The sequence below is a fragment of the Gemmiger formicilis genome (genome assembly GCF_016900095.1).
GTDB lineage: Bacteria > Bacillota > Clostridia > Oscillospirales > Ruminococcaceae > Gemmiger > Gemmiger formicilis_A.
Genome location: NZ_JACJJP010000027.1, coordinates 1 through 44,908 on the forward strand (window position 1 = coordinate 1; position 44,908 = coordinate 44,908).

Genomic DNA, 44,908 nt, shown 5'->3' on the forward strand with positions numbered 1-44,908 from the left:
TGGGCATAGCAAAACCTCCTCGTGTAGTTCTATTATCCTACACGGGGAGGTTTTTTGTCTATTGTCTACTTTTTACGGACCTGTTCACCGACAGGAAAGGGTCGCGGGTGTTTTTGTTCATGTTCTGGGTTTGTCGGGCGGGTATTCGCCCTGCAGTTTGGCTTCAATGCGGCTGAGCCGGGCTTCCAGCTGCTGGATGCGCTGCAATTGCATGTCCGGCAGATCCTGCTGGTCCAGGTCATCGGCGGGGCAGCAGCGGATGTTGTTCACCCGCACCACCTCGGCGGGAATGCCCACGGCGGTGGCGTTGGCGGGCAGGTTGTGCAGCACCACACTGCCGGCGCCCACCCGCACATTATCCCCGATGAACACAGGCCCCAGCACCTTGGCACCGGCCCCGATGAGCACATTGTTGCCCACGGTGGGGTGGCGCTTGCCGGTGTCCTTGCCGGTGCCGCCCAGGGTGACCCCGTGGTAGATGGTGCAGTTGTCGCCGATCTCGGTGGTTTCGCCGAAGACGATGCCCATGCCGTGGTCGATGAACAGCCGCTGTCCGATCTTGGCACCGGGATGAATCTCAATGCCGGTCAGATGCCGGGAAAGCTGGCTGACCAGGCGGGCCAGGAACAGCAGCTTGTGACAGTACAGCCAATGGGCGATGCGGTGGGTCACCAGCACATGAAAGCCCGGATACAGCAGGATCACCTCCAGCACGTTGCGTGCCGCGGGGTCCTTGTCCCGAATATTTTTTGCATCTGCCCACAGGCCCATGTTGGCTACCTCTTTTCCCATAAAATCACTAACGGAATAACAATACCATATTTTCGGCAAAAAGGCAACGCAATCCCTTTTCCGCCGTGGGGGAATATGATATAATACTTACATATGCGATGCGGCCGGGACGTCCGGCCCAAACTGGGAAAGAAGAAAGGAAATCAGGGAAAGGACAGGGGGCAAAAGTATGACTCGAGTGGAAGCACTGGAAGAATACGCACATGCGCAAAAACGGGCGCAGCGCGATTACCGTGAAAAGATGGCGGCGGGCCAGTACCCGTATCTGCCGGTGCTGGACGATATCCTGCAGAATGCCAATATTGAAAATCAGCTGCCCATCGGCATTGTGGAAATTCCGCTGGAACTGGTGGTAGGCACCAAGACGGCGGGACGCACGGCGGCCTTTGCCTCCAATTTTCTGCCGCTGCTCAGCCCCAAGACCGAGTTTGCCAACAAGTGGGTATCTTTGTGCCAGGCCCATGTGGAGGAGGGCATCCGTGACCCCATCCGCTGCTTTGAGTATCTGGGGCGTTTTTATGTGCAGGAAGGCAACAAGCGGGTCAGCGTGCTGAAGTATTTCGGGGCGGATTCCATCGCCGCCAACGTGACCCGGATCATGCCGCGGTACAGCGACAACCCCCAGATCCGGCAGTATTATGAGTTTGTGGAGTTTTATCCCATCTGCGGTATTTACACCCTGACCTTCACCCAGGAGGGCAGCTATGCCCGCCTGCAGAAAGCCATGGGCAAAGCCCCCGGCGAAAAATGGACCGCCGAGGAGCGGGCGGACATTCTTTCGTTGTACAACTGGATCAAAAAGGCCTACTATGCCAAGGGCGGCGAGTCCATGCGCCCCACGGTGGGGGATGTGTTGCTGCTGCTCATCCGTCTGTACAAGGTGGATGACCTGAAGCAGCGCACGCCGTCGGAACTGGCCAAGGCCATTGAGGCGGTCTGGCCGGACGTGCTGGCCATCCAGAACCCCCAGCCAGTCAAGCTGAGCACCCAGCCTGCCGAGCCGTCCCCGGCCCAGCCCAATCTGCTCAACCGGATTCTGCCCGGTATCCGCACCAACAGTGCGCCCACCCACCTGAAGGTGGCCTTTGTGAACGAGCGCACCCCCGAAACCAGTACCTGGACCAGCCAGCACGAGTTTGGCCGCTGCCAGCTGGACCAGGTGTTCCCGGGCCAGGTGGAGACGGTGGCCTACCACGGTGCCGTGGCGGGGCAGAATGCCGACGAACTGGTGGAACAGGCCATCGCCGAGGGGGCGGACATCGTCTTCACCACCAGCCCCAAGCTGGTGGGCGCCTCCCTGCGCGCCGCCCTCAAGCATCCGGAGGTGCGTATCCTGAACTGCTCGGTGGATATGCCCTATACCAGCATCCGCACCTACTACACCCGCGTGTATGAGGCCAAGTTCATCAGCGGCGCCATTGCCGGCGCCATGAGCCGCGGCGAGCGTATCGGGTATGTGGCCGATTATCCCAGCTTTGGCACCCCCGCCAACATCAACGCCTTTGCTTTGGGCGCGCGCATGGTCAACCCCAACGTGCGCATCGATCTGCAGTGGACCTGCCTGCCCGGCGAGCCCATGCAGGAATTCAACGCCAAGGGCATCACCATCATTTCCGGCCGGGACACCCCGGCCCCCGGCCGCCCGCCTCAGGAGTTCGGCATCTTCATGATCCGGCCCGGCGGACGTCTGGAAGACCTGGCCTCTCCCTTCTGGCACTGGGGCCAGTTCTATGAAAACGTTATCCGCAGCGTGCTCAACGGTGCCTGGGCCAAGGATGCCGCCGACGGCGACACCCCCCGGGCGGTGAACTACTGGTGGGGAATGAACAGCGGCGTCATGGACGTGCTGTTCAGCCGGGAACTGCCCCACGATGTGCGCCATCTGGCCGGTATTCTGCGCCAGGGCATCATTGCGGGGGGCATCGATCCCTTCGCCTGCCACATTGTGGCCCAGGACGGAACCCTGATGAACGAAGGACATTCCGGGTTTGCACCCGAGCAGATTCTGCATATGGACTGGCTGTGCGATGCCGTGGACGGGCGCATTCCGGAATTTGACGAGCTGACCGAAGCATCCAAGCCGATGTACCGCATGCAAGGAATCCACCGCGACAGTCTGCCGGTGGACAAGGAGGCTGTGCTATGAGGCTTCTGGCCGTTGCGGATGAGGAATCCAAGTATCTCTGGGACTATTACGAACCGGAAAAACTGCGCGGCTACGATATGATTGTCGGCTGCGGCGACCTGAGCATCCAGTATATGACCTTTCTGGCAACCGTAGCGCCGGTGCCGGTGGTGTATGTGCATGGCAATCACGACGAAAGCTATGACAACCGCCCGCCCACAGGGGCGCTGTGCATCGACGACGATGTGTTTTGCTATAAAGGATATCGTTTTTTGGGCCTGGGGGGCAGCTGCCGGTATCGCAGTGGGGCCTGGCAGTTTACCGAAGCGGAAATGCGTCGCCGCATCCGCCGTGTCCGGGGCAAGATCGCCCGGGCAGGTGGGGTGGATGTGCTGGTGACCCATGCACCGCTGCACGAATACGGTGACATGAACGACCTGGCGCACCGCGGATTCACGGTCTTTCGGGAAATTTTGGATACCTATAAACCCGCCGTTATGCTTCACGGGCATATTCATCTGACCTACGGAGCCAATATGGAGCGGGAGCATCAGTACGGCCAGACGCGCATCATCAATGCGTTTGAGCGTTTTACCATCGAACTGCCGGACAGGCCGGAGCGTCCGGCGCACCAGGGGCTGCTGGCCCGCTGGCGCGGCATGAACCGATAATGACAAACAGGCGGGGAGTTCCCGGCCGGAAAGAGGCATGATTATGAAACAGAAGATCGGTGTTTTGGGGGCCGGAACCTGGGGTACGGCACTGGCACGCCTGCTGGCCGTGAACGGCCACGATGTGACCATGTGGAGCGCCCTGCCCGAAGAACTCAAGAACATGGCCACCACCCACCGGCACCCCAACCTGCCCGGCATGGAACTGCCTGCCACCATGCACTATACCGCCGATGTGGCCGAAATCTGCACCGGGCGGGACCTGCTGGTGTTTGCGGTGCCGTCGGTGTTTGTACGATCCACCGCCAAAAAGGCGGCCAAATATATTCCGGACGGCCAGATCATTGTGGATGTGGCCAAGGGCATTGAGGAAAAGACCCTGATGACCATGTCCGAGATCATTGAGGACGAACTGGCCAAGGTACCCGGCCACGAAGCCTGCCGGGTGGTGGCCCTGTCCGGTCCCACCCATGCGGAGGAGGTGGCCCGGGACCTGCCCACCCTGATCGTGGCGGCCAGCGAGGACGAATCCGCCGCCAAACAGGTGCAGAAAACCTTCACCAACGCCAATTTCCGGGTATACACCAACAACGACCGCCGGGGCGTGGAGCTGGGCGGCGCCATCAAGAATGTGATTGCGCTGGCCGTGGGTGTGGCCCTGGGCCTGGGCTACGGCGACAACGCAAAGGCGGCCCTGATCACCCGGGGCAACGCCGAACTGTCCCGCCTGGGGGTGGCCATGGGCTGCCAGGCCAGCACCTTTGCGGGGCTTTCCGGCATGGGCGACCTGATTGTGACCTGCACCAGCATGCACAGCCGCAACCTGCACGCCGGCATGCTCATGGGCCGGGGCATGGACGCCGAGACCGCCAAGAAGGAAGTGGGCCAGGTGGTGGAAGGCATCAACGCTCTGCCCGCCGCCCACAAGCTGGCCAAGAAATACAAGGTGGAAATGCCCATTGTGGAAGTGGTGGCCGATATTCTGTCCGGTCACCTGGAAGCCCGCAACGCCGTGGCATCCCTCATGGGCCGGGACCTGAAAAAGGAGTAACCCCTGCCCCTGCGTTTTGGAATCAGACAAACAAAAACCGCTCTGCCAATCCGGCAGAGCGGTTTTTATCCTTCTTGTGGAAAACTTCAGAACGCCAGACTTCCCTCACTGCGGCGCAGGTCGTCCCGCTCCAGTTCGGCCAGCAAAGCGTCCTGCTTCTGGTTCAGCAGCAGGCTGCGGCTGTACTTGTCAAACCGTTCGCACTCGTTTTCGGACAGGAAAGCGGCGGAATCCGGTCCCAGGGCCAGCTCGTTCACAAACACCACCATTTCCTGGGTGTCGGAAAACGCCCGTTCCATAAAGTTGAAGGCGGCTTCCAGGGCATCCCCGGCCACGGCCACGGCCTCCTCCCGGCGGCGGACCTGGGCATTGAACCCGGCGCGCACCGTGTCGAAGGCTTCCTCGTCGTCCATGCTGGGCTCCAGCTTTTTCCCCCAGCTGTGCAGCAGTGCGGCGGCCCTGCTGTGGGCGGCCGCCTGGGCCGCGGTCAGACGGCCTGCCGCTTTGTTGGCAGCCAGCTGGTCTTCATAGGCGTCGCACTGGGCATTGAAAACAGAGACCGGATCATCGCTCCCGGCATTCAGCGCACGCTTGAAACTGCGCAGCTGCTGGTAGCAGGCATCGGTGGCCTCGTCGGTCTGCCGGGCCTTGGCAAACCGGGCGTTCAGACCGGCCAGCAGCAGACTGACCAGGCTCATCCGCTCATCAAAGGCGGCGTTCAGGGCGCGGTCCAGCACCGCGTCGAAGGGCTTGCCCTGCAGAATGTCCTCCACGCCGTAATCGGCGCGGTATTTCTGGTACAAAGCCCAGTAGGCGGCAAAATCCCGGGCCACATCGGGGTGACGCAGATACTGCCCGATAACTTCCTCGTCGGCGGGCAGGCCCAGGGCACCGGCGGCCTGCAGGTAGGCGGACAGATCTTCCCACCCGCGGGCGGTGACAAACTTCGGCCCGTCCACGTCGTTTTCGATCTTGTAGAAATGCTGGGGCCGCAGCTCCAGATAGGCGGTCACGGCGGGATGCAGCCGGTGGGCCCGGGCATATTCCTGCCAGACCGACAGCTCCGGTTCGATGTCGATGCGGCGCACCCGGTCCAGGGTGACCAGGTCGAAGTCCCGCACGCTCTTGTTGTATTCCGGCGGGTTGCCGGCGGCCACAATGACCCATCCGGCGGGCACCGGCTGGTTGCCGAAGGTCTTGCCCTGCAAGAACTGCAGCATGGTGGGGGCCAGGGTCTCGGACACGCAGTTGATCTCGTCGATGAAAAGAATGCCGTTTTTCAGGCCGGTCTGCTCCATCTTGTCGTAGCAGCTGGCAATGATCTCGCTCATGGTGTACTCGGTGACGCTGCGGTCCACACCGTCGTAATGGCGGTGCCGGATGAAGGGCAGACCCACGGCGCTCTGGCGGGTGTGGTGGGTGATGGTGTAGGCCACCAGGGCGATGCCGCACTCCCGGGCAATCTGCTCCATGATCTGGGTCTTGCCGATGCCCGGAGGGCCCATGAGGAGGATGGGCCGCTGACGTACCGGCGGAATCAGGGGAGTGCCGGTGTCGTCGGTGGCAAGATAAGCCTTGACGGTATTTTCAATTTCCTGCTTGGCGCGTTTGATGTCCATGCTTGCGTGCTCCTTCCCGATGGTTTACAGCTGGGGCAGTTCGTCGGGGTCCCATTCCTGCCAGTCCAGGGCGGGCTTTTCCGCCTTTTGTTGGGGCATAAACTCTTCCGGGGCCAGTACCAGCCGGATGGCCCAGGGAGGCACTTCCGGGGGCGGGGCGCCGTCCTCCAGAAAGAGAAAAGCGGTCTGATACGCGGGGGGCCTTGCGGGAAAGGTCCCCTTGCCGTCGGTAAAGTACAGCACCCCCTGCAAGTCCCGCAGCCGTCCTTCCTTCTGTAGCTCGTCGATGCGGGCAAAGGCCGGGCGGAAATCCGTTCCGCCGCCCCCGTTTAGGGTCAGGGCGGCGGCATATTTTTCCAGGGTTTCGGTGTCCTGCAAAAAGGTGATGTCCCGCACGGCATCGTCGCACTGCATGACCACAATGTTGCAGCGGCTGAAAAAGCTGCCGGAGGTTTTCAGCAGGCCGAAGGTCTCCCGCAGAAAGGCCTTGACCAGATCCCCGGCGGTGGATTCGCTGGTGTCGATGACAATGACCAGATCCCGGATTTTTTTGCTCTCCCGGGTTTCCAGCGGTTCGATCAGCGGCATGTTGCCGTAGGTGTTCAGACCGTAGGTGTAGTAGCCCAGGTCAAACTCGTCCAGGTCCAGCTTGGATTCCTCCCGCAGCACCGCAAACCGGCGCAGGAAGTCCTTGTACAGCCGACGGCTGCGCCCGGCTTCCACCTGTGCGGCCAGGGTCTGGGCACCGGCGGCCTCCCCGGCCTGGCGCCCTGCCTGCTGCATGCTCAGCTGGGTTTCCCGACCCAGCTGTTCCCACTGGCGGCCCAGCATCTGGGCGGCGGGGGAGTCCGGGTCATCGGGCCAAAGGCGGTGGCTGTCACAATAAAATTCCTGCTGCAAAGTGTCCAGCTCCCCGGCGCTGCGCCCGGCTAAGGCCCGGTAAATGGGCCCTGCTGCCAGAAACTTGCAGCTTTCCTTCAGTCCGGCGTAGGTCTTCTGCCGCAGCCAGCTCACCGGCCGGGCCAGGGCCTTTACCTCCAGGGTGTCCAGGGTGTGCTCCACCGCAATGTCGCAGGCCAGGCCCCACAGGGCCGGGTCCCGGCGATCCCGCAGCCAGGGATGCCGGAAGATGCAGTGCAGAACGCTGTGCAGATAGGCCCGGGCCAGATATTTCCGGTTTTTGCGGTAGATGCGCAGCACCCACGCGGGACCGTAACACAGCGCCGCCCCGTTGGTGGCGGGGCCTCGCTCCGGTTCCGGATCGGGGGTCAGGGTCAGCGCCCCCAGCGCCGCGTTCAGGTAGCGCAGCTGGATATACAACTCGCTGCGGGTCAGTTCCATGGCGCGTTTTGCCATGGTTTGTTCCCATTCGGCCTGTGTCTGAACATGCTGCGGCATGGTCCTGCCCTCCTTTGTATAGGAAATCCCTGGCCGGTCAAGCCCGGTCACAGGTCGTCAAAATCGTAGCTTTTTTTGGGCTTGTGCCCGCTGCCGGCGGTTCCGGCCAGCAGCAGGGCAGCGCCCTCGCTCCATCCGGCGCCGCCGCAGGAAAGCGCACCTTCCCGGCGGGCCTGGGGGTCCAGCACGGTGCCCAGCACCTGCAGGGCGGCGGCGTCCCGGTCGGCCAGCACCAGGGCCAGGGCGTCGTCGGCATGACTGCCCAGATAAGCCCCATACCGGGCCCGGGCGTCCTCATTCAGCTGGACGGGGGTGCACAGCCGGTCCAGCGCCACCCGGCACAGTCCGGAGGGAGATTCCTCCGCATCGGCCATGGAAAAGGCGGCATCGTACTCGGCAAAAGCCAGGCCGCCCTGGGCAAAGCACTGGCGATACCGGTACCCCACCCCCTGGATACCGCGGTTGAAGATGTGGGCGGGGGTGTTTTCATCCATATATTCGGAATATTCGGGGTAATACAGCCGGGCAGGCTGGGCCCCGCTGCAGAACTCCACTCCGATGCCGCCGGATATGGCGGCCAGCATCTTTTTCAGCCCGGTGGGCTGGTCGGGGGCGGCCCGCAGGGCAAAGGTGCGCAGGGAACGGCAGTTGGTGAACAGGTCGCTGCCCAGGCTTTCCAGCCCGGGTCCCACCGTCAGGCGGCGCAGAGACCGGCAGTTGTAGAAAGCGCCGTTGTGCAGGGCGCACACGCTGTCCGGCAGGGTCACTTCCTCCACAAATTCCCCACAGATGGGGTGATCGGAAGAGGGAGCACCTGCCGGAATTTCCAGTTTTCCGCCCTCGGGGTCCCGGCGGGCGGAAAAACAATAAGGGCCGATCTCGGTGACGGGCAGCCCGCCCACCTTGTCCGGCACTGCGGGACAGGGGGAGTCCCCGAACAGACGCAGCACCCGGGCGCCGCCGGCGCAGGGTTCCCAAAGTACACTGACCGCAGCAGACATGCCTTCCCCTCCTTTGCAAATCTGGTCCGGGTCTTTACAACAGGGCTATTATAGCATAAAATGTTGGGACGGGAAACACAATTCCCCGCCGTGTAAGAAATTCAAAGGAGATCGTAGGGAGGATACAAGGTTTTATGCGCACGTCACATGATCAAAACGCAATCCTGACGGGTTCCATTCCCCGTCAGCTGCTTTTGTTCTTTCTGCCCATCTGGTTCGGAACTCTGTTCCAGCAGCTGTACAACACCGCCGATACCCTGATCGTCGGTAATTTTGTGGGCACCCAGGCCCTGGCGGCGGTGGGGGCCACCGGCGCTTTCGTGCAGCTTCTGGTGGGGGTGTTTGTGGGGCTTTGCAGCGGTGCCGGCGTGGTCATCGCCCAAAGCTACGGTGCCGGCAACGTGGAAGCGGTGGACCGTCAGGTGCACACCGCCCTGTCCATGGCCGTTCTGGGCGGCGCGGTGCTGACGGTGCTGGGCCTGGTGACCAGCCGGGGTGTGCTGCTGCTCATGCAGACCCCGGCCGAGATCATCGACGCCGCCACCCTGTATCTGCAGATCTACTTTCTGGGTATGATCCCCCAGATCATCTACAACATGGGCACCAACATTCTGCGGGCGGTGGGGGACAGCAAACGCCCGCTGTACTTCCTGCTCATTGCGTCCCTGGTCAACATTGTGCTGGACATCGTCTTTGTGGCCGGGTTCAGCTGGGGCGTGGCCGGTGCGGCGCTGGCCACCATCATCAGCCAGCTGGCCAGCGCCGTGCTGACCATCCGCTGCCTGGCCGGTTCCAACGGCATGCCCTGGCACCTGACGGCGTCCCGCATGCGGCCGGACCCGGCGGTGCTGTCGGACATCTGCCGCATCGGCCTGCCCAGCGCGGCTCAGTCGGCGCTGTACAGCATCAGCAACATCGTGATTCAGGCGGCGGTGAACGGTTTCGGTACCACGGCGGTGGCAGCCTGGAGCGTTTACGGCAAGATCGACTTCTTGTTCTGGATGACGGTCAGCTCCTTCGGCATCGCCATCACCACCTTTGCGGGGCAGAACTTCGGCGCGCAGCTGTATGACCGTGTGCATCGGGGCACCCGGGTTTGCCTGGAGATGGCGGCGGGCACCACCGTGGCCATCAGCCTGGCACTTTACCCTCTGGCCGAGCTGGCTTTCCGGCTGTTCAGCCAGGACGACGCGGTGGTGGCCCAGGGCGTGCAGATGATGCATTTCCTGGTCCCCACCTACATCACCTATGTCTGCATCGAAATCTTTTCGGGGGCTCTGCGCGGCTGCGGCGATGTCCGCGTGCCCACCCTCATCACCGTCTTTGGCGTGTGCGGCCTGCGGGTGGCCTGGCTGCTGCTGGTGGTGCCGCGCTTCCACACCATCCTCATGGTGGAAGCCAGCTATCCCATCACCTGGGCCCTGGCCAGCCTGCTCTTTGCCGTCTATTACCTGCGGGGGGGCTGGATGCAGCGCTGCATTGCGGCCCGCACGGCGAAAAACGCCGCGGCCGAAGGCTGAACAGCAGCCGACGAACGCCATACTGTGTTGTAAATGACAAGGCCTCCGCCATATTCCACGGCGGAGGCCTTGTTTGTTGAAAATTCAGACAGACTTGTCCAGTGCCTGCCGGGCGGCGCGTACCGCCGATGCGCTGGTCTGCTGGATGTGCCATTCGTCCAGACCGGGCAGCCCCATGGGCACTCCTTCCCGGCGGAACTGCATTCCGCTTTCCCGTTCCGCCTTGCCGCTCATATGGAAGGCCCGTGCCCGGGGCAGCACATGGCAAAGCTCCCGGATTACCTCGGCGTTGACGCCGGCCCCGATGAGCACTTCGGGACCGTCCAGGCGGTCCCGCTCGGCCAGCAGGGAGGATAGGACAGCCCGCCCCTCCCCGCAGGAAGCGGCGGCCCCGCTGGTGAGCACCGTGTCTATGCCCAGGGCGGCGGCATCCCGGTAGGTCCTGACCGGGTCACGGGATACATCGATAGCCCGGTGCAGGGTCAGTCCGGCACCGGGCCCGGCGGCCTCGACCAGCCGCCGGGTGGCCTCCATGTCCAGATCACCATCGGCGGTGAGCACACCGATCACGAATCCGTCGGCACCGGCCTGGCGCAGCACCGGAATCTGGGCGCAAAGCAGGTCGATCTCTTCCAGGGTGTACAGAAAGTCCCCGGGGCGAGGGCGCATGAGGCAGCGCACCGGGATATCACTTTCCGCCCGGATCTGGGCCAGCAGGGCGGCGTAGGGGGTCAGCCCGCCCACGGCCAGGGCACTGCACAGTTCCAGACGGTCGGCGCCGCCCGCCACGGCCGCCCGGGCCGAAGCCAGACTGTCCACACAGACTTCCAAAAGATGATTCATGATGGGATTCCCTTCTTCCGGCCGGATTCCGGCTCTGTTGATTTTGCCTTAGTATACCACGCAGCCTCCGAAAAGCACAGTGCCCCCACCGAAAAATTCCGGCGGGGGCATGGTGCAGTTATATGATAAGCGGGGAAACTGTTCTCAGGCGGCCCGTCCGCCGCGCACCACCCGCAGGGGCACGTTGCGGCGCAGGGAGGCGTCCCGGCGTACGGGTACGCGGCGGGCCTGGGCGGCGGGTTTGGCCGAAGCCAGGCCACAGACGATGTTCATGCCCACCAGGTCAGCTACCCCCAGCGCCAGGGCCAGGGGCAGGGCCAGGCTGCCCTGCACAACCGCACACACAATGACCAGCAGCAGGAAGCCCATCACCGTGAACAGGAACTGATAGATCTGTTGTTTGATTGTCTGAAAGTTCATGATCCATACCTCCGCAAACTGTATCAATCACAACCATCTGTTGTTTTATGCCTCTATGATAATACAACTTTCGGTTGTTGTCAACACAAAAAAACAACTTTTGTTTGGAATATTTCCAAAATTTTCTCTTTACAGAAACTACCATTGGTTGTATAATAAAACCATCAAAGAACCCCGGCATCCTCCGCCGGAAAAGGAGCTTGCAGATGTTTTCAGAGCGCTTGAAACAGGCCCGCAAGGCCAAAAAGTACAGCCAGGCCGAAGTATCCCGGCTGTTGGGGGTCACCCAGCAGGCGGTGGGCAAATGGGAAACCGGCCGTTCCACCCCGGACCCCCAGACGGTGGCCCGCCTGGCCGAAATTCTGGACACCACCGCCGACGCCCTGCTGGGCCTGCACAATGCGGCTGCCACCATCGCCCAGGACGCCATGGCACGGTATGAGCAGTGTCTGGTGCCGGTGGTGGGCACGGTGCGCGCCGGGTACGGCGCCCTTGCCTTTGAGGAGGACTATGGCAAAGAATATGCCAGCGTGAAGGACCCGCAGAACTATTTTTATCTGGTGGTCAAGGGCGACAGTATGGAACCCCGCATTTCGGATGGGGACCTGGCCCTGGTGCGCCGCCAGTCCACTTTGGACAACGGTGACCTGGGGGTCATCGTGTTCGGTGTGGACGGGGAAGGAACCCTGAAAAAGTACATTCAACGCGGCAACTCGGTGGTGCTGCATCCCTTCAACCCGGCGTACGACGAGGTGGTCATCAAGGGGGAGGACCTGGATCATCTGTACATTGCGGGCAAGGTCGTGGAGACCAAGGCCAAGTGGTAAGAGCTCTTTGCTCCTTACAAAATCAGTATAGCGCCGGGCTGGTCCTTTAATCCGGACTTTTCCCGGTCCATCCCAAAACAACAGTCCCGGTTATGGGATTGAGAAAACTTTTCCGGCAGCCCGCCGGAATGCCGGAACCCGGCAGGAGGACGGGCTTTCTTTTTACTGCCTTTTTTCGGCCGCAGGAGGGCCGCTGCCATGGATCTTGCACAAAAGCTGGAAATTCTGGCCGACAGTGCCAAGTACGATGTGGCCTGTACCTCCAGCGGGGTGGAGCGGGCCGGCAAACACGGATCTTTGGGCAGCTGCCGGGCCGCCGGCATCTGTCATGCCTTCACGCCGGACGGGCGGTGTGTGTCGCTGCTGAAGGTCCTTTACTCCAACGCCTGCTGCTACGATTGCAGCTACTGCGTCAACCGCCGTACCAACGACATCCCCCGGGCCACCTTCACCCCCCGGGAACTGGCGGAACTGACCATCGGCTTTTACCGCCGCAATTACATTGAAGGTCTGTTTCTTTCCAGTGCGGTACTGGGAAGCCCCGACGCCACCATGGAAAAGATGATCGAGGCCCTGCGCATTCTGCGGCAGGAATACCGCTTCAACGGGTACATCCACGCCAAGGCCATTCCCGGCGCCGATCCGCAGCTGGTGGAACGGCTGGGGCTTTTGGCTGACCGGTTGTCGGTGAATATCGAACTGCCCAGCGAAGCCAGCCTGCAGCGGCTGGCCCCGGACAAGCAGCGGGCGGGAATACTGCGCCCCATGGGGCAGATTGCCCAGCGCACTGCCCAAAGCCGGCGGGAACTGGCTGTGTACCGTCATGCCCCGGCGTTTGCTCCGGCCGGGCAGAGCACCCAGATGATCATCGGCGCCACCCCGGAAACCGATCTGCACATCCTGCGCCTGACCGAAGGCCTTTACAAAAAATATGCGCTCAAACGGGTGTTTTTCTCGGCCTATCTGCCGGTGGTGCCCGACCCACGCCTGCCCGCCACCACCACAAAGCCGCCCTTGCTGCGGGAACACCGGCTTTACCAGGCCGACTGGCTGCTGCGGTTTTACCAGTTTTCGGCGGAGGAGATCCTCAACGAGGAGCAGCCGGATTTCGACCCCTACCTGGACCCCAAATGCAACTGGGCCCTGCGGCATCCGGAATACTTCCCCGTGGAGGTAAACACCGCCACCAAGGCCCAGCTGCTACGGGTGCCCGGCATCGGCCCCAAGAGCGTGCAGCGGATTCTGTCTGCCCGACGCCAGCAGCACCTTGGGTTGGAGGAACTCAAACGCATCGGCGTGGTGCTCAAGCGGGCCCGGTATTTCATCACCTGCAACGGCAGGGCCCCGGTGCGGGGCACCCGGGCCGAGGTGGCTGCCGCCCTGCTGGATCCCAACGCCTTCGGGGTGGGAATGCACCAGCTCTCCCTGGATGAGTTTGTCCCCACCGCCCTGCCCGGAGCAGCGCCCGCAGTACATCAGCTGGCCGATGCCGGCATGGATGCCCGGCAGGCGGCGAACCTTGTCAGACAGGAGGCCCTCACATGTCTTACCAAGCGGCTTTGAGTGATGTGTCCTACTGCTACGACGGCAGCTTTCAGGGTTTTTTGTGCTGCATTTTTGAGAGCTTCTCCAAAAAGGAGATTCCCTCCGCGGTGCTGCCGCCCAGCGAAGGCCAGACCTCGCTTTTTTCCCAGCGGGAGATCGAAACCCGCCCCGAATTGGCCCGCCGTGTGGCGGCGGGGCTGAACCGACTGGGCACGGCGGTGCGGGAACGCATCACCACCGGTTTTCTGGCCGACGAACCGGGCAAGGAACTGGTTTTGCTTCGGTTTGCCCGGCTGTGCTTTGAGCGGGGCCCTTCCGCCGCCCGGATGCTGGGGGACGCCGATGTGGCGGCGGCCTTTGCCCTGGAACGGTCTGTCAACAACGAAAGCTGCAAATACATTGAGTTTCTGCGCTTTGAGCAGCGTGGGACCATGTTGGGTACCATCATCCATCCCCGGCACAGCATCCTACCCCTGCTGCGGGGGCACTTCTGCAGCCGCCTGCCGGATGAGGATTTCATGATCTTTGACGCCACCCACGGGGTGGCGCTGCTGCGCCGCAGCGGCCGGGTGTGCTATATGCAGATGAAACAGTATACCCCGGCCCCCGACCCCGCCGAGGAGGACTGGCAGGCACTTTGGAAGCGGTTTTTCCACGCGCTGACCATTGAGGAACGCCGCAATCCGGCCTGTCAGCAGAACCACGCTCCCAAACGGTACTGGCAGGATATGTGCGAGATGCAGCCCGACCCGCTGCCCGACGCTTGAGACGCCCCTGCGCCGAAAAGGACTTCCGCCTTTTGGCAGAATATGCTATAATAATCGGAAAAGGCCGCCGTGCCGGATGACATCCGTGGCGGGGCGGCCGCATAGGATACTTGCAAAAGGGGAGCTGCACTATGGAAGAATTGCTGCATATTCTGGAAAAGAACGCCCGCCTGCCGGTGGAAGACATTGCCGCCATGATGGATAAGACCCCGGTGGAGGTTGCTGCCATGATGGACGAAGCGGTGGAAAAGGGCTATATCCGCGGATACGAAGCCCTGGTGGACTGGGAGCGCGCCGGCGTCAACCTGGTGGAAGCCTCCATCGAACTGCATGTGTCGCCCCGCAAAAGTCGCGGCTTTGACGAAATTGCCTCGGTCATTGCCAGCTTTGACGAGGTGGACAGTGTGCTGCTCATGAGCGGCGGCTACGACCTGCAGGTCACCATCAAGGGCCGCAGCTTCCAGGAAATCGCCCTCTTTGTCGCCAAGCGTCTGTCTCCGCTGGACGATGTGCTGTCCACGGCCACCAGCTTTGTGCTGCGCACCTACAAGCGCGGCGGACGGATGTACCAGAATGAAGAAGCTGACGACAGGGAGTGTACGGTGCTGTGATGAATTACGACCAACTGCTTGCGCCGGCTGCCAAGGAGATGCGGCCGTCCGGCATCCGCAAGTTTTTTGATTTGGCGGCGGATATGCCGCATTGCATCTCTTTGGGGGTGGGTGAGCCCGATTTCAAGACCCCCTGGAGCATCCGGGACGCGGGCATCCGCAGCCTGGAACAGGGCCGGACCAAATACACCGCCAACGCCGGCCTCAAGGAGCTGCGCGCCGAAATCTGCCGGTATCTGAACCGGCGCATGGACCTTTCCTATCAGCCGGAAAATGTGCTGGTCACGGTGGGCGGCAGCGAGGCCATCGACATGACCATCCGCGCCCTGGTGGCTCCCGGGGACGAGGTCATCATCCCGGAACCCTGCTTTGTCTGCTACGAGCCCATCACCCAGCTCACCGGAGGCGTGCCGGTGCACATTGCCACCAAGGCGGAGGACGAATTCCGCCTGACCCCGGAAGCCTTGCGCGCGGCCATCACCCCCCGCACCAAGCTGCTGATCCTGCCGTTCCCCAACAACCCCACCGGTGCCGTCATGGATCGCCAGACCCTGGAAGGCATTGCCGAAGTGCTGCGCGGCACCGACATCATGGTCCTTTCGGATGAGATCTACGCCGAGCTGACCTACGGCCTGGACCGCCATGTGAGCATTGCCAGCCTGCCCGGCATGAAAGAGCGCACCATCGTGGTCAACGGCTTCAGCAAAGCCTATGCCATGACCGGCTGGCGCCTGGGATATGCGGTGGGCCCGCAGCCGGTGATCTCGGTCATGACCAAGATTCACCAGAGCTGCATCATGTCTGCCCCCACCACCAGCCAGTATGCAGCCATTGTGGCCTTGCGCTCCTGCGATGATGAAATCGAGATCATGCGGGATGAGTACAACCGCCGCCGTCGGTATGTGGTCAAGGCTCTGAACGATATGGGCCTGACCTGCTTTGAACCCCGGGGCGCCTTTTACGTATTTCCCTGCATCCGGGTCAGCGGCCTGACCAGTGAGGAATTCTGCGAACGGCTGCTGCGGGAACAGGAAGTGGCCATCGTCCCCGGTGATGCCTTCGGCGCGTCGGGAGAGGGCTTTGCCCGTATCAGTTACGCCTACAGTGTGGACCATCTGGAAACGGCCATGCGCCGCATCCGCCGTTTTCTGGACGAACACGGCTGGCTGAAGGACAAACAATAAACCCGAGGAAAGGGGAGATCCCCTGTGCAAACCAAAAAGATCGTCACCGTGCTGGCCCCGGCCAAGCTGAACCTGTCCCTGGACGTGGTGGGCACCCTGCCCAACGGATACCATGATCTGGACATGGTCATGCAGACCATCGACCTGTACGAACGGCTGGAACTGCGCCGCAGCCCTTACCTGAACCTGCGCATGCCGGGCAGTTTTGTGCCGGTGAATGATAAAAACACCGCGGTCAAGGCAGCCCTGGCCTTCTTTGACTATACCGGCCTGCTGGCCGGGGTGGACATCACCATCCACAAGCAGGTGCCGGTGCGCGCCGGCATGGCCGGCGGCAGTGCCGACGCCGCCGGTGTGTTGGTGGGCCTGAATGAATTGTACGGCGCCCGCCTTTCCATGAGCGAACTCTGCGCCATCGGGGCAGGCATCGGGGCGGACGTGCCCTTTGCTCTCATGGGCGGTACCTGCCGGGTACGGGGTGTGGGCGACCTGCTCAAACCCCTGCCGCCCTGCCCGGACTGTTGGTTTGTGGTGGTCATGCCCAGTGTGGGCATCTCCACGCCGGAAGCCTTCCAGCGGTACGACCAGATGGGCAGTCCGGTCCATCCCGACTGCGAGCGGCAGGAAGCCGCCGTGCGGGCAAATGACCTGCAAGGTGTCTGCGCCGCGGCGGGCAATGCCCTGGAACACTGCTCCGGCGCCACCGAAACCCCGGCCATCTGCGCCCTTCTCAATGAAAACGGCGCTCTCACCAGCCTGATGACCGGTTCCGGGGCGGCGGTTTTCGGGGCGTTTGCCCGGGAAGAACAGGCCCGCACCGCCGCCGATGCCCTGCGCAGCCAATATAAACAGGTGTATGTGGCCAGGCCCACCCGGGGCGGCGCCTTTGTGCGCCCCACACCCCGCCGCCGGCCCGGACCCGCCAACGTGTGAATTATGTGAAACCCCGTACGGGGCTGCATCCAAAACGCCCCTTTCGCCCATACTGACGGCGAAAGGGGTGTTCTGTTCATGAAATACTTATCCAATTTTTCCCGCCGTGTTTCCCCGCGCCGCGTGCTGGAAATCGGCTTTGCCGTCGCCTTCGTACTGACCGTCCTGCTCAGCGCTTCGGCGGCCCGATACCGGGCGGTCTGCCGGGACATCTGCCGGGATACCCTGCGCCTGCATATCCTGGCCAACAGCGACACGCCCCGGGACCAGCGGCTGAAACTGCAGGTCCGGGACGCCGTGCTGGACACGGTGGCCGACCTGACCGCCGACGCCCGGAGCAAGCAGCAGGCGGTGGCGTCGGTGCGGGCGGCCCTGCCACAGCTGAAAGCCATCGCCGAAGAGGTGGTGCAGGGGCGGCAGACGGTGGCGGTGCGGCTGGAAGAAATGCCCTTTGACGCCAAGGACTACGGCACCTTCCGCCTGCCCGCCGGAAACTACACGGCCCTGCGCATTGAGCTGGGGCAGGCAAAAGGCCACAACTGGTTCTGTGTGTTGTACCCGGCCCTGTGCGTGGGCAGCAGCGAGGCCCGCTATGCGAGTGCCGAGGAAAATGCCCTGGTGTTCGGCGGGTACGAGGTGCGTTTTGCCCTGTGGGATGCGGCCCGGGGCCTGACCGACCGGCTGGGCTCCCAACCCTGATTCTTTACTTTTCCCTGTGAAAGGCGGTTTGTATGCTTACCTTACTTCTGGGCCCTTCGGGCAGCGGCAAGTCCACCCGGCTGCGGGCGGAACTGAAAGCCCGCGCCGAAAAGGGTGAGCGCAGCATCCTCATTGTGCCGGAACAGTTCACCTCCTCCACCGAGGGGGCTCTCTACCGCACTCTGGGAGATACCCTGTCCGGGTATGTGGAAAGTTATTCCTTCACTTCCCTGGCTGAGGCGCTGCTGCGTCGGTACGGCGGGGCGGCGGTGCCCACCCTCACCGAAGCCGGTCGGGCGGTGCTGGTGCGCCGGGCCCTGGATTCTCTGCTGGACAAGGTGGTGTACTACAGCCGCCAGCGGCACAGCGCGGCTTTCTGTGAAAAGGTCGCCCAGACCATCGACGAGCTGAAAAGTGCCGGTGTGACCCCCGCCCGGCTGGCCGAGTACGCCCGGGCCCCCGGTGCGGACACGGACAAGCTGGGGGAACTGGCCCTGATCTATGAAACCTACGAAAGCCTTTTGGCCGGCACTGCCATGGACCCCGGTGACCGCCAGGAACAGGCGGCCCGCCGCCTGCAGGAGGCCGACGGCGGCCGGGAGTTTTTTGCCGGCCGTGCCGTGTACATTGATGAGTTCGATACCTTCAACGCCCCCAAGCGGGCGCTGCTGGCTGCCATCCTCTCGGCAGCCGACCTGAGCGTCAGCCTCTGCTGCGATCATCTGCAGGAGACCGACGGCGGGGTGGGGCTGTTCAGCGGGGCCCGCCAGGTGGCGGCCACCCTGCGGCGCATGGCCGGACAGGCGGGGGTGCCGGTGCAGGTGGAAACCCTCACCGAGGACTACCGCCATACCAAGGCCCCGGCCCTGGCGGAACTGTCCCTGCTGCTGGCCGACCCCGGCTATACCCCGGAAGGGACGGTCACGGCGAAGGACGGGGAACGCCCGGCTATCTGCTGCTGCAAGGCGGACAGCCGCCAGGGAGAAGCCAAGGCCGCGGCGGCCGCCGTCAAGGCGTTGGCCCGGCAGGGGGTGCCCTACGGGCGCATGGCGGTGATCTGCCGCAATGCCGAGACCTACCTGCCGGCGGTGCGGTATGAGTTCCGCCTGCAGAACATTCCGCTGTTCTGCGACGAAGCCACCACTCCCGAAAACACCGCCCCCGCCCGGGCGGTGCTGGCGGCGCTGGACCTGCTGCGGGGCGGCATCAACGGCACGGCTTTGCTGCGCCTGCTCAAGACCGGGCTGGTGCATCTGCCCGAAGAGCAGGCCTGTGCCCTGGAAAACTACGCCTACACCTGGCCCCTGCACGCCGAAGACTGGCGGGCCCCCTTTACCCGCAATCCCTCCGGCTATGTGGACAACTGGTCGGAGCAGGACCGCACCGACCTGGCCGACGCCGAAACCGCCCGCAGCTTTCTGGTGGGGCGGGCCCAGACCTTCCTTGACAAGGCCCGGGGGGCAGCGGTGGGGGAGATGACCCGGCGGCTCTACCTGTTCTTGCAGGCCCTGGGCACCGAGGACTCCCTGCAGCAGCTGGCCGAGGAACTGCGCACCAAGGGCATGCTGCCCGCCGCCGACGAGGCCCTGCGGGAATGGAACGTGGTCACCGGTCTGCTCAACGAGCTGGTGCGGCTGCTGGGGGAGGACCAGACCCTGACCCCGGCGGAGTACGCCGACCTGTTCACCCTGCTGCTGCGCACCACCGATATGGGACATATTCCCCAGAGCCTGGACAGCGTGATCTTCACCACCGCCGGACGCATGCGTCTGCCCGAAACCGACGCCTGCTTTGTGCTGGGCCTGGCGGAAGGGGAGTTTCCCCAGACCCCCGGTGAGCAGGGCCTGTTGACCCACGCTGACCGGGATACCATGATGGCCCAGGGGGCCGATCTGCCCGACTGCTTTGAAAACCGGGTCATCCGGGAACAGGTTTGCTTTTACAAGGCTTTGACCGCTCCCGGCCGCTGGCTGTGGCTGTCCTGGCCCGGCGGCGCGGCGGGATTGCCGGTGACGGCAGCCCTGGCCCCGGCCCTGGACCTGCTGGAGGTCCCCAGCATCGAGCCCGACCCTGCCGACCTGGGGGCTACCCCGGCGGCGGCCCTGGACCTGTTGGGCAGTGTTTGGCAGCAGAATACCCCCCGGCGGGCGGCGGTGCTGCAAGCCTTGCAGGATGCGGAAACCACCGAAAACGCCGCCCCCGGCTTTGCGGCCGTGCAGCGGGCGGCCCGCCGGGAACCCGCCACGGTCACCGATACCAAAGCCCTGGAAAAGCTGCTGGGACCCCGGCTGCATATCAGCCCCACCCGGTTCGAGCGGTATGCCATCTGCCCCTTTGGCTATTTCATGCAGTATGTGCTGCGGGCCCGCCCCCGGCAAAAAGCCGAGCTGGCCCCCAACATCAGCGGTACCCTGACCCACTGGGTGCTGGAGCAGGCCTTGCGGCGGCAGGGAGAAACCTTCCGCACCCTGAAACCGGAAGAGATCGAAACCCTGGTCAACGACCTGGTCAAGGAATATGCCGACGCCAACCTGCCCGGGGCGGGGGTGCGCATGCAGTATCTGCTGGAGCGCATCAGCCGTAACCTGGTGGGTTTGCTGGGCTTCATCCAGCGGGATATGAACCAGTCGGGCTTTCAGCCGGTGGCCTTTGAGCTGCGCATCGACGACCGCCCCGACCCGGACAACCCCGATGCCCCCCGGGTAGACCCGGTGGAACTCACCGACGGCGCCGGGCACACGGTGCGGGTGGTGGGCACCATCGACCGGGTGGACGCCATGCCGCTGAACGGCCGCACCTGGCTGCGGGTGGTGGACTATAAGACCGGCAGCAAAAAGTTTGACCTGAAAGAGGTGTACCACGGCCTGGACTGCCAGATGCTGCTCTACCTGTTCACCCTGGAACGCAACGGCGAAAAACTTTTCCCCGGGGCCGCGGCGGCGGGGGTGGAATACCTGCTGGCCGACCCGTCTCCCACCACCGGGGCCCGTCCCCAGAGCGGGGAAGGGGAGAACCCGGAACCGCCCACCTATCCCCTGGACGGTCTACTGGTGGAGGAGGAGAGCATCTACCGCGCCATGGACACCCGGGGCACCGGGGAGTTTGTGCCCCTGAGCTTCAACGCCAAGAGCGGGCAGGTCAGTGCAGCCTCCCGCAAGCATCTGGCCTCGCCGGAAAAGCTGGCCCGCATCCGGGACCACCTGGACGAGCTGCTCACCCGCATGGCCGACGACCTGTACGGCGGCCGCATTGCGGCGGAACCCTTTGTGCCGGGGGGCAGAAGTCCCTGCCAGTACTGTGACTACCGCTCGGTCTGCCGCCATGCGGACGGTGAGAACGAGCGTCTGCCCGATACGGGGGAGGACCCCTTCGAACCGTGATCTTTCTTTCCATCCTTTGATTTGCAGGTGTTTGCCATGTCCAATCCGACCATTCAATTCACCCCGGCCCAGGCCGCGGCCATCCGTGCCCGGGGCGGCAGTCTGCTGGTCAGTGCCGCCGCCGGTTCCGGCAAGACCCGGGTCCTGGTGGAGCGCGCCGTGGGCCTCATCACCGACCCCGTGCACCCGGTGGAGGCCGACAGCCTGCTGATCATGACCTTCACCAACGCCGCGGCCGCCAAGCTGCGGGCAGATATCACCGCCCGCCTGCTGGCCGAAGTCCGCCGCCATCCCGGGGACAGCCGCCTGCGCCGCCAGCAGCTGCGGCTGCAGCGTGCCTCCATCGGCACGGTGGATGCCTTCTGTCTGCATTTTGTGCAGCAGCACTTTGCGGCCCTGGACATTCCCCCGGATTTCGAGACCGCCGACGATGCCACCCTGGGCCGCCTGCGCCAGGACACCCTGGCCGCCGTGCTGGAAACCGCCTACACCGACCCGGATTTCCGCGCTTTCGCCGATCTGTATGACCGGGGCCGCACCGACGACACCGCCGGGGCGGTGGTGCTGGAACTCTACGACTTTACCCGCACCCTGCCCCACCCGGATCGGGCGCTGGACGACTTCGCCGCCATGTGGGCGGGGCAGCGGCCCCCCCAGGACACCCTGTGGGGCAAGGCACTGCTGACGGCCGCCGCCGGGCGCACCGCGGGCGCTTTGCGCCTTATCGACGCGGCCATCGCCTCGGCCACCCGGGACGAAGCCGCCGACCGGGCCTACACCGCCGTGCTTCTGGATGACCAGAGCAAACTGCAGCTGCTGGGCGAGCGGCTGCAGCGGGGGGACTGGGACAGCGCCGTGCAGGCCCTGGACCTGTTCAGCCAGTGGCAACGCCCCGGGCGCATCAAGGGCGGCAAGGACCAGAACCCCGCCGCCCAGGCCGCCAGCGAGCTGCGGGACCGGGCCAAAAAGCAGGTGGAAAAGCTCCGGACCGACTTCCTCCTCTGCACCGCCGCAGAATTTGAGGCCGACCGCCGCCGGGCGGCCCCCTTGGTGGCGGCGCTGGTGCGGGTGGTGCGGCAGTTCTCCCGGGCGTATTTTGCGGCCAAACTGGAAGAAAAGGTGTTGGACTACGCCGACTACGAACATCTGACCCTGGACCTGCTCCAGACCCCGGAAGGAGAGCGCACACCCCTGTGCCGCACGGTCAGTGCCCGGTATTCGGCGGTGCTGGTGGATGAATACCAGGACACCAACGCCCTGCAGGACGCTATCTATTTTTCTCTGGCCTCACCGGAAGGGGACAACCTCTTTTTCGTGGGGGACATCAAGCAGAGCATCTACCGCTTCCGCCAGGCGGACCCCACCGTCTTTACCGAAAAACAGTCCGCCTGGGCTCCTTACCAGGAACTGGAGGGCGGCATCATGACCCGCCCGGCCACCATCGCCCTGGACGCCAACTTCCGCAGCGCCCCGGCGGTGATCGAGGGGGTCAACTTCCTGTTTGAACAGGTCTTTTCCGCCGAGCTGGGCGGTATTGCATACGGTCCCGGCCAGCGGCTGGTGGTGGGCAAGCCCGGGGACTACGCGGGCGCCTGCGAACTGCTGGTGCTGGACGGCTGCACCGACCCGGCCGCCGACGATGCCCGGGCCATTGCCGCCCGCATCGCCGCCATGAAGGCGGAAGGGTTCCTCGTGCGCGGCGGGGAGGGAACCCGGCCTTGCCGGGACGAGGATTTCTGCATCCTGCTGCGCAGCCGGGGGGATTTCCCGGTGTACGAGGCCGCCCTGCGCGCCGCCGGCATCCCGGTCTTTGCGGACGCCGCCGCCGACCTGCTGGACACCCCCCATGTGCGTCCCTTCGCGGCGCTGCTGCGCATCATCGACAACCCCGCCCAGGACGTGGAACTGTCGGCGGTGCTGCTCAGCCCCATGTACGACTGCCGCCCCGACGATCTGGTGCGGCTGCGGGGCAAGGTGCCCGGGGGCAGCCTGTATGCCGCTGTGCGCCAGGGGGACCCGACCCGGTTCGGCCCCTTTCTGGAGGACCTGCATACCTTCCGCCGCCTGGCCCGCACCCTGCCGGTTCCGGCGCTCATCGAAGAACTTTTTGCCCGTACCGGATACCTGGCCGCGGCGGGGGCCATGCCGGACGGCGCCCGCTGCCGGGAGGACCTGCTGGCCTTTGCCGCCTGGGCCTCCGCAGCCGGTGCCCGGGGTCTGCCCGCCCTCATCCGGGCCATGAACGCCGCCCAACAGAACGGGGGCGTCAACCCCGGCGGCGGGGGACAGAGCCGTCCCGGCTGTGTCTCCATCATGACGGTGCACCGTTCCAAGGGACTGGAATTTCCGGTGGTTTTTGTGGCGGGCACCACCCACAAATTCAACCAGAGTGATGTCATCCGGCCGGTGCTCTGCCACCGCAGCCTGGGGGTGGGTCTGACCCTGCGGGACGGCACCAAGGCCAGCCGGTACAAGACCTTGCCCTACGCAGCCCTGGCCCAGAGCATCCGGGCCGAAACCCTCAGCGAGGAAATGCGGATTCTGTATGTGGCCCTCACCCGGGCCCAGGACGCCCTGATCATCACGGTGCCCTGCAAGAACCTGGAACGGGAACTGTCGGTGCCGGCTTTGTGCGCGGCAGCCGGGGCCACCGGCGCCGAGACATTGCAGGGGTTCCAGAACTGGGCGGGCTGGCTGCTCACCGCCGCCCTGTGCCACCCGGCGGGGGAACCGTTGTGGAAGTACACCGGTTTCCTGCCCCATTACGCGGAAACCAAAGCCCCGTTGACCCTGCAGGTGCAGAACCCGCCGCCCCCGGCCGAAGCCGCCGCGCCCCAGCCGGAGGCCGCGCCGGACCAAACTCTGCACCGGGCATTGCTGCAAAACTTTGCCTGGCAGGACCCGGCCGCACCGCTGTACCACATTCCGGCCAAGGTCAGCGTTTCCGCCGTCACTCACGCCGCCCGGGATGTGGCCCTGGAACGCCCGGCCTTTATGCAGAAATCCGGCCTGACCGGCGCCGAGCGGGGAACCGCCATCCATGCCTTTTTGCAGAGTATGCCTTTTGATCAGGCCGAACCCGACCTGGATGCCGAGGTGAAGCGCCAGCTGGACCTGCAGCTGCTGGACCCGGCCCTGGCGGGGGTGCTGGACCTGGAAGCGGTGCAGCCCTTCCTGCAAAGCGGGCTGTGGCGGCGCATCCGCCAGGCAAAGCGGATTTTGCGGGAGGAACCCTTCATCACCTCGCTGCCCGCATCGGAGGTGGTGGACGGCGCTCCGGCGGGGGCCGGGGTGCTGGTGCAGGGCATTGCCGACCTGGTGCTGGTCTTTGAGGACCACGCCGAGATCGTGGACTACAAAACCGACCGTTCCACCGATCCGAACTATTATATAAAGGAGTATGCCGGCCAGCTGCGGCTCTACCGCCGGGCTTTTGCCCTGCGCCTGGGGGTACCGGTCAACCGGCTGACCATCTACGCCTTTGCCCTGCAGCGGGAGATCGACCTGCCGCTGTAAGAAAAAATGCCCGGACTGAACGGCAGAGTGTAATTTTATTTGCCTCGTCCCCTTGACGAACAGGGGGTTATTGTGCTATTATGATAGCACCTCTTTTGCGGGTTTTATTTTTTGTGCCCATTTTCAGGGCCGCCCGCAAGCCGAGGGAGGCTTGGACCGCCGAAATTTGACCGCGCGGTCCGCTACAAACCGTTAAAATGGAGGTGCCGAACAATGACTGTCAAAATCACCCTGGCTTGCACCGAATGCAAGCAGCGCAACTACAACAAGCAGAAGAACAAGAAGAACAATCCCGATCGTCTCGAGATGAAGAAGTACTGCCGCTTCTGCAAAAAGCACACGGTCCACCGCGAAACCAAGTAAGTGAAGGAGCTCTGAACAATGGCTGACAAGAATGCGGTCAACGAAACCGCCGCCAAGGCTTCGGAACAGAAAAAGGACAAGAAAGCCGCTTCCGGCAAGAAAAAGTCCTCTTTCATGGACAAGGTCAAGGGATTCTTCGCAGGCATCGCCAAGTTCTTCAAGGACACCAAGAGTGAACTGAAAAAGGTCGTGTGGCCCAGCCGCAAGGATGTCAAGACCAATACCATCACCGTCATCGTGGTCGTGCTGATCGCGGCCGTGGTGCTGATCCTGTTGGATATGGCATTTGGCGGTCTGATCCACCTGCTCATTGGCGCATAAAAGCGGAGGCGAACCCATGGCTGAACAAGCGTATTGGTATGTGGTGCATACCTATTCCGGCTATGAAAACAAGGTCGCGCAGGACCTGATGACGATGGTGGAAAACCGCCGTCTGCAGGACATGATCTGCGACGTGAAGGTCCCCACCGAGACCGCCGTCGAAGACGTGTTCGACAAGCAGGGCAACAAGATCGGGGAAAAGGAAGTCCAGCATAAGGTCTACCCCGGCTATGTGTTCGTCAAAATGGTCATGACCGACAACACCTGGTACATTGTGCGCAACACCCGCGGCTGCACCGGCTTCGTGGGCCCGGCTTCCAAGCCGGAACCCCTGTCCGAAGAGGAAGTGGCCAAGCTGGGCGTGGATATGGTTGCCGAGCCGTCCATCGATTATGCGGTGGGCGACACGGTGGAGATCACTGCCGGTCCCATGGAAGGCTCCGTGGCCACTGTGGAGGAGATCGACAAGTCCGCGCGCAAGGTCAAGGTCAAGATCACCATGTTCGGCCGCGAAATTCCGGCCGAACTGGAGCTGTATCAGGTCAAGCTGCTGTAAGGCAGAGCGGCAGTTGTGCCGCAACCCGCAATTTTCGGTAAAAACCGCAGGTCGGTTTTTATAGGGCGCATTCCCGCGCCCGTGGGAGGCCCCCCAGGGGCCGCAACTCACCACAAATTTTGGAGGTGCAAATATCATGGCACAGAAAATCACTGGCTATATCAAGCTGCAAATTCCCGCCGGCAAGGCGACTCCGGCACCGCCCGTTGGTCCTGCTCTGGGCCAGAAGGGCGTCAACATTATGTCCTTCACCAAGGAATTCAACGAGCGTACCAAGAACCAGATGGGCATGATCATCCCCGTCGTCATCACTGTGTACGCTGACCGTTCCTTCAGCTTCATCACCAAGACCCCGCCGGCTCCGGTCCTGATCAAGAAGGCCGCCGGCATCGACACCGCCTCCGGCGTGCCCAACAAGAACAAGGTCGGCTCCATCACCCTGGCTCAGGCCGAGGAGATCGCCAAGACCAAGATGCCTGACCTGAACGCTGCTTCTCTGGAAGCCGCCGTCAGCATGATCAAGGGCACCTGCCGCAGCATGGGCGTCACCGTCGAGGGCTGAGGCCGCCGCAAACGTGGGAGGAAGATTCCGATACACCACATTATGGAGGAATGAGTAATGAAACACGGTAAGCATTACGTCGAGAGCGCCAAGCTCATCGACCGTACCAAAGTATATGATCCGCAGGAAGCTCTGGAGCTGTGCTGCAAGACCGCTCGCGCCAAGTTCGACGAGACCGTCGAGCTGCACGTGCGTCTGGGCGTTGACAGCCGTCACGCCGACCAGCAGGTCCGTGGCGCCGTCGTGCTGCCCAACGGCACCGGCAAGAACGTCCGCGTCATCGCCATCTGCAAGGGCGACGCTGCCAAGGCCGCTGAGGCCGCCGGCGCCCAGGAGGTCGGTGATGATGATCTGATCGCCAAGATCCAGGGCGGTTACCTGGACTTCGACGTTCTGGTCACCACCCCTGACATGATGGGCCGCGTTGGCCGTCTGGGTAAGATTCTGGGCCCCCGTGGCCTGATGCCCAACCCCAAGGCCGGCACCGTGACCCCCGACGTGGGCCGCGCTGTCACCGAAGCCAAGGCCGGTAAGATCGAGTACCGCCTGGACAAGCAGAACATCATCCATGTTCCCGTGGGCAAGGCTTCTTTCGGCGCCGAAAAGCTGATGACCAACCTGGACACCGTCCTGGATGCCATCGCCAAGGCCAAGCCGGCCGCTGCCAAGGGCCAGTACTTCAAGAGCGCGACCATCGCCACCACCATGGGCCCCGGCGTTCGCGTTGCTACTACCAAGTACGGCGTCTGATCCAAAAGGTATTGACAAACGCACGCTTCTGTGCTATACTAGCTACGCTGTTTTTAAGACAGCAGGTGCTGACTTTCTGTCAGCCTAACGGGCGCAAGCCCGCCTGCCGAGAAACGTGCGCTTGATTTATGCTTTTCAAGCCCCTTTTCCCGGCAACGGGAAAGGGGCTTTTTTCGTGGGAATTTTCCCTAAAAAGCCGCTTGCCTGTTCAACTGAAATCTGCAAGCGGAACGAGGTGAAAAAGAAATGCCCAGTGCAAAGATTCTGGAAACCAAGAAGGCGTTTGTTGCCGAACTGAACACCAAGATCACCGGTTCTCTGGCCGGCGTTGTGGTGGCTTACAACGGCATCAGCGTTGAGAACGACACCAAGCTGCGTAAGGAACTGCGTGAGGCCGGCGTGGAATACATGGTCGTGAAGAACACCATGCTGCGTCGCGCTGTCGCCGGCACCGCTTACGAGGGCCTGACCGAGTACTTCAAGGGAGACACCGCCATCGCGCTGTCCGCCGAGGACCCGGCTGCCGCTGCTCGTATCCTGTGCAAGTACGCTGACAACGACAAGTCCAAGCGGTTCACCGTCAAGGGTGGCTTCTGCGATGGCCAGCTGCTGGATGCAGCCGGCGTCAAGAGCCTGTCCACCATGCCCAACCGCGAGGGTCTGCTCTCCATGGTTGCCGGCTCCCTCAACTCCATCATCGGTGGTCTGGCTGTTGCCATTCAGGGAATCGTCGACAAGCAGGAAGAAACCCCTGCCGCCTGATAGCTCAGGTTGCCTGAGGGCTGCGGCATAAACGGGCCCCTCGTAAAACAAGCCTGCCGCAAAACCTAATTCAAAATTAAATGGAGGTATCCTACCATGGCTTCTGAAAAGATCACTGCCATTGTCGAGTCTGTCAAGACTATGACTGTTCTGGAGCTCAAAGAGCTCGTTGACACCATCTGCGAAGAGTTCGGCGTTTCCGCCGTTGCCGCTGCCGCCGCTCCTGTTGCCGGCGCTGCTGCTGCTCCCGCTGAGGAAGAAAAGACCGAGTTCGACGTCATCCTGAAGGACGTCGGCGCCAACAAGATGCAGGTCATCAAGGCCGTCAAGGAACTGACCGGCGCTTCTCTGATGGAAGCCAAGAAGCTGGTTGAGACTCCCGACGCCAAGCTGAAGGAGCAGGCTCCGAAGGCTGATGCCGAAGAGATGCAGAAGAAGCTGGAAGAAGTCGGCGCTAAGGTCGAACTGAAGTAAGCTTTTTCCCTCATACAGTTAAAAAGGCCGCTGCCCCGCAAAGGGCAGCGGCCTTTTTGTGTTGTTTTTTTGGGGGGCAGCGGTCAGAAAACAAACGCCGGAATCGGAGTTACGCTTTCTCAAACACCGCCGCTGTCTCAACCAGCAGATCCCGGATGGGCAGATGCTGGGGGCACACATGCTCGCACTGGCCGCACTTGACGCAGTCGGAGGCCTTGCCGTGGCCGTTGGTGTTCACCTCATAGTAAAACTCGCTGTTCCAGTCCTTGTACTGCTTTTTGGCGTTCAGGCAGGCAAACAGGTCGGGAATCAGGATCTGTTTGGGGCAGCCGGCCACACAGTACCGGCAGTTGGTGCAGGCGATGGTATCCTGCCGGTGCAGGATGGTGCATACCTGGGACACAGCGGCCCGCTCGGCACCGGTCAGCGGGGTGAACGCCTGCATGTAGCTCAGGTTGTCCCGCATCTGTTCCAAGCTGCTCATGCCGCTCAGAATCATGCCGGTGCCCTCGTAGGAGGCCGCAAACCGCACCGCATAGCTGGCGGCGCTGCCGCCGTGCAGGTTGGCAAGCACTTCAGCGGCTTCCGGTACCAGGTTGGCCAGACGGCCGCCCTTCACCGGCTCCATGACGATGACCGGCTTGCCGAATTCCTGACATACTTCATAGTTGGCGCGGCTCTGGATACCGGGATCTTCATAGTCGGCGTAGTTGAACTGCAGCTGCACCACTTCGATCTCCGGATGCTCGGTGAGAATGCGGCGCAGCAGTTCCGGCTTGTCATGGAAGGAAAATCCCACATGGTGCACCATGCCTTCGGCTTTCAGCTGCTGGGCCACCGCAAAGGCGTTGCACTCACAATAGTGGTTGTAGTTGTCGGCGGTGAGGGAATGGAGCAGATAGAAGTCGAAATACGCCACCCCGCAGGCTTTCAGCTGGCTTTCAAACAGCGGCCGGATATCCGCCTCGGTCTTGAAGAAGGAGGAGGTCAGCTTGTCCGTCAGAATGTAGCGGTCCCGGGGATACCGGCTGGTCAGGCAGTCCCGCACGGCCAGTTCGCTCTTGCCGTCCAGATAGCCGTGGGCCGTGTCAAAGTAGCAGAATCCCCGGTCCAGAAATTCATCCACCATACGGCACACCTGATCGGTGTCCACCACCTGGGTGCCGTCATCTTTCTTGAGCATTGGCAGGCGCATCATGCCGAAGCCCAGCTTTTTTGCCCCGAAGAGGGAAGCAAATTTGTTTTCCATGTAAATCCTCCATTACGTTTGTTACTCCGCAAAAAAGGCGTGCCGTACAGCACGCCCCGCAGTTTTACAGTGATTTCAGGCGCGCTGTGCTGCGGCACGGCGGGTCTTGGGTGGGGGCACCTTGCCGTTGCTTTCGGCGGCAAGCTCATACTGCTCGGTGAAATGGCGCAGGATGACGGTACGGCGTACCATGCCGATGAATACATTGCGATCGTCCACCACCGGCACAAAGTTCTGGTCAATGGCCGCGTGCAAAAGCGCACGCATGTCGGTGGTGACGGGCACGGCCTTGTAATCCCGCCGGCGGGGAAAGCTGGAAATAGGCACATCCTCGCTGGCATCCAGGTCCAGCCCGTGCAGGTTCTTGATGCCCCACAGAATATCACCTTCGGTGATGGTGCCCACATACTCGCCGTTGCGGCGCAGTACCGGGATGGTGGCGAAACGCTGATTGGTCCACTTTTCAAGGGTCTGGCGCAGGGTAAAATCCTCGTACACGAACAGGACTTCCTGCTTGGGTGTGAGGAAAAACAACAGGTTCATAACGGGGTCTCCTTATGAGGAATGGTAAGGTTCCAAGCGGTAGGGAAGGGAAGCCGCCGCTTCCCTTAAAATCAGTATACGCGGCCGGAATGGAAATTTTGTGAATGGAATGTAAAATCCGGCTGACAAAAATGCCGGGGGTTTTTGGGCATCTTTTCATGGCTTTTCTTTTCGCTTTCTGCAAAATGCCCCTGTTCAAATGGCGCTGAATAGTGTATAATAAACTATAATTATACGGCGCAAATCACCGGCGGCATTCTCCGCAAGGCGCTTTGCCGCTGATCTCGCAAATAAAGGAGGTTCGGCTTGTGATCACAAAAGTCAATCCCTATGGGCATATCTCGCTTACCAATGAATACTTCTCCGGCCTGGTGGCACAGGCGGCCCGGCAGTGCTACGGCATCGCCGCCATGGGACAAAACCCGGCAGCCAACACCGTGCGCCAGACCCTGCGCAACGGCAGTCTGCCGGAAAAGGGCGTCAGTGTGTCCCAGCAGGACGGCAAACTCGTCATTGCGCTGCATATCAAGGTGGGGTATGGGCTGAATATCGCGTCCATCACCCAGAGCATCACCCACCGTGTGCAGGACGAGGTGGAACGCGCCACCGGGCTCAAGGTGGCCCGCATTGATGTGTTTGTGGATGACATCATCTCGGACTGAACCCCGCCAGAAGAACAGAGTGTAAGACAATGAGGTGCAAGAATACATGATCAACGGTAAAACACTGCGTGACGCCATCCTTTCCGGCGCCAACAACATTGCCAACCAGCGCGTCCGTGTGGACGAGCTGAACGTTTTCCCCGTTCCGGACGGTGACACCGGCACCAACATGAGCATGACCATCGGTGCCGCCACCCAGGAACTGCAGGCCATGCCCGATACCTGCACCGTGGCCGAAGCCAGCAAGGCTGCCGCTTCCGCCATGCTGCGCGGCGCCCGGGGCAACTCCGGCGTCATCACCAGCCTGCTGTTCCGCGGCTTCTCCAAGGCGCTGCAGGGCAAGACCAACGCCGAGGCCGCCGACCTGGCCAAGGCGCTGCAGATGGGCGTGGAGGCTGCCTACAAGGCGGTCATGAAGCCCACCGAAGGAACCATCCTCACCGTCACCCGCCTGGCTTCCGAGGCCGCTGCGGCCTCCACCGCCACCGAAGTACCCGCCCTGTGGGCTGAGGTCATGGCTGCCGGCCAGGCCGCCCTGGAAGACACCCCCAACCAGCTGCCCGTGCTGAAGAAGGCCGGCGTGGTGGATGCGGGCGGCCAGGGCATCATGCTGGTGTTTGCCGGCATGCAGCAGGTCTTTGAAGGCCGCGGCATGGTGGCCAGCGAGGAAGTGGCCCCCAAACCCAAACTGAACAGCGAATCCGCCGGCAAGGGCGTCTTCACCGACGACCTGATGAAGGTGGAGGACATCAAGAACGGCTACTGCACCCAGTTCCTGCTGCACAAGAACGAGAACGCCAGCGTGGCCAAGCTCCGGGCTTTCCTGGAATCCAACGGCGATTCTGTGGTGGTCATCGAGGATGACGACGTGGCCAACTGCCATGTGCACACCGCCGACCCCGGCATGATGCTCAGCGAGGCCATCAAGTACGGCTATCTGACCAACTTCAAGATCGAGAACATGCACGAGCAATTCCTGGCCCGCCAGAAGCAGGGCAAGGGCCTGGAGAAGCAGGCGGAGGCCGAAGGCCATGCCGCCGGTGAGGAGTTCGTCTACGCCGCCGTGGACCCCGAGCGCACCTACGGCTTTGTGGCCGTGGCCGCCGGCGAAGGCCTGCGGGCCGTGTTCGGTGACCTGGGTGTGGATGCCGTTGTGTCCGGCGGTCAGACCATGAACCCCGCCACCGAGGACATCCTGGCCGCCATCCAGAGCGTGCCGGCCCAGACCGTTCTGGTTCTGCCCAACAACAAGAACATCATCATGGCTGCGGAGCAGGCCCAGAAGCTGGCCGACCGCAAGGTTCTGGTTCTGCCCACCCGCACCGTGCCCCAGGGCATGACCGCCATGCTGAACTTTGACCCCGACGCCGCCCCCGAGGAGAACGCCGTCAACATGATGGCCGCCGCCGACAAGGTGGCCACCGGCCTGGTAACCTACGCCGCCCGGGACAGCGAGTTCGACGGCAAGCCCATCAAGAAGGGCGAGATCATGGCCCTGGAGAACGGCAAGATCGTGGCCACCGGTTCCGACATCACCAAGATGACCTATCGCCTGGCCCGCTCCATGCGCAAGAAGGATACCCAGTTCATCACGGTGATCTCCGGCTGCGACGTGGACGAAGCCGATGCCGAGCGCACCACCGAACTGGTGCAGTCCAAGTGCGGCGGCAACATCGAGGTCAGCCATATCAATGGCGGCCAGCCGGTGTACTACTACATGATCTCGGTGGAGTAATCCGGTTTACAAACACACAAAAGGACGAATTTGTGCCAAAAGCCAGGTTCGTCCTTTTTTAGCATCGGAAACCCAATCCGAAAAAAATTCCCAGAAAGGAGGTCCCGCCTATGCCGCCCTTGGACGGTTCCATCCAATATCTCAAGGGGGTTGGCCCCAGCTTTGCCAAAAAGTTCGAAAAACTGGGCATCACCACCGTGCGGGACCTGCTGCTGCACTATCCCCGGCGGTACATCGATTATTCCCAGCCCTACACCGTGGCGTCCGCGCCCTACGACGTGGACTGCTGCGTGCGGGCTACCGTGCTGCAGAAGGAGCCGGACCGGCGCATCCGGGGCGGCCGGGTGCTGACCCGGGTGCTGGCCGCCGACGACAGCGGCACCCTGAACCTGTCCTGGTTCAACGCTTCCTACGCGGCCCAGAATCTGGAAATAGGGGAGACCTACTACTTTGAAGGCAGGGTGGGGGGCACCCTGACCCGGCGGGAGATCCTGCACCCCCTGGTGCGGACCCAGGCCCAGGTATCCCTTTCGCCCCTGCTGCCGGTGTACGGCGCCACCGAGGGCCTGCCCTCCGGCCGCATTTCCCGCTGTGTGGAGGCGGCCTTGCCGGCCGCCGCCGACCTGCCCGACCCACTGCCGCCGGAACTGCTCACCCGCTACCGCATGCCCCCAAAATCCGAGGCTGTGCGGGCCATCCACGCCCCCCACAGCACCGAGGAGGCCGCCGCCGCCCGCCGCCGCCTGATCTTTGAGGAGCTGTATATCCTGCAGCTGGGCATCTTTTTGCTGCGCAGCCATGGCCGCCGCGCCGCCGGGGCGCCCATGCGGCCGCTGGACCTGGAACCTTTCTGGCGCAGTCTGCCCTATGAACCCACCGGTGCCCAGCGCCGGGCCACCCAGGAGATCACTGCCGACCTTTGCCGCAACACTCCCATGAACCGCCTGCTGCAGGGGGACGTGGGCAGCGGCAAGACCCTGGTAGCGGCTGCCGCCATCTGGTACGCGGCCCAGAACGGCTGGCAAAGCGCCCTGCTGGCCCCCACCGAAATCCTGGCCCGGCAGCATGCCGCCACCCTGGCAGACCGGCTGGAACCCTTCGGGGTCAACGTGACCCTGCTGGTGGGCGGTATGAAAGCCGCCGAACGCCGGGTGGCCCTGGCGGCCATTGAGGACGGCCGGGCGGGCCTGGTGGTGGGCACCCACGCGGTGCTCACCGATAAGGTAGTGTTCAAGAACCTGGGCCTGGCTATTGTGGACGAACAGCATCGGTTCGGCGTGCGCCAGCGGGGCGTTCTGGTGGGCAAAGCCCGCAGCCCCCATCTGCTGGTCATGAGCGCCACCCCCATTCCCCGCACCCTGGGCCTGCTGCTGTACGGCGACCTGGATATCTCGGTGCTGGACGAGCTGCCCCCCGGCCGCAAACCCATCAAGACCTGGTTCATCACCGGGCGCAAGCGCCGGGACATGTATGGCTATCTGGACCAGCAGATCGAAGCCGGGCACCAGGTGTATATTGTCTGCCCGGCCATCGAGGAGAACGAGCTGGATTCCGGCATGAAAGCGGTGAAACAATACTACGAGGACACCGCCTGCGCCCTGCTGCCCCACCGGCGGATCGGCCTGCTCCACGGCAAGCTGAAACCCAAGGAAAAGGACGAGATCATGCAGCAGTTCAAGGAGGGCAAGCTGGATGTGCTGGTCAGCACCACCGTCATCGAGGTGGGCGTGGACGTGCCCAACGCCACCGTCATGGTCATCGAGAATGCCGAGCGCTTCGGCCTTTCCGCCCTGCACCAGCTTCGAGGCCGGGTGGGGCGGGGTGCAGCGGATTCCTGCTGCATCCTCATTTCGGACAATGAGAACGATTCGGTGAAGGAGCGGCTGCATTTCCTCTGCCACACTTCCGACGGCTTTGCGGTGGCCCGGTATGACCTGGAACACCGGGGACCGGGGGATTTCTTCGGCGAAGCCCAGCACGGCCTGCCCACTTTGCGGGTGGCAGACCTGGTACAGGATACCCGTACCCTGAAGGTGGCCCAGCAGGAAGCCAAGGAGCTGCTGACCAAGGACCCCAACCTGGCTCTGCCCGAACACCGGGAACTTTCCGACGAGGTGGAACGGCTGTTCGCCACCGCCGGCGCCATGAATTGAGGGACAAGGTTTGTGCCGGACCGAACTTTTTGGTATACTATATCTGTATCCGCGGGTGTGCCCGCATGACCTGTGAACCAAGGAACGTCATATGGATTTACATCGCCTGAAAAAATGTCTGGCTGCCTGCCTGACGGTGCTGGTGCTGGCCTGCCTGCTGGCAGCGCCTGCGTCGGCCATGTCGGGGTATGACCCCGACTTCGAGATCAGTGCTCCGGCGGCCTATGTGGTGAATCTGGACACCAATCTGGTTGTCTATGAGAAGAACAGCGACACCTCCATGGAGGCGGCCAGCCTGACCAAACTGATGACCATCATCCTGATGCTCAAGACGTATCAGGATCAGCTGGATACAGTCACGGTGACTGCTCCCAGCTATATCTACGATATTCTGTATGGTAAGGATGCCTCTACCGCCGACATTCGAAGGGGGGAGACCCACACCCTGCGCAGTCTGCTGTACGCCATGCTTCTGCCCAGCGCCAACGAGGCGGCCTATATGGTGGCCGACTACATGAGCGGCGGCAGCATCGACAACTTTGTGGCCATGATGAACGACGAGGCCAAGGCCATCGGCTGCACCGGCACCACCTTCACCGACCCTTGCGGCCTGGATCCCGGCAACGTGACCACCGCCCGGGATGCCTACCTGCTGCTGCGGGCGGCCATGAGCTACGACGCCTTTGTGGAGGTGGCGGGGACCAGCACCTACCAGATGCCTGCTTCCACCGCCCACGATGCGCCCTACAACATCCTGACCACCGATAAGATGCTGGTTTCCGGTACCAACTATTACCGGGAATACACCCAGGGCGGCAAGACCGGCAGCCTGTCCGACTGGCAGAACTTTGCCAGCTGGCACACCAAGGACGGCATCAGCTACATCTGCGTGGTGCTCCACAGTTCGCTGTCTGTGGATAACAGACCGGCTCTGTACGAAACGGCACAGCTCATGGACTGGGCCTTTGCCACCTTCTCGGTATCCGCCGCCCTGGATACCACCCAGCCCATCTCGGAACTGCCGGTGCGTTATTCCACCGAGGCAGACACCGTCATGCTTTACCCGGTGGATGATATGCTCACCCTGCTGCCCAGCGACGGCGGCGCCTCCCTGACCCAGCAGACCTTCCACCTGCCGGACAGCCTGCCTGCCCCCATCACCCAGGGGGATGTGGTGGGCAGCGTGACCGTTTCCATCCAGGGGGAGGAAGTGGGCACGGTGGACCTGATTGCCGGCAGCAATGTATCCCGCAACCAGGTGCTGTACACCATGTCCCGGGTGGGCGAATTTTTCAGCTCCACCTACTTCAAGGTCGTGGTCATCATCACCATGATCACGGTGGCGGTTTACGCCTTTGTCTGGGTGGCCGCCATGCTCATGGCCATCAACGAGGAAGGCAAGAGGATGGGCAAACGCCGCCGCTGACCGGAACAAACCAAAACAAAACCGGACCGGGAATTTCCCGGTCCGGTTTTTGCATGTCAGTTCAGGATCAGCCGCGCTTCACATAGTCACGCACCAGCGCCTGCAGCAGATCGTCGCGGTCAATGCGACGGATCAGGGCACGGGCATTCTTGTAGGTGGTGATGTAGGTGGGGTCCTCCGAAAGGATGTAGCCCACAAGCTGGTTGACGGGGTTATAGCCCTTTTCTTCCAGCGCGCTGTATACCAGCATCATAACCTGCTTGATCTCCTGGTCTTTATCGTCGTGGATGGAAAAGACAGCAGTCGGTTCCGAAATCGCCATGGCAACAACCCCCTTTGTCAATCCTCTTTTAGGAATTTCTGCCTTCCATTATATACGATTTTTTCCGGTTTCGCAAGGGGCTCACACGGCGAAACCCACAAAAAAGCCGTATTTTGGTCGGAAAATTTTGCCAAACTCGGAACTCAGTCCTGCAGGACCTCGCCGTGGCGGATGACAGTGCGGATGTTCAGGTCGGCGTCGGCCAGAATCACGTTGCCGATGCGCCCTTCCGCCAGGCTGCCGTAGTCCTCCTCGATGCCGATGCAGCGGGCCGGGTTCTCGGAAGCGGCGCGCACGGCGCTTTCCAGAGGCACGCCCATCTCCCGCACCGCGTGGCGCATGCAGTCGTACAGGCAGGTGGCGCTGCCCGCAATGGTGTCGGGGTGCTCGGTCAGGGTGGCGCGGGGCCCGCGCACCGTCACGGCCTGGCCGCCCAGGCTGTAGGCGCCGTCCGGCAGACCGCAGGCCATCATGCTGTCGGCAATCAGCACCACGTGATCATCCCCGAAGGTATTGAAGGTAAACCGTACCACCGCGGGGTGAATGTGCACACCGTCGGTGATCAGCTCCACCATGGCGCCGTCTTCCAGGGCAGCGATGATGGGGCCGGGTTCCCGGTGGTTGATGCCGGGCATGGCGTTGTACAGGTGGGTCATGTGGTTGGCGCCGGCGGCAAAGGCAGCCTTGGCGGTGTCATAGTCGGTGCAGGTGTGGGCGATGGAGATGCACACTTCCTTGCTGCACTCCTTGATGAAGTCCAGGTTGCCCGGCTCTTCGGGAGCCACGTCCACCAGCTTGATCAGACCGCCGGAACGCTCGTTCAGGCGGCGGAACATGCCGGCGTCGGCAGCCATGACGTACTTGGGATTCTGGGCACCCACCTTCTTGGGGCTGATGTAGGGGCCTTCCATGTTGATGCCCACCAGGTCGGCACCCCGCTCGTTCTTGTGGGCGGCGGCCACGTCCATGATGCCGTTCAGAATCTCCTCACTGAAGGTCATGGTAGCCGGGCAGATGGCCAGCACACCTTTGCTGGCCTCGAAATCGGCGATGGCCTGCAGACCTTCGGGATCTGCGTCGCAGAAATCATGGCCCACGGCACCGTGGAAGTGGATGTCCACCAGGCCGGGCAGGGCGTACAGCCCGTCGGCGTCAATGACCTGTTCCCCGGGTTCGGCCTTGGCCTGGGGCACGATCCGGCCGTTGCGGATGACCAGATCCTGTACGGCAAAGGTGTGCTGCGGGGTATAAACCTTGGCGTTGCGGATAATCATAGTATGTTCCTCACTTATTTGATAAAACCCCCGCCCCGGCGGGGCAGGGGAGTGGTGGTGGGATAATCAGATCTCGCTCAGTGCTTCCTCATCGCCGACCAGGATGAAGTCGGGATGCATCTGCAGGATGGAGGCGGGCACTTCGGGGGTGACCGGGCCGAAGAAAGCCTTCTTCACAATGGCAGCTTTGTCCTTGCCGCTGGCCACCAGCAGCACCTTGCGGGCCTGCATAATGGTCTTGATGCCCATGGTGTAGGCCTGGCGGGGCACGTCGTCGATGCTGTCGAAGAAGCGCTTGTTGGCCTCGATGGTTTCCTGGGTCAGGTCCACGCAGTGGGTGCCCAGCTCAAAGGCGGCACCGGGCTCGTTGAAGCCAATGTGGCCGTCATGGCCGATGCCCAGCAGCTGCAGGTCGATGCCGCCCACGCTGCGGATCACTTCGTCATAGCGCTTGCACTCGGCCTCGGCGTCCAGGTTGGTGCCGTCGGGCAGGTTGATACGGTCATGGTTGATGTTCACATGGTTGAACAGGTTGTCATGCATGAAGTACCAGTAGCTTTGGGGGTTCTCCCGGGGCAGGCCGCGGTATTCGTCCAGGTTGACGGTGGTCACTTCGGAGAAATCCAGGTCACCCTTGTTGTACCAGTCGATCAGCTGCTTGTAAGTGCCTACGGGGGTACCGCCGGTGGCCAGACCCAGCACACAGTTGGGCTTCATGATGACCTGGGCCGAAATGATGTTGGCGGCCTTGCGGGACATATCCTTGTAGTCTTTTGCACGAATGATTTTCATAGTCAATGAACCTCCGGAAATGTGGGATCGTGGTGAATGTTTCAACTGCCTTTAGTATAGCAATTCCGCCCGGAAAAAGCAATCTGAAAAAACGAGCATTTTGTGCGAAAAAGTGAAAAAATGGGCTAACAGGCGCAATCTTTTCTTCGTAAACCGGGCGGGAAAACACAGCGGCGGGCCACCAAGGAAAACGAAGAAAAAATACCGGGCAAGCAGGCACAAAAAAGGCCACGGGCGGGCAGAACGCCCGCCCGTGGCGGTACATGCAGCGGAGAGAACCAGCGGCTCCGCCCCGGAAACGGCTGCGAAAGAAGTGCCTTACAGCATCTTCTTCAGCTCATCGTACACGAACTGCACCTTCGGACCGATGACGACCTGGCAAGCAGTCTTGCTGGGACGGATGACACCGGCGGCGCCGGCAGCCTTGACGGCCTTCTCATCAACAGCGGTGCTGTCCTTCACTTCGAAGCGCAGGCGGGTGGCGCAATAGTCAACGTTGGCCACGTTGCCCTTGCCGCCGATAGCGGCCAGAACGCCGGAAGCGATGGCGGTGAAGTCATTGTTCGCCAGCTGGATGTTGGATTCGGCAGCTTCGGCATCCTCATCTTCACGGCCCGGGGTAACCAGGTTGAACTTGGTGATGGCGAAGCGGAACACAACGTAGAAGACGATGAAAGCGGCAATGCCCAGAGGAATGATCATCCAAGTGTTGGCATGGGCCGGCAGAGAAGCGGAGAAGACCAGGTCAGTGGCACCGGCAGAGAACATGAAGCCGGCACGGAACCCAACGTAGTAGGTGATGACGGTGAAGATGCCGTACAGCAGGGCGTACACCACGTACAGGGGGAAGCACAGGAACATGAAGCCGAATTCGAAGGGCTCGGTAACGCCGCAGACGAAAGCGCAGATAGCGGCGGAGGTGACCAGGCCGATGGCGGCCTTCTTGTTCTTGGCGGTGTGGACCATGGCCAGAGCAGCACCGGGGATACCGAACATCATGCAGGGGAAGAAGCCGGACATATACATGCCGAGGCTCCAGGTGACATCCTGAGAGGTCTCGCCGGCCCAGTAATGGGTCAGGTCGCCCAGGCCGATGGTGTCAAACCAGAACACGTTGTTCAGAGCGTGATGCAGGCCGGTGGGGATCAGCAGACGGTTGAAGAAGGCGTACAGACCGGCACCGAAGCCGCCCAGACCAACGATGGCGTCGCCAACCCAGACCAGAGCGTTGAAGATCAACGGCCACAGGAACAGCAGGATGACGGAAACCACGATGGAGACCAGGCCGGTGACGATGGCCACGCAGCGCTTGCCGCTGAAGAAGGCCAGCCAGTCAGGCAGCTGGGTGCTCTTGAACTTGTTGTAGCAGGTGGCGCCGATGATCGCGGCCAGGATGCCGATGAAGGCATTGCCGGCGGTTTTCTGGAAGGCAATGTAGGTAGAGGTGCCTTCGGTCAGGTTCATGAAGGGCAGAGCGCTGACGACGGCCACGCTCAGCAGCTGGGTCATCATCAGGTAGCTGACCAGGCCGGCCAGAGCAGCGGTGCCGTCATGGTCGTCGGACAGGCCAACGGCAGCGCCGACGGCGAACAGCCAGGCCATGTTGTCGATCAAAGCGCCGCCGGCTTTGATCAGGATGAAACCGACGGTGTAAGCCAAACCGGTGGTTTCGCCGGCAGCACCCATGGCAGCCGGAGCCAACGCGTAGCCCAGGCCCATCAGGATACCGCAGACGGGCAGCGCGGCAACGGGCAGCATAAGCGCCTTGCCGAGCTTCTGCAAGAATTTCATCATAAAAGCATTCCTCCTAAAATCATGGAAGCATTTCCACGCTGTCCCGTATGCACTGGTTCCTGCACACTGAACAACTTGTTAAATATATATTAACATAATTGTCACAAAAATGAAAGATGTTTGCCGTGAAATTGGCAGAATGACGAAAAAACGATTTTTTGCCGAAATAAAATTTCCCGGCACCCAGGAACAAATTGCACTTAAAGGGAAAGTTTGAAACTTTTTTTCAACCTTTTTCATAAGAAAATCAACTTTTTCATCGGGCAATTTCCAGGGGCGCCGATAAAAAATGAAGCGAAAAAACCACGAATTTGGTTATTTTGCTAGTTGGAGGGTTTTGAATATCAGAAGTTTAACGACGTTTTTCCCTCCCATCCGGCCGCCGCAGCAGGGCTTTGACTCTGGTACGGTAGTCAGGGGTACTGCGCAGGCTTTCGCAGATTTTCCGGATGGCCTTGTTGTGGGTGAAGTCGTCCAGAGAATCCTCTTGCAGGTAGGCAAGCCCCAGTTCCGGTTCTTTTACCGCCGCAATGCTCACCGTCCAGGCCACGGCCAGCCTGGTGTACAGGGCGGGGCAGGAGGCGGCGCTGCAGGCGTCCAGGGTCAGGCGACGGCCTTCCGGTGTGGCGGTAAAGTGGTCCAGCAGGCAGACCAGACCGAACCGGGCAGCAAATTCCTCCGGCCGGCGGGCCAGGGCTTGCAGCCAGGGCAGCCAGAAACCGGGATTTTTGGCCATCCACTTGCAGGAAGCCGCCGCCGAGTCGCAGACGCTCCAGTTGGTCACCCGGGGAAGAAATTCTTCCAGCCGGGTGCGGCGCTCCTCCTCGCTCAGCCGGGCTGCGCCGATGAGCATGCCGTGGAGCATGGCCTGCTCCAGATAGGGGCCCTGCAGGGCGTCCCACAGCTCCGGGGCGGCGGGCAGAACTTTGGCCAGTTCCTTGGCCAGAGCGCGCAGCCGGGGCAGCCGCACCCCCAGAATCGGCGGCGGGTCCGGGATGAGTGTGGCGGAAAACCGGGCATACTCCGGCTCCGCCATGGTTTGTAAACGGGTGAGAATCTCTTGTTGGGTGTACGACATCAGGACGGCTCCTTTCGGTTGGTATTTTTATGGTAACATCCATGGAGTCTGCCCGCAAGATGCGGCCAAACAAAAACGCCGGTGCGCGGCGGGGCGCATCGGCGACAGGAAACCTTCTATTACAGGAAACCTTCTATTATAAATAGGAAACTCAATCCGCAGCAAACAGTTTGGGGGCGGCCTTGTACAGCAAAACCACGGCCACCACGGTCAGGATGGTTTCGGGCAGCATATAGCTGGCGTTGTAGCCCAGGCTGTAGGTCCAGGCTGGCAGACCGTCGGACAGGTTGCCCCAGATCAGCACGCCGGAGAAGAAGCTGCACAGGAAACGGATGATGCAGACGACGGCGGAGCCCACGGCCACACCCACCAGACGGTTGCGGAAGGGCTTGGCAAAGACGCAGGCCAGGCCCAGCAGGGTGAAGGCCAGTACATAGTCCAGCATGATCATGCCGAACAGGGGCAGCAGGCCGGGAGCCGGCGGGGCGTAAAAGCCCAGCAGCATCTGCAGCAGGCTGTTGACAAAGCCGGTGAACAGGCCCCACTTGGCGCCGTGACGGAAGGAAACCAGGATAAACGGCACCATGCTGAACAGGGTGATGGAGCCGCCGTTGGCCAACTCAAAAATCTTGATGTTGGCCAGCACTGTGCCGAGAGCGATCATCAGGGCGCACTCGACCAGGATGCGGGTCTTGGATGCAGTTTTGGACATGGGGAAAACACTCCTCAAAACGATAGTAGTCCATAAAAACAAGAAGCGCGCCCGGCAGGAAAAACCTGCATGCGGGCGCGCGAGCTTCCGTATGATGGGAAATTATCCCGTCCACTCCCTACGCCGGCATTACCCGGATCAGGTTAAAGGGTACTCCTTGCGGATCTCAGCCTTGCGGCGCCCCTGTTTCTATGTCCAAAAACAGTATACACATTTTGGCAAAATTGTCAAGACAAGGCGAATACAGCCCCGCTCATGGGGGGCAGATACAGCGCAAACGCGCCGCCCCGCACCGGCAGGTCACCCTCCGGCACCGGTCCCGCCGCAAACAACAGCGTTCCGCGGCAGGCCCCGCCGCGGTCTACGGCGGCGTCCAGCGGGCAGTCCCCCAGATTGAATACGCACAGCAGGGTTTCTTCGTCGGCTTGCCGACGGTAGCCCAGGGCCAGGCGGTCCCGGTCCTGCAATGCCCAGCCGAACCCGCCCCGGTGCAGGGCCGGGTGGGCGCAGAACAGTTCCCCCAGGGCCGCGGTGTAGCTGTCCATGGCCTGATGCAAGGGATGCCCCAGACAGGCCCAGTCCATCTCCTTGTAAGGATCAAAGGCCAGGGGCTGGCCGAACTCGCCTCCCATAAAGGTCAGGGGGCGGCCCGGCCGGGTGAACTGCAGCAGATACGCCACCTGCATCTGCCGGAACTTTTCTTCCTCGCTGCCGGGCATCTGCCACCACACCGAACCGGTGCCCCAGGTGTTGTCGTCGTGGCTCAGGGCGTTGACGGCGGTGGCGGCCGGGTCCCGCAGCAGGGCGGCAAAATGGCGGATCCGCCCGGCGGGGGCGGCAAAAAAGGTCAGTACATCCCGGGCCCAGGCACTGTCCCACACCGCATCAAATCCCAGCCCGCCGCGGTGGGTGGGCACAGCGGCATTCAGGGCTCCGGCGGTATCCTCGGCGGCCAGAAACACCGGCCCGAACCGGGCGTGCAGCCCGGCGGTCAGGGTCTTGAAAAATTCTGCCGCCGCCAGGGCTTCTCCAGCGTCCTGGGGGCGGTAGAGGGCATGGCCCACCGCGTCCACCCGCAGCCCGTCGCAGTGCAGTTCGTACAGCCAGAAGGCCGCAGCACTCAAAAGAAAGCTGCGTACCGGTCCGCTGCCCAGGTCAAACCGCAGACTGCCCCAGTCACTGGGCCCCGCTTCATACAGGGGGGCACCGTCCCATTGGGCCATCCGGTCGGGATCGGGGGCAAAATGTACCGGCACGAAGTCCATCAGCACCGCAATGTCCGCCTGGTGCAGCCGGTCGATCAGTTCCGCCACCCCCGCAAAACCGCCCAACCGGGCGGTGGGAGCAAAGTAGCCGCAACCCTGGTATCCCCAGCTGCCGTCAAAGGGGTATTCGGCCAGGGGCATCAGTTCCACACAGGTAAAGTGATGGGCCTGCAGATAGGGGATCAGCACATCGGCCAGTTCTCCGCCGGAGTAATACCGCCCGTCCCAGTGGCGGCGCCAGCTGGCGGCATGCAGTTCATAGATGTTCAGGGGCGCCAGGGACAGATACCCCCGCCGTGCCATCCAGTCCCCGTCGGCAAACCCGTACCGTGGACAAAGAAGCCGTCCGGCGGTGCCGGGCAGCTCTTCATAGGCAAAAGCGAAGGGGTCCGGCTTGAGGTGCCATACGCCGTCCGGTCCCAGAATGTTGTACTTGTACAGCTGGCCTTCGGCGGCTGCGGGAACCTGCCCGCGCCAGAGTCCGTCCTCACAGGCGGCCAGCTCGGTGGCATTCCACAGATTCCAGCCGTTCCAGTCGCCCACCACCTGAACCCGGCGGGCGTGGGGCGCCCACACGGTGAACCGCCAGCCCTGACCGGCCGGGTGAGCGCCCAGCAGCCCATAGGCATCAAAGCTGATCCCGCCGTAAAAATCCGCCACATCGGGCCGCATGCCGCTCCCTCCCGCTCTTCACAAAATATCCTGCGATGATTTGTTTTTATTGTAGCACGGGGGCCCGCACAAAGGCAACCGGACCGGATACAACCCATGGCACAAAAAGCCCGCACAAACGCCAAAAATCCCCAAAATGTGGAAAAGAGACGAAAATAGTGACGCCATTACGACAAAATTTTTACATCTTTTTTCGGGAAACACTTGCATTGCGCGCCTGTTTTCGTGTATGATTAAAACTGTATTTTGCTACAATGCAGCCGGTCTGCATGGATATAGAGAAGATGAAGAGGAATCAACATGGCAAAAAAGAACCCTATGAAGTATTTTTCCGGCAGTACGGTGGCGCGCCTGCCCCTGTACAAGCTGATCGCCGGCGGCACGGCGGTGCTGCTGTGCGCCAGTCTGGGCATCGGCGCCATGGCGGCGGGGCTGGGCGGCGTTGATCTGTCGGCCAGCCCGGTGCTGCCCACCGCCACGCCGGCTCCCACCCCTGCGGCCACGCCGGAAAGCACCCCCGAACCCACCCCCACGCCGGAGC

Annotated in this window: 39 protein-coding genes, 1 pseudogene and 1 riboswitch; of the genes and pseudogenes, 25 read left to right on the plus strand and 15 right to left on the minus strand. The window is 62.3% G+C overall.

Translation table 11 applies throughout. The annotated features are described in order from the left end of the window. Window positions 1-117 precede the first annotated feature (117 nt). Window positions 118-771 carry a serine O-acetyltransferase EpsC gene (gene epsC, locus H6B15_RS11780; RefSeq protein WP_204648196.1) on the minus strand — a complete coding sequence of 218 codons (654 nt, stop codon included), beginning with the start codon at window positions 769-771 and terminating at the stop codon, window positions 118-120. Window positions 772-961: 190 nt separating this feature from the next. Between epsC and H6B15_RS11785 the strand changes: the two genes are divergently transcribed. Genes H6B15_RS11785 through H6B15_RS11795 form a run of 3 tightly spaced genes read left to right on the plus strand, consistent with a single transcriptional unit; the run spans window position 962 to window position 4,639 of the window. Beyond that, a complete protein-coding gene (locus H6B15_RS11785) occupies window positions 962-2,938 on the plus strand; it encodes a BMP family ABC transporter substrate-binding protein (protein ID WP_204648197.1) in 1,977 nt (658 codons plus the stop codon). After that, a complete protein-coding gene (locus tag H6B15_RS11790; protein ID WP_204648198.1) occupies window positions 2,935-3,588 on the plus strand; it encodes a metallophosphoesterase family protein in 654 nt (217 codons plus the stop codon). The genes H6B15_RS11785 and H6B15_RS11790 overlap by 4 nt, the downstream gene beginning before the upstream one ends. Before the next feature lie 43 nt (window positions 3,589-3,631). Beyond that, on the plus strand, window positions 3,632-4,639 hold the full coding sequence (locus tag H6B15_RS11795) for an NAD(P)H-dependent glycerol-3-phosphate dehydrogenase (RefSeq protein WP_345941984.1): 1,008 nt from the start codon (window positions 3,632-3,634) through the stop codon (window positions 4,637-4,639). A gap of 86 nt (window positions 4,640-4,725) precedes the next feature. On the opposite strand, the gene H6B15_RS11800 is transcribed toward H6B15_RS11795, so the two are convergent. The 3 genes from H6B15_RS11800 to H6B15_RS11810 are packed head-to-tail and all read right to left on the minus strand — an operon-like array spanning window position 4,726 to window position 8,657. Then, a complete protein-coding gene (locus H6B15_RS11800) occupies window positions 4,726-6,258 on the minus strand; it encodes an ATP-binding protein (RefSeq protein WP_204648200.1) in 1,533 nt (510 codons plus the stop codon). Between the two features lie 24 nt (window positions 6,259-6,282). Then, entirely contained in the window at window positions 6,283-7,656 is a 1,374-nt protein-coding gene (locus tag H6B15_RS11805) for a vWA domain-containing protein (protein WP_204648201.1), read from the minus strand. A gap of 47 nt (window positions 7,657-7,703) precedes the next feature. Further along, a complete protein-coding gene (locus H6B15_RS11810; RefSeq protein ID WP_204648202.1) occupies window positions 7,704-8,657 on the minus strand; it encodes a leucine-rich repeat protein in 954 nt (317 codons plus the stop codon). A gap of 134 nt (window positions 8,658-8,791) precedes the next feature. Between H6B15_RS11810 and H6B15_RS11815 the strand changes: the two genes are divergently transcribed. Then, window positions 8,792-10,177 carry an MATE family efflux transporter gene (locus H6B15_RS11815; RefSeq protein WP_204648203.1) on the plus strand — a complete coding sequence of 462 codons (1,386 nt, stop codon included), beginning with the start codon at window positions 8,792-8,794 and terminating at the stop codon, window positions 10,175-10,177. A gap of 84 nt (window positions 10,178-10,261) precedes the next feature. Here H6B15_RS11815 and H6B15_RS11820 read toward each other — a convergent pair whose 3' ends face one another. Further along, window positions 10,262-11,020, minus strand: a complete 759-nt coding sequence (locus H6B15_RS11820; protein ID WP_204648204.1) for a copper homeostasis protein CutC — start codon at window positions 11,018-11,020, stop codon at window positions 10,262-10,264. A 144-nt stretch (window positions 11,021-11,164) separates the two neighbouring features. After that, window positions 11,165-11,440: a hypothetical protein gene (locus H6B15_RS11825; protein WP_204648205.1), complete on the minus strand. Its 276-nt coding sequence runs from the start codon at window positions 11,438-11,440 to the stop codon at window positions 11,165-11,167. A 206-nt stretch (window positions 11,441-11,646) separates the two neighbouring features. Between H6B15_RS11825 and H6B15_RS11830 the strand changes: the two genes are divergently transcribed. The 16 genes from H6B15_RS11830 to rplL all read left to right on the plus strand — a co-directional run bounded on the left by H6B15_RS11830 (window position 11,647) and on the right by rplL (window position 28,690). Next, complete coding sequence (locus tag H6B15_RS11830) at window positions 11,647-12,267, plus strand: LexA family protein (protein WP_204648206.1); 621 nt, start codon at window positions 11,647-11,649, stop codon at window positions 12,265-12,267. 198 nt (window positions 12,268-12,465) lie between these two features. Then, window positions 12,466-13,830 (plus strand): putative DNA modification/repair radical SAM protein, encoded by a 1,365-nt coding sequence (locus H6B15_RS11835; RefSeq protein WP_204648207.1) that lies wholly within the window; start codon window positions 12,466-12,468, stop codon window positions 13,828-13,830. Further along, a complete protein-coding gene (locus H6B15_RS11840) occupies window positions 13,809-14,579 on the plus strand; it encodes a TIGR03915 family putative DNA repair protein (RefSeq protein WP_204648208.1) in 771 nt (256 codons plus the stop codon). The genes H6B15_RS11835 and H6B15_RS11840 overlap by 22 nt, the downstream gene beginning before the upstream one ends. A 131-nt stretch (window positions 14,580-14,710) precedes the next feature. Continuing rightward, complete coding sequence (locus tag H6B15_RS11845) at window positions 14,711-15,190, plus strand: Lrp/AsnC family transcriptional regulator (RefSeq protein ID WP_204648209.1); 480 nt, start codon at window positions 14,711-14,713, stop codon at window positions 15,188-15,190. Beyond that, entirely contained in the window at window positions 15,190-16,374 is a 1,185-nt protein-coding gene (locus H6B15_RS11850; protein ID WP_204648210.1) for a pyridoxal phosphate-dependent aminotransferase, read from the plus strand. Before H6B15_RS11845 ends, H6B15_RS11850 begins: the two co-directional genes overlap by 1 nt. A 24-nt stretch (window positions 16,375-16,398) precedes the next feature. Further along, window positions 16,399-17,307 carry a 4-(cytidine 5'-diphospho)-2-C-methyl-D-erythritol kinase gene (gene ispE, locus H6B15_RS11855; RefSeq protein ID WP_204648211.1) on the plus strand — a complete coding sequence of 303 codons (909 nt, stop codon included), beginning with the start codon at window positions 16,399-16,401 and terminating at the stop codon, window positions 17,305-17,307. Between the two features lie 78 nt (window positions 17,308-17,385). Further along, on the plus strand, window positions 17,386-18,006 hold the full coding sequence (locus H6B15_RS11860) for a stage II sporulation protein R (RefSeq protein WP_204648212.1): 621 nt from the start codon (window positions 17,386-17,388) through the stop codon (window positions 18,004-18,006). Between the two features lie 32 nt (window positions 18,007-18,038). Continuing rightward, the gene (locus H6B15_RS11865) at window positions 18,039-21,386 is read left to right on the plus strand and encodes a PD-(D/E)XK nuclease family protein (protein WP_204648213.1); all 3,348 of its coding nucleotides are present in this window, start codon (window positions 18,039-18,041) and stop codon (window positions 21,384-21,386) included. Between the two features lie 36 nt (window positions 21,387-21,422). Next, window positions 21,423-24,902 carry a UvrD-helicase domain-containing protein gene (locus H6B15_RS11870; protein WP_204648214.1) on the plus strand — a complete coding sequence of 1,160 codons (3,480 nt, stop codon included), beginning with the start codon at window positions 21,423-21,425 and terminating at the stop codon, window positions 24,900-24,902. A 213-nt stretch (window positions 24,903-25,115) separates the two neighbouring features. Further along, the gene (rpmG, locus tag H6B15_RS11875; RefSeq protein ID WP_204648215.1) at window positions 25,116-25,265 is read left to right on the plus strand and encodes a 50S ribosomal protein L33; all 150 of its coding nucleotides are present in this window, start codon (window positions 25,116-25,118) and stop codon (window positions 25,263-25,265) included. An 18-nt stretch (window positions 25,266-25,283) separates the two neighbouring features. Next, entirely contained in the window at window positions 25,284-25,586 is a 303-nt protein-coding gene (gene secE, locus H6B15_RS11880) for a preprotein translocase subunit SecE (protein ID WP_204648216.1), read from the plus strand. A gap of 16 nt (window positions 25,587-25,602) precedes the next feature. Beyond that, window positions 25,603-26,142 (plus strand): transcription termination/antitermination protein NusG, encoded by a 540-nt coding sequence (gene nusG / locus H6B15_RS11885; protein WP_204648217.1) that lies wholly within the window; start codon window positions 25,603-25,605, stop codon window positions 26,140-26,142. Window positions 26,143-26,278: 136 nt separating this feature from the next. Beyond that, a complete protein-coding gene (gene rplK, locus H6B15_RS11890) occupies window positions 26,279-26,704 on the plus strand; it encodes a 50S ribosomal protein L11 (RefSeq protein WP_204648218.1) in 426 nt (141 codons plus the stop codon). Window positions 26,705-26,761: 57 nt separating this feature from the next. Then, window positions 26,762-27,454: a 50S ribosomal protein L1 gene (gene rplA / locus H6B15_RS11895; RefSeq protein ID WP_204648219.1), complete on the plus strand. Its 693-nt coding sequence runs from the start codon at window positions 26,762-26,764 to the stop codon at window positions 27,452-27,454. A gap of 246 nt (window positions 27,455-27,700) precedes the next feature. After that, window positions 27,701-28,216: a 50S ribosomal protein L10 gene (gene rplJ, locus H6B15_RS11900; protein ID WP_204648220.1), complete on the plus strand. Its 516-nt coding sequence runs from the start codon at window positions 27,701-27,703 to the stop codon at window positions 28,214-28,216. A gap of 96 nt (window positions 28,217-28,312) precedes the next feature. Next, window positions 28,313-28,690, plus strand: coding sequence for a 50S ribosomal protein L7/L12 (gene rplL / locus H6B15_RS11905; protein WP_204648221.1), 378 nt, complete (start codon window positions 28,313-28,315; stop codon window positions 28,688-28,690). 109 nt (window positions 28,691-28,799) lie between these two features. Here the strand turns inward: rplL and H6B15_RS11910 are convergent, their stop codons facing one another. Both H6B15_RS11910 and H6B15_RS11915 read right to left on the minus strand, forming a co-directional pair. Beyond that, window positions 28,800-29,939: an aldo/keto reductase gene (locus tag H6B15_RS11910; RefSeq protein ID WP_204648222.1), complete on the minus strand. Its 1,140-nt coding sequence runs from the start codon at window positions 29,937-29,939 to the stop codon at window positions 28,800-28,802. A gap of 75 nt (window positions 29,940-30,014) precedes the next feature. Further along, window positions 30,015-30,482: a CBS domain-containing protein gene (locus H6B15_RS11915; RefSeq protein WP_204648223.1), complete on the minus strand. Its 468-nt coding sequence runs from the start codon at window positions 30,480-30,482 to the stop codon at window positions 30,015-30,017. A 308-nt stretch (window positions 30,483-30,790) separates the two neighbouring features. Between H6B15_RS11915 and H6B15_RS11920 the strand changes: the two genes are divergently transcribed. From H6B15_RS11920 to H6B15_RS11935, 4 genes are all read left to right on the plus strand, one after another. Further along, window positions 30,791-31,144 (plus strand): Asp23/Gls24 family envelope stress response protein, encoded by a 354-nt coding sequence (locus H6B15_RS11920; RefSeq protein WP_204648224.1) that lies wholly within the window; start codon window positions 30,791-30,793, stop codon window positions 31,142-31,144. 46 nt (window positions 31,145-31,190) lie between these two features. Then, complete coding sequence (locus tag H6B15_RS11925; protein WP_204648225.1) at window positions 31,191-32,879, plus strand: DAK2 domain-containing protein; 1,689 nt, start codon at window positions 31,191-31,193, stop codon at window positions 32,877-32,879. A gap of 86 nt (window positions 32,880-32,965) precedes the next feature. Beyond that, entirely contained in the window at window positions 32,966-35,032 is a 2,067-nt protein-coding gene (gene recG, locus H6B15_RS11930; RefSeq protein ID WP_345941985.1) for an ATP-dependent DNA helicase RecG, read from the plus strand. Window positions 35,033-35,123: 91 nt separating this feature from the next. Further along, window positions 35,124-36,458, plus strand: a complete 1,335-nt coding sequence (locus H6B15_RS11935) for a D-alanyl-D-alanine carboxypeptidase family protein (protein ID WP_204648227.1) — start codon at window positions 35,124-35,126, stop codon at window positions 36,456-36,458. A 67-nt stretch (window positions 36,459-36,525) separates the two neighbouring features. On the opposite strand, the gene H6B15_RS11940 is transcribed toward H6B15_RS11935, so the two are convergent. From H6B15_RS11940 to H6B15_RS11970, 7 genes are all read right to left on the minus strand, one after another. Then, window positions 36,526-36,780 (minus strand): IreB family regulatory phosphoprotein, encoded by a 255-nt coding sequence (locus H6B15_RS11940; protein WP_204648228.1) that lies wholly within the window; start codon window positions 36,778-36,780, stop codon window positions 36,526-36,528. 143 nt (window positions 36,781-36,923) lie between these two features. Beyond that, a complete protein-coding gene (gene nagA, locus H6B15_RS11945; RefSeq protein ID WP_204648229.1) occupies window positions 36,924-38,054 on the minus strand; it encodes an N-acetylglucosamine-6-phosphate deacetylase in 1,131 nt (376 codons plus the stop codon). 66 nt (window positions 38,055-38,120) lie between these two features. Next, on the minus strand, window positions 38,121-38,846 hold the full coding sequence (gene nagB / locus H6B15_RS11950; protein ID WP_204648230.1) for a glucosamine-6-phosphate deaminase: 726 nt from the start codon (window positions 38,844-38,846) through the stop codon (window positions 38,121-38,123). 318 nt (window positions 38,847-39,164) lie between these two features. Further along, window positions 39,165-40,640, minus strand: a complete 1,476-nt coding sequence (locus tag H6B15_RS11955; RefSeq protein WP_204648231.1) for a PTS transporter subunit EIIC — start codon at window positions 40,638-40,640, stop codon at window positions 39,165-39,167. Between the two features lie 352 nt (window positions 40,641-40,992). After that, entirely contained in the window at window positions 40,993-41,718 is a 726-nt protein-coding gene (locus H6B15_RS11960; protein WP_204648232.1) for a DNA alkylation repair protein, read from the minus strand. 151 nt (window positions 41,719-41,869) lie between these two features. Then, complete coding sequence (gene thiT / locus H6B15_RS11965; RefSeq protein ID WP_204648233.1) at window positions 41,870-42,430, minus strand: energy-coupled thiamine transporter ThiT; 561 nt, start codon at window positions 42,428-42,430, stop codon at window positions 41,870-41,872. A gap of 98 nt (window positions 42,431-42,528) precedes the next feature. After that, window positions 42,529-42,625, minus strand: a riboswitch (TPP riboswitch). Window positions 42,626-42,657: 32 nt separating this feature from the next. After that, window positions 42,658-44,367, minus strand: a complete 1,710-nt coding sequence (locus H6B15_RS11970; RefSeq protein ID WP_204648234.1) for a 1,4-alpha-glucan branching enzyme — start codon at window positions 44,365-44,367, stop codon at window positions 42,658-42,660. A gap of 300 nt (window positions 44,368-44,667) precedes the next feature. Here H6B15_RS11970 and H6B15_RS11975 point away from each other — a divergent pair. Continuing rightward, a pseudogene (locus H6B15_RS11975) lies at window positions 44,668-44,908 on the plus strand (hypothetical protein); the annotation flags it as partial.

Bases quoted from the DNA above. Each gene is read 5' to 3' on its own strand.
- epsC (WP_204648196.1), bottom strand. From the start codon at position 771: ATGGGCCTGTGGGCAGATGCAAAAAATATTCGGGACAAGGACCCCGCG.
- H6B15_RS11785 (WP_204648197.1), top strand. From the start codon at position 962: ATGACTCGAGTGGAAGCACTGGAAGAATACGCACATGCGCAAAAACGG.
- H6B15_RS11790 (WP_204648198.1), top strand. From the start codon at position 2,935: ATGAGGCTTCTGGCCGTTGCGGATGAGGAATCCAAGTATCTCTGGGAC.
- H6B15_RS11795 (WP_345941984.1), top strand. From the start codon at position 3,632: ATGAAACAGAAGATCGGTGTTTTGGGGGCCGGAACCTGGGGTACGGCA.
- H6B15_RS11800 (WP_204648200.1), bottom strand. From the start codon at position 6,258: ATGGACATCAAACGCGCCAAGCAGGAAATTGAAAATACCGTCAAGGCT.
- H6B15_RS11805 (WP_204648201.1), bottom strand. From the start codon at position 7,656: ATGCCGCAGCATGTTCAGACACAGGCCGAATGGGAACAAACCATGGCA.
- H6B15_RS11810 (WP_204648202.1), bottom strand. From the start codon at position 8,657: ATGTCTGCTGCGGTCAGTGTACTTTGGGAACCCTGCGCCGGCGGCGCC.
- H6B15_RS11815 (WP_204648203.1), top strand. From the start codon at position 8,792: ATGCGCACGTCACATGATCAAAACGCAATCCTGACGGGTTCCATTCCC.
- H6B15_RS11820 (WP_204648204.1), bottom strand. From the start codon at position 11,020: ATGAATCATCTTTTGGAAGTCTGTGTGGACAGTCTGGCTTCGGCCCGG.
- H6B15_RS11825 (WP_204648205.1), bottom strand. From the start codon at position 11,440: ATGAACTTTCAGACAATCAAACAACAGATCTATCAGTTCCTGTTCACG.
- H6B15_RS11830 (WP_204648206.1), top strand. From the start codon at position 11,647: ATGTTTTCAGAGCGCTTGAAACAGGCCCGCAAGGCCAAAAAGTACAGC.
- H6B15_RS11835 (WP_204648207.1), top strand. From the start codon at position 12,466: ATGGATCTTGCACAAAAGCTGGAAATTCTGGCCGACAGTGCCAAGTAC.
- H6B15_RS11840 (WP_204648208.1), top strand. From the start codon at position 13,809: ATGTCTTACCAAGCGGCTTTGAGTGATGTGTCCTACTGCTACGACGGC.
- H6B15_RS11845 (WP_204648209.1), top strand. From the start codon at position 14,711: ATGGAAGAATTGCTGCATATTCTGGAAAAGAACGCCCGCCTGCCGGTG.
- H6B15_RS11850 (WP_204648210.1), top strand. From the start codon at position 15,190: ATGAATTACGACCAACTGCTTGCGCCGGCTGCCAAGGAGATGCGGCCG.
- H6B15_RS11860 (WP_204648212.1), top strand. From the start codon at position 17,386: ATGAAATACTTATCCAATTTTTCCCGCCGTGTTTCCCCGCGCCGCGTG.
- H6B15_RS11865 (WP_204648213.1), top strand. From the start codon at position 18,039: ATGCTTACCTTACTTCTGGGCCCTTCGGGCAGCGGCAAGTCCACCCGG.
- H6B15_RS11870 (WP_204648214.1), top strand. From the start codon at position 21,423: ATGTCCAATCCGACCATTCAATTCACCCCGGCCCAGGCCGCGGCCATC.
- rpmG (WP_204648215.1), top strand. From the start codon at position 25,116: ATGACTGTCAAAATCACCCTGGCTTGCACCGAATGCAAGCAGCGCAAC.
- secE (WP_204648216.1), top strand. From the start codon at position 25,284: ATGGCTGACAAGAATGCGGTCAACGAAACCGCCGCCAAGGCTTCGGAA.
- nusG (WP_204648217.1), top strand. From the start codon at position 25,603: ATGGCTGAACAAGCGTATTGGTATGTGGTGCATACCTATTCCGGCTAT.
- rplK (WP_204648218.1), top strand. From the start codon at position 26,279: ATGGCACAGAAAATCACTGGCTATATCAAGCTGCAAATTCCCGCCGGC.
- rplA (WP_204648219.1), top strand. From the start codon at position 26,762: ATGAAACACGGTAAGCATTACGTCGAGAGCGCCAAGCTCATCGACCGT.
- rplJ (WP_204648220.1), top strand. From the start codon at position 27,701: ATGCCCAGTGCAAAGATTCTGGAAACCAAGAAGGCGTTTGTTGCCGAA.
- rplL (WP_204648221.1), top strand. From the start codon at position 28,313: ATGGCTTCTGAAAAGATCACTGCCATTGTCGAGTCTGTCAAGACTATG.
- H6B15_RS11910 (WP_204648222.1), bottom strand. From the start codon at position 29,939: ATGGAAAACAAATTTGCTTCCCTCTTCGGGGCAAAAAAGCTGGGCTTC.
- H6B15_RS11915 (WP_204648223.1), bottom strand. From the start codon at position 30,482: ATGAACCTGTTGTTTTTCCTCACACCCAAGCAGGAAGTCCTGTTCGTG.
- H6B15_RS11925 (WP_204648225.1), top strand. From the start codon at position 31,191: ATGATCAACGGTAAAACACTGCGTGACGCCATCCTTTCCGGCGCCAAC.
- H6B15_RS11935 (WP_204648227.1), top strand. From the start codon at position 35,124: ATGGATTTACATCGCCTGAAAAAATGTCTGGCTGCCTGCCTGACGGTG.
- H6B15_RS11940 (WP_204648228.1), bottom strand. From the start codon at position 36,780: ATGGCGATTTCGGAACCGACTGCTGTCTTTTCCATCCACGACGATAAA.
- nagA (WP_204648229.1), bottom strand. From the start codon at position 38,054: ATGATTATCCGCAACGCCAAGGTTTATACCCCGCAGCACACCTTTGCC.
- nagB (WP_204648230.1), bottom strand. From the start codon at position 38,846: ATGAAAATCATTCGTGCAAAAGACTACAAGGATATGTCCCGCAAGGCC.
- H6B15_RS11955 (WP_204648231.1), bottom strand. From the start codon at position 40,640: ATGATGAAATTCTTGCAGAAGCTCGGCAAGGCGCTTATGCTGCCCGTT.
- H6B15_RS11960 (WP_204648232.1), bottom strand. From the start codon at position 41,718: ATGTCGTACACCCAACAAGAGATTCTCACCCGTTTACAAACCATGGCG.
- thiT (WP_204648233.1), bottom strand. From the start codon at position 42,430: ATGTCCAAAACTGCATCCAAGACCCGCATCCTGGTCGAGTGCGCCCTG.
- H6B15_RS11970 (WP_204648234.1), bottom strand. From the start codon at position 44,367: ATGCGGCCCGATGTGGCGGATTTTTACGGCGGGATCAGCTTTGATGCC.